The organism is Modestobacter sp. VKM Ac-2978, assembly GCF_026968025.1.
Lineage (GTDB): Bacteria > Actinomycetota > Actinomycetes > Mycobacteriales > Geodermatophilaceae > Modestobacter.
This window is the reverse complement of record NZ_JAPVBP010000012.1, coordinates 56,877-113,432: the sequence shown is the minus strand read 5'-3', so window position 1 is coordinate 113,432 and position 56,556 is coordinate 56,877. Positions and strand designations below refer to the sequence as shown.

54 protein-coding genes (2 of these 54 running past the window's edge) are annotated in these 56,556 nt (G+C 74.2%); 31 read left to right on the top strand and 23 right to left on the bottom strand.

What is annotated here, in order from left to right:
• Positions 1–89, top strand: partial view of a Pup--protein ligase gene (gene pafA / locus O2W53_RS23365; RefSeq protein WP_036332674.1) — the 3' portion only. It extends 1,270 nt beyond the left edge of the window; 89 of the gene's 1,359 nt are visible here — the last part of the coding sequence; its start codon lies off the left edge, out of view; its stop codon occupies positions 87–89.
• Positions 90–471: 382 nt separating this feature from the next.
• Positions 472–1,221 (top strand): SDR family oxidoreductase, encoded by a 750-nt coding sequence (locus O2W53_RS23360; RefSeq protein WP_269165448.1) that lies wholly within the window; start codon positions 472–474, stop codon positions 1,219–1,221.
• Positions 1,222–1,351: 130 nt separating this feature from the next.
• Here O2W53_RS23360 and O2W53_RS23355 read toward each other — a convergent pair whose 3' ends face one another.
• Positions 1,352–2,470: a DUF3866 family protein gene (locus tag O2W53_RS23355; protein WP_269165447.1), complete on the bottom strand. Its 1,119-nt coding sequence runs from the start codon at positions 2,468–2,470 to the stop codon at positions 1,352–1,354.
• Positions 2,471–2,522: 52 nt separating this feature from the next.
• Here O2W53_RS23355 and O2W53_RS23350 point away from each other — a divergent pair, with 52 nt between their 5' ends.
• The 8 genes from O2W53_RS23350 (at position 2,523) to O2W53_RS23315 (ending at position 10,580) form a co-directional block, all read left to right on the top strand.
• On the top strand, positions 2,523–3,500 hold the full coding sequence (locus O2W53_RS23350; protein ID WP_269165446.1) for a helix-turn-helix transcriptional regulator: 978 nt from the start codon (positions 2,523–2,525) through the stop codon (positions 3,498–3,500).
• On the top strand, positions 3,497–4,462 hold the full coding sequence (locus O2W53_RS23345) for a helix-turn-helix transcriptional regulator (RefSeq protein ID WP_269165445.1): 966 nt from the start codon (positions 3,497–3,499) through the stop codon (positions 4,460–4,462). The genes O2W53_RS23350 and O2W53_RS23345 overlap by 4 nt, the downstream gene beginning before the upstream one ends.
• 51 nt (positions 4,463–4,513) lie before the next feature.
• Positions 4,514–4,720, top strand: coding sequence for a hypothetical protein (locus O2W53_RS23340; RefSeq protein ID WP_269165444.1), 207 nt, complete (start codon positions 4,514–4,516; stop codon positions 4,718–4,720).
• A gap of 103 nt (positions 4,721–4,823) precedes the next feature.
• Positions 4,824–5,150, top strand: a complete 327-nt coding sequence (tatA, locus tag O2W53_RS23335) for a Sec-independent protein translocase subunit TatA (protein ID WP_269165443.1) — start codon at positions 4,824–4,826, stop codon at positions 5,148–5,150.
• 43 nt (positions 5,151–5,193) lie between these two features.
• A complete protein-coding gene (gene tatC, locus O2W53_RS23330) occupies positions 5,194–6,105 on the top strand; it encodes a twin-arginine translocase subunit TatC (protein ID WP_269165442.1) in 912 nt (303 codons plus the stop codon).
• A 16-nt stretch (positions 6,106–6,121) separates the two neighbouring features.
• On the top strand, positions 6,122–7,006 hold the full coding sequence (locus tag O2W53_RS23325) for a diacylglycerol/lipid kinase family protein (RefSeq protein ID WP_269165441.1): 885 nt from the start codon (positions 6,122–6,124) through the stop codon (positions 7,004–7,006).
• An 82-nt stretch (positions 7,007–7,088) separates the two neighbouring features.
• The gene (locus tag O2W53_RS23320; RefSeq protein WP_269165440.1) at positions 7,089–9,914 is read left to right on the top strand and encodes a DEAD/DEAH box helicase; all 2,826 of its coding nucleotides are present in this window, start codon (positions 7,089–7,091) and stop codon (positions 9,912–9,914) included.
• Between the two features lie 69 nt (positions 9,915–9,983).
• Complete coding sequence (locus O2W53_RS23315) at positions 9,984–10,580, top strand: DUF4333 domain-containing protein (protein ID WP_269165438.1); 597 nt, start codon at positions 9,984–9,986, stop codon at positions 10,578–10,580.
• Positions 10,581–10,589: 9 nt separating this feature from the next.
• On the opposite strand, the gene O2W53_RS23310 is transcribed toward O2W53_RS23315, so the two are convergent.
• A complete protein-coding gene (locus tag O2W53_RS23310; RefSeq protein WP_269165459.1) occupies positions 10,590–11,498 on the bottom strand; it encodes a 5'-3' exonuclease in 909 nt (302 codons plus the stop codon).
• Between the two features lie 75 nt (positions 11,499–11,573).
• Between O2W53_RS23310 and O2W53_RS23305 the strand changes: the two genes are divergently transcribed.
• The 3 genes from O2W53_RS23305 to O2W53_RS23295 all read left to right on the top strand — a co-directional run bounded on the left by O2W53_RS23305 (position 11,574) and on the right by O2W53_RS23295 (position 15,416).
• Complete coding sequence (locus O2W53_RS23305) at positions 11,574–12,725, top strand: M24 family metallopeptidase (protein ID WP_269165437.1); 1,152 nt, start codon at positions 11,574–11,576, stop codon at positions 12,723–12,725.
• Positions 12,700–13,182, top strand: a complete 483-nt coding sequence (locus O2W53_RS23300; protein ID WP_269165436.1) for an Lrp/AsnC family transcriptional regulator — start codon at positions 12,700–12,702, stop codon at positions 13,180–13,182. The genes O2W53_RS23305 and O2W53_RS23300 overlap by 26 nt, the downstream gene beginning before the upstream one ends.
• A gap of 89 nt (positions 13,183–13,271) precedes the next feature.
• Entirely contained in the window at positions 13,272–15,416 is a 2,145-nt protein-coding gene (locus O2W53_RS23295) for an intein-containing Rv2578c family radical SAM protein (RefSeq protein WP_269165435.1), read from the top strand.
• A 37-nt stretch (positions 15,417–15,453) separates the two neighbouring features.
• Here O2W53_RS23295 and O2W53_RS23290 read toward each other — a convergent pair whose 3' ends face one another.
• Entirely contained in the window at positions 15,454–16,299 is an 846-nt protein-coding gene (locus O2W53_RS23290) for a hypothetical protein (RefSeq protein ID WP_269165434.1), read from the bottom strand.
• Between the two features lie 159 nt (positions 16,300–16,458).
• On the opposite strand from O2W53_RS23290, the gene O2W53_RS23285 reads away from it, so the two are divergent.
• Together O2W53_RS23285 and O2W53_RS23280 are read left to right on the top strand one after the other, a co-directional pair.
• Positions 16,459–17,622, top strand: a complete 1,164-nt coding sequence (locus O2W53_RS23285; protein ID WP_269165433.1) for a carboxylate-amine ligase — start codon at positions 16,459–16,461, stop codon at positions 17,620–17,622.
• Positions 17,623–17,664: 42 nt separating this feature from the next.
• On the top strand, positions 17,665–18,531 hold the full coding sequence (locus tag O2W53_RS23280) for a lysophospholipid acyltransferase family protein (RefSeq protein ID WP_269165432.1): 867 nt from the start codon (positions 17,665–17,667) through the stop codon (positions 18,529–18,531).
• A gap of 3 nt (positions 18,532–18,534) precedes the next feature.
• Here the strand turns inward: O2W53_RS23280 and O2W53_RS23275 are convergent, their stop codons facing one another.
• The 3 genes from O2W53_RS23275 to O2W53_RS23265 form a co-directional block, all read right to left on the bottom strand.
• Positions 18,535–19,971 carry a lipase maturation factor family protein gene (locus O2W53_RS23275; protein WP_269165431.1) on the bottom strand — a complete coding sequence of 479 codons (1,437 nt, stop codon included), beginning with the start codon at positions 19,969–19,971 and terminating at the stop codon, positions 18,535–18,537.
• A 12-nt stretch (positions 19,972–19,983) separates the two neighbouring features.
• Entirely contained in the window at positions 19,984–20,496 is a 513-nt protein-coding gene (locus O2W53_RS23270; protein ID WP_269165430.1) for a GNAT family N-acetyltransferase, read from the bottom strand.
• A gap of 101 nt (positions 20,497–20,597) precedes the next feature.
• A complete protein-coding gene (locus O2W53_RS23265; RefSeq protein ID WP_269165429.1) occupies positions 20,598–21,965 on the bottom strand; it encodes a KamA family radical SAM protein in 1,368 nt (455 codons plus the stop codon).
• Between the two features lie 130 nt (positions 21,966–22,095).
• On the opposite strand from O2W53_RS23265, the gene O2W53_RS23260 reads away from it, so the two are divergent.
• From O2W53_RS23260 to O2W53_RS23225, 8 genes are all read left to right on the top strand, one after another.
• Positions 22,096–23,127: an L-erythro-3,5-diaminohexanoate dehydrogenase gene (locus tag O2W53_RS23260; RefSeq protein ID WP_269165428.1), complete on the top strand. Its 1,032-nt coding sequence runs from the start codon at positions 22,096–22,098 to the stop codon at positions 23,125–23,127.
• Entirely contained in the window at positions 23,124–24,629 is a 1,506-nt protein-coding gene (locus tag O2W53_RS23255; protein WP_269165427.1) for an amidohydrolase, read from the top strand. Before O2W53_RS23260 ends, O2W53_RS23255 begins: the two co-directional genes overlap by 4 nt.
• 100 nt (positions 24,630–24,729) lie before the next feature.
• Positions 24,730–26,301: a lysine 5,6-aminomutase subunit alpha gene (locus O2W53_RS23250; RefSeq protein ID WP_269165426.1), complete on the top strand. Its 1,572-nt coding sequence runs from the start codon at positions 24,730–24,732 to the stop codon at positions 26,299–26,301.
• Positions 26,294–27,073, top strand: a complete 780-nt coding sequence (locus O2W53_RS23245) for an OAM dimerization domain-containing protein (protein WP_269165425.1) — start codon at positions 26,294–26,296, stop codon at positions 27,071–27,073. The genes O2W53_RS23250 and O2W53_RS23245 overlap by 8 nt, the downstream gene beginning before the upstream one ends.
• Positions 27,070–27,480, top strand: a complete 411-nt coding sequence (locus O2W53_RS23240) for a hotdog fold domain-containing protein (protein WP_269165424.1) — start codon at positions 27,070–27,072, stop codon at positions 27,478–27,480. Before O2W53_RS23245 ends, O2W53_RS23240 begins: the two co-directional genes overlap by 4 nt.
• A gap of 510 nt (positions 27,481–27,990) precedes the next feature.
• Positions 27,991–29,619, top strand: a complete 1,629-nt coding sequence (gene lnt, locus O2W53_RS23235; protein ID WP_269165423.1) for an apolipoprotein N-acyltransferase — start codon at positions 27,991–27,993, stop codon at positions 29,617–29,619.
• Complete coding sequence (locus tag O2W53_RS23230; RefSeq protein WP_269165422.1) at positions 29,616–30,419, top strand: polyprenol monophosphomannose synthase; 804 nt, start codon at positions 29,616–29,618, stop codon at positions 30,417–30,419. Before lnt ends, O2W53_RS23230 begins: the two co-directional genes overlap by 4 nt.
• A 36-nt stretch (positions 30,420–30,455) precedes the next feature.
• Positions 30,456–30,983, top strand: coding sequence for an FxsA family protein (locus tag O2W53_RS23225; protein WP_269165421.1), 528 nt, complete (start codon positions 30,456–30,458; stop codon positions 30,981–30,983).
• Positions 30,984–31,074: 91 nt separating this feature from the next.
• Here O2W53_RS23225 and O2W53_RS23220 read toward each other — a convergent pair whose 3' ends face one another.
• From O2W53_RS23220 to O2W53_RS23205, 4 genes are all read right to left on the bottom strand, one after another.
• Entirely contained in the window at positions 31,075–31,419 is a 345-nt protein-coding gene (locus O2W53_RS23220; protein ID WP_036332628.1) for an RNA polymerase-binding protein RbpA, read from the bottom strand.
• 184 nt (positions 31,420–31,603) lie between these two features.
• Entirely contained in the window at positions 31,604–32,371 is a 768-nt protein-coding gene (locus O2W53_RS23215) for a thymidine kinase (RefSeq protein ID WP_269165420.1), read from the bottom strand.
• Entirely contained in the window at positions 32,368–33,741 is a 1,374-nt protein-coding gene (locus tag O2W53_RS23210; protein WP_269165419.1) for an MFS transporter, read from the bottom strand. The genes O2W53_RS23215 and O2W53_RS23210 overlap by 4 nt, the downstream gene beginning before the upstream one ends.
• 103 nt (positions 33,742–33,844) lie before the next feature.
• Positions 33,845–34,621, bottom strand: coding sequence for a glycerophosphodiester phosphodiesterase (locus tag O2W53_RS23205; RefSeq protein ID WP_269165418.1), 777 nt, complete (start codon positions 34,619–34,621; stop codon positions 33,845–33,847).
• Between the two features lie 128 nt (positions 34,622–34,749).
• Between O2W53_RS23205 and O2W53_RS23200 the strand changes: the two genes are divergently transcribed.
• Positions 34,750–35,148: a hypothetical protein gene (locus O2W53_RS23200; protein ID WP_269165417.1), complete on the top strand. Its 399-nt coding sequence runs from the start codon at positions 34,750–34,752 to the stop codon at positions 35,146–35,148.
• 631 nt (positions 35,149–35,779) lie between these two features.
• Here O2W53_RS23200 and O2W53_RS23195 read toward each other — a convergent pair.
• From O2W53_RS23195 to O2W53_RS23185, 3 genes are all read right to left on the bottom strand, one after another.
• Positions 35,780–36,391 carry a maleylpyruvate isomerase family mycothiol-dependent enzyme gene (locus tag O2W53_RS23195; RefSeq protein WP_269165416.1) on the bottom strand — a complete coding sequence of 204 codons (612 nt, stop codon included), beginning with the start codon at positions 36,389–36,391 and terminating at the stop codon, positions 35,780–35,782.
• A gap of 8 nt (positions 36,392–36,399) precedes the next feature.
• Entirely contained in the window at positions 36,400–37,245 is an 846-nt protein-coding gene (locus O2W53_RS23190) for an ArsR/SmtB family transcription factor (RefSeq protein ID WP_269165414.1), read from the bottom strand.
• A gap of 68 nt (positions 37,246–37,313) precedes the next feature.
• Positions 37,314–37,868 (bottom strand): isochorismatase family protein, encoded by a 555-nt coding sequence (locus tag O2W53_RS23185; protein ID WP_269165413.1) that lies wholly within the window; start codon positions 37,866–37,868, stop codon positions 37,314–37,316.
• Between the two features lie 332 nt (positions 37,869–38,200).
• Here O2W53_RS23185 and O2W53_RS23180 point away from each other — a divergent pair, with 332 nt between their 5' ends.
• Positions 38,201–39,991, top strand: coding sequence for a glycoside hydrolase family 15 protein (locus tag O2W53_RS23180; RefSeq protein ID WP_269165412.1), 1,791 nt, complete (start codon positions 38,201–38,203; stop codon positions 39,989–39,991).
• 27 nt (positions 39,992–40,018) lie between these two features.
• On the opposite strand, the gene O2W53_RS23175 is transcribed toward O2W53_RS23180, so the two are convergent.
• The 3 genes from O2W53_RS23175 to O2W53_RS23165 all read right to left on the bottom strand — a co-directional run bounded on the left by O2W53_RS23175 (position 40,019) and on the right by O2W53_RS23165 (position 42,187).
• Positions 40,019–40,402 (bottom strand): VOC family protein, encoded by a 384-nt coding sequence (locus O2W53_RS23175; protein ID WP_269165411.1) that lies wholly within the window; start codon positions 40,400–40,402, stop codon positions 40,019–40,021.
• Positions 40,403–40,499: 97 nt separating this feature from the next.
• On the bottom strand, positions 40,500–41,285 hold the full coding sequence (locus O2W53_RS23170; RefSeq protein WP_269165410.1) for a hypothetical protein: 786 nt from the start codon (positions 41,283–41,285) through the stop codon (positions 40,500–40,502).
• Positions 41,282–42,187, bottom strand: coding sequence for an ABC transporter ATP-binding protein (locus tag O2W53_RS23165; RefSeq protein ID WP_269165409.1), 906 nt, complete (start codon positions 42,185–42,187; stop codon positions 41,282–41,284). Before O2W53_RS23165 ends, O2W53_RS23170 begins: the two co-directional genes overlap by 4 nt.
• Before the next feature lie 138 nt (positions 42,188–42,325).
• Between O2W53_RS23165 and O2W53_RS23160 the strand changes: the two genes are divergently transcribed.
• Together O2W53_RS23160 and O2W53_RS23155 are read left to right on the top strand one after the other, a co-directional pair.
• Positions 42,326–43,621, top strand: a complete 1,296-nt coding sequence (locus tag O2W53_RS23160) for a histidine kinase (protein ID WP_269165408.1) — start codon at positions 42,326–42,328, stop codon at positions 43,619–43,621.
• Positions 43,618–44,289, top strand: a complete 672-nt coding sequence (locus O2W53_RS23155) for a response regulator (protein ID WP_269165407.1) — start codon at positions 43,618–43,620, stop codon at positions 44,287–44,289. The genes O2W53_RS23160 and O2W53_RS23155 overlap by 4 nt, the downstream gene beginning before the upstream one ends.
• Before the next feature lie 6 nt (positions 44,290–44,295).
• Here the strand turns inward: O2W53_RS23155 and O2W53_RS23150 are convergent, their stop codons facing one another.
• Complete coding sequence (locus tag O2W53_RS23150; protein ID WP_269165406.1) at positions 44,296–44,952, bottom strand: antibiotic biosynthesis monooxygenase; 657 nt, start codon at positions 44,950–44,952, stop codon at positions 44,296–44,298.
• 108 nt (positions 44,953–45,060) lie between these two features.
• Here O2W53_RS23150 and O2W53_RS23145 point away from each other — a divergent pair, with 108 nt between their 5' ends.
• A complete protein-coding gene (locus tag O2W53_RS23145; protein ID WP_269165405.1) occupies positions 45,061–45,780 on the top strand; it encodes a M50 family metallopeptidase in 720 nt (239 codons plus the stop codon).
• Positions 45,781–45,829: 49 nt separating this feature from the next.
• Here the strand turns inward: O2W53_RS23145 and O2W53_RS23140 are convergent, their stop codons facing one another.
• Together O2W53_RS23140 and O2W53_RS23135 are read right to left on the bottom strand one after the other, a co-directional pair.
• Entirely contained in the window at positions 45,830–48,202 is a 2,373-nt protein-coding gene (locus tag O2W53_RS23140; protein ID WP_269165404.1) for a glycoside hydrolase family 65 protein, read from the bottom strand.
• On the bottom strand, positions 48,199–48,930 hold the full coding sequence (locus O2W53_RS23135; protein WP_269165403.1) for an HAD family hydrolase: 732 nt from the start codon (positions 48,928–48,930) through the stop codon (positions 48,199–48,201). Before O2W53_RS23135 ends, O2W53_RS23140 begins: the two co-directional genes overlap by 4 nt.
• 258 nt (positions 48,931–49,188) lie before the next feature.
• Here O2W53_RS23135 and O2W53_RS23130 point away from each other — a divergent pair, with 258 nt between their 5' ends.
• Complete coding sequence (locus O2W53_RS23130; RefSeq protein WP_269165402.1) at positions 49,189–49,728, top strand: YbhB/YbcL family Raf kinase inhibitor-like protein; 540 nt, start codon at positions 49,189–49,191, stop codon at positions 49,726–49,728.
• A 61-nt stretch (positions 49,729–49,789) separates the two neighbouring features.
• Here O2W53_RS23130 and O2W53_RS23125 read toward each other — a convergent pair whose 3' ends face one another.
• Positions 49,790–50,620 (bottom strand): GNAT family N-acetyltransferase, encoded by an 831-nt coding sequence (locus O2W53_RS23125; protein WP_269165401.1) that lies wholly within the window; start codon positions 50,618–50,620, stop codon positions 49,790–49,792.
• A gap of 92 nt (positions 50,621–50,712) precedes the next feature.
• Between O2W53_RS23125 and coaA the strand changes: the two genes are divergently transcribed.
• Positions 50,713–51,675, top strand: coding sequence for a type I pantothenate kinase (gene coaA, locus O2W53_RS23120; protein ID WP_269165400.1), 963 nt, complete (start codon positions 50,713–50,715; stop codon positions 51,673–51,675).
• Positions 51,676–51,817: 142 nt separating this feature from the next.
• Positions 51,818–52,018: a DUF5999 family protein gene (locus O2W53_RS23115; protein WP_269165399.1), complete on the top strand. Its 201-nt coding sequence runs from the start codon at positions 51,818–51,820 to the stop codon at positions 52,016–52,018.
• 10 nt (positions 52,019–52,028) lie between these two features.
• On the opposite strand, the gene O2W53_RS23110 is transcribed toward O2W53_RS23115, so the two are convergent.
• From O2W53_RS23110 to O2W53_RS23100, 3 genes are all read right to left on the bottom strand, one after another.
• Complete coding sequence (locus O2W53_RS23110; RefSeq protein ID WP_269165398.1) at positions 52,029–52,850, bottom strand: hypothetical protein; 822 nt, start codon at positions 52,848–52,850, stop codon at positions 52,029–52,031.
• Between the two features lie 91 nt (positions 52,851–52,941).
• The gene (gene gcvP, locus O2W53_RS23105; protein WP_269165397.1) at positions 52,942–55,956 is read right to left on the bottom strand and encodes an aminomethyl-transferring glycine dehydrogenase; all 3,015 of its coding nucleotides are present in this window, start codon (positions 55,954–55,956) and stop codon (positions 52,942–52,944) included.
• A 103-nt stretch (positions 55,957–56,059) separates the two neighbouring features.
• Positions 56,060–56,556: the 3' portion of a MerR family transcriptional regulator gene (locus tag O2W53_RS23100; protein WP_442928876.1), read on the bottom strand. 76 nt of this gene lie beyond the right edge of the window; only the last 497 of its 573 coding nucleotides appear in the window; the start codon falls outside the window, past its right edge; the stop codon is at positions 56,060–56,062.

Sequence of the window (56,556 nt, the reverse complement as noted above, 5' to 3'; positions counted from 1 at the left end):
TCAACGACCAGGCGCAGCGCACCGTCCTGTGCAAGGACCCGTTCAAGTCCGTCGACGAGCGGGTGGAGAAGCTCATCGCGTCCATGTGACGTCCGGGGACACTGCGGCGGTGAGCCGCCAGGGGCCCACACCGTCGCCGTGACCTTCCAGTCCGGCGCACCGTGCGTGACCCACCTCGGTGTCCCGCCCGGACGCTCAGGACGCGCTCACGGACGGCCCGGTGCCCGGCTCGGGTGTGCCCGGCCAGGCGCGCCCCACGTCGGCTCCCGGTCGGCGCCGAACCGCACGGAGCGCGCCACCGTCTGCCGCCCCCGATCGACGTGTCGTTGTACGACCGTTATCCCCAACTTCCGGCCACGTGTTCCGAGGAGACCAACCGCAGCACCGACGGGGAGGGGGAGGCCGTCCCGCAGGGGCACCCGGCCCGGCAAACTGTTCGCCTTGCACGGAGCTGCGGACCACACTGCCGCGGTGGGCACTGCACTCGTCACCGGCGTCAGCCGCCGCAGCTCCATCGGCTTCGCGGTCGCCCGGCGGTTGCTGGACCGCGGCGACCGGGTGGTGGTCCAGTCCTGGGCGCCGCACGACGCGGAGCAGCCGTGGGGAGGCGACGACCTGGCCGCCGTCCTCGCCGAGCTGGGGGACCCGCCGCACGTCAGCGTCGACCTGGCCGAGCCGGGAGCGCCGGGCGAGCTGGTCGCCGCCGCCCGGGACGCCGTCGGGCCGCTGAGCACCCTGGTCGCCGCGCACGCCCGCAGCGCCGCGGGCCGGCTCGCCGAGGTGACGGCCGCCGAGGTCGACCTCTGCTTCGCGGTCAACGCCCGCGGCAGCCTGCTGCTCACCCAGGCCTTCGCCGCCCAGTACGAGCCGGCCGCCGGCCCGGGCGCCGTCGTCCTGTTCACCTCCGGCCAGCACCGCGGGCCGATGTCCCGGGAACTGCCGTACGCGATCAGCAAGGGGGCGGTCCAGCAGATGACGCTGTCCCTGGCCGACGAGCTCATCGACGCCGACGTCACCGTCAACTGCCTGAACCCCGGCCCAACGGACACCGGCTGGGCCGATCCGGCCGAGCAGGACGGCGTGGCCCGGCTGATGCCCCGGGGGCGCTGGAACCGCGCGGCGGAGGCGGCCGCCGTCGTCGCCTGGCTGACCGGCCCGGACGCCCGCTCGGTCACCGGCCAGACCCTCGACGCCGAGGGCGGCTTCCGCCGCGGGGGCTGAGCCGGTGAGCACCAGCGGTGAGCGGGTGGGTCACTGCCGTCATCGGACCGTTATCCCCAACTCAACGCCGAAGATGCCAGCACACTGCCACTGCCCGCGCCGAGGACGGGGTCTCCCGGCGCGAGCGCGCTCAGGCCAGGGGTGGGCCGAACAGCGTGAGCTGGGCGGCGAACCGCCCTGCCGCGGCCGCGGCCAGGAAGTAGGCCCGGTCCTCGGCCAGGCCGCGGCCCATCGTCGACAGCCGGACCGGTGAGGCGGCCAGCGCGTCCTCCAGCCCGAGCGAGTCCACCCACTCCACCGGGTTGCGCTTCGGCTGCCCGGCCAGGTCCTCCTCGACCTGGGTGCCCAGCTCCGAACCGAGCCCCCGGGGCGCCACCAGGGTGACGCCGCCCATCGCGACCCGGCCGAACGCGGTCAGCGAGTGGTGCGAGACGCCACGGTGCCGGGGGCGCGGGTCGGCGTCGGAGATGCGCAGCGCGCCGACGGCCCGCCCACCCAGCACGTGCACGGCGTTGCAGGCCTCGCCTGCCGCGACCCCGGAGAATCCCCACGGCGTTCCGGTGCCCAGGTTGCCCGGCCCCTGGGTGACGATCGTGACGTCGGCCCGGAGCACGTGCCGGGCGGCCAGCAGCCCGGTGTGCACCGTGACGGCCTCCACGTCGCCACCGAACGCCTGCCCGACGGTGACCACCCCGGCCAGCGAGCCGGCCAGGGTGTCCAGGGTCCGGGAGAAGGCCGCGGGCAGCGCCCCGCCGTCGGTCATCACGTACGCGACGCGCAGCGCCGGGTCGGTGACGTGCACGCCGGCCAGCACTGCGGGCAGGGCCGAGTGCAGGTCGGCCACCACCACCGGCATGCCGTCGAGGTCCTCGGCGCCGGCGATGGTGTCGTGGTGCGGGGTGTCCTGCTCGTCGACGCCCTGCACGGTCACCTGCAGCGGCGTGTACCGCCCCTTCACCAGGTGCCCGGGGCCGGTGGGGTCCGGCGGCAGCCGGTCGGGGACGGCGACGACGAGCGCGTACCCGCCGGTGCCCAGCCGCTGCGCCCAGGCGGTGGTGTTGAGCAGCACCTCGTCGCCCACCTGGGGCAGCCCGACGAGGGAGGGGTGCGCCAGCGCCTTCAGCGTGCCGTCCTCGGGCACCTCGACGGTCAGCTCCTGCGCGTCCCGCCACGACCGGCCGACTTCGGTGACCTGGCCGCGGCGCCAGCGGATCCGGGAGCCGGGAGCGGGAGACGGTGCATCAGTCACCGGGGGAGGCTAACCAGCGAGGGCGCCGGCCGCCGCGCACTAGCCTGTCCCCGTGGCAGCCAAGCGGGCAGAACGACTGGTCAACCTGGTCATCGCCCTGCTCGGGACCCGGCAGTACGTCTCGGCGGCGAAGATCCGCTCGATCGTCCCCGGCTACGAGCCCGACGACGGCACCGACCGCGCCGACGAGGCGTTCAAGCGGATGTTCGAGCGGGACAAGGCCGAGCTGCGGGAGATCGGCGTGCCCCTGGAGACGGGGCGCACCAGCGCCTTCGACACCGAGGACGGCTACCGCATCGCCCGGGCCGACTACGAGCTGCCCGAGATCACCCTGACCGGGGAGGAGGCGGCCGCCGTGGGGCTGGCGCTCCGGCTGTGGCAGTCCGCGCAGCTGGCCGGTGCCGCGCAGAGCGCCCTGGTGAAGCTCCGCGCCGCCGGGGTGGAGGTCGACCAGTCCCGGGGGCTGTCCATCCAGCCACGCCTGGACGCCGGCGAGCCCGCCTTCGAACCCTGCTACGCGGCGGCGCGCGACCGCCGGGCGCTCGCCTTCGACTACCGCCGTCCCGACGAGCAGACCGCCAGCCGCCGCCGGGTGCAGCCGTGGGGCCTGGTGGCCTGGCACGGCCGCTGGTACCTGGTCGGTCACGACCTCGACCGGCAGGCAGCCCGGGTCTTCCGGCTCTCCCGGGTCACTGGCACCCCGCGGGCCAGCGGCCCGGCCGACGCCTTCGAGCCGCCGGCCGACCTCGACCTCGCCTCGGTGGTGGCCGGCTCGGAGCGGCGGGAAGAGCAGATCGTCGTCGTCCGGGCCCGGCCGGGGACCGCGATCGGCCTGCGCCGGCACGCCACGCCGCTGGGTGCCGCGGACGACGGCGACGACCGGCTGGAGTTGCGCACCACCACGCCCTGGGCGCTGGCCGACCAGCTGGCCGCCTACGGCCCGGACGTGCTGGTCGAGGCGCCGCAGCGGATGCGCGAGGCGGTCGTGGAACGGCTCAGCCGGCTGGCCGCCGTGGGGGAGCGGGCATGACGGCGCCCAGCACAGCCGAGCGGATGACCCGGCTGCTGGCTCTGGTGCCCTACCTGACCGCCCGGCCCGACGGCGTCCGGCTGGCCGACGCGGCCGCCGACTTCGGGGTCACCGAGGTCCAGCTCCGCCGCGACCTGGACCTGCTCTGGGTCTGCGGCCTGCCCGGGCACGGCCCGGGCGACCTCATCGACCTGGCCTTCGAGGGCGACCGGGTGCGGATCACCTTCACCGCCGGGATGGTCCGCCCGCTGCGGTTGTCCACCGACGAGGCGGTCGCGCTGATCGTCGCCCTGCGCACGCTGCTGGAGCTGCCCGGGCTGGCCGAGGGCGAGGCGGTGAGCCGGGCGCTGGCCAAGGTCTCGGCCGCGGCCGGGCACCCGGCGGAGGTGCGGGCGCCGGTGGCGGTCAGCGTCGACACCCGGGCGCAGTCCCTCGCCGTCGTCCGTGACGGGGTGGAGCGGCGCCGCGCCCTGCACCTGCACTACTACGTGCCCAGCCGGGACGAGCGCACCGAGCGCACCGTCGACCCGATGCGGTTGCTGCTGGTCGACGGCCACTGGTACCTGGAGGCGTGGTGCCGGAACGCCGAGGGCGTACGGCTGTTCCGGCTGGACCGGATCGACGACGTCGCGGTGCTCGAGGAGCCGGCCGCCCCACCACCCCAGGCGCACGAGCGCGACCTGGACGACGGGCTCTACCAGCCCGGCGCGGAGGAGCCGCTGGTCCGGCTGCGGCTGGCCCGCACCGCCCGCTGGGTCGCCGACTACTACCCGGTGGAGGAGCAGACCGAGGTCACCGACCCACCGGGTGGGCTGGCGGTCACGGTCCGGACGTCGGACCTGTCCTGGGCCCGCCGCCTGGTCGCCTCGCTGGGCGGGGCGGCCACCGTGGACGAGCCGGTCGAGCTCGCCACCCGGGTCGCCGAGGAGGCCCGCGCTGCACTGGCCCGGTACGCGGACTGACCGGCAGCTCGGCGGAGCCCCGGCCGGGCAGCGCCGGTTAGGCTCGGCCCCGTGCTGCTGATCGTGTGGATCGTCGTCCCCGTGCTCGCCCTGCTGGTGCTCGGCGTCGTCGGGTACGGGGTGTTCGGTGCCGCCGGGCGGCTCGACCGCGAACTGCGGGCGCTGGAGCGGGACGTCCGCCCCGTGCTCACCGAGGTCCAGGCCTCGGCGGAGCGGGCCGCCGCCCTGCGCGCCGACCGCGCAGAGGCCGACGACTGAACCCGAGGTGGACGGCGTGCGTACAGCCGTCCGCAGCCCTGGACCCACGGCGTTCCCGGCGTAGAGTCGGCCCGGCACGTCCGCCACGACTAGGAGGAGTCCGATGAACCTCGGCCCCATGGAGATCGGCCTCATCATCCTGGCCGTCCTGCTGCTCTTCGGTTACAAGAAGCTGCCCGACGCCTCCCGCTCGATGGGGCGCTCGATGCGCATCTTCAAGTCCGAGATGAAGGGCATGAAGGACGACGACGTGCGCGCCAAGGACGAGGCCCGCACGTCCCCGGTCACCGGTGAGATCATCGCCCCCGCGGTGACCCCGGGTGCCGTCGACTACGAGGCCGAGGCGGCCGCCGCCGAGGCCCGCGCCGCCGAGGCCCGGGCGCGTGCGGAGCAGGTGCGTTCGTCGGCAGCCGCCGACGGCACGCGCTGACCCCCAGCACCGACCGCTGCCGCCCGTGACCCTGGCAGGGCGAGTGCGTGACCGTCGACCGCGGCGTCCCGAACGGGACGCCGCGGCGACGATGAGCCTCATCGGCCACCTGCGCGAACTGCGCAACCGCATCGGCATCGCGCTGTTCTTCGTGCTGATCGGCACCGCGGTGGCGTTCTGGTGGTACGAGCAGGGCCTGGGTGAGTTCATCCGGGCGCCGTACTGCGGGTTGGCCGCGGGCGACCGTGGACTGCCCAACCAGCCCGACGGCGACTGCGACCTGCTGGTCATCGACGTCCTCGGTGGTGCGCTGATCCGGTTGAAGATCAGCTTCATCGTCGGTGTGGTGCTGGCCGCGCCGTTCTGGCTGTACCAGGTCTGGGCCTTCCTCACCCCGGGGTTGAAGAAGAGCGAGAAGCGCTACGGCGTCGCGTTCGTGGCGGCGTCCAGCAGCCTGTTCGCCCTGGGTGCCGCGCTGGCCTACATCGCGCTGTCCAAGGGCCTGGAGCTGCTGATCGGCCTGGCCGGCGACGGCGTCACCGTCGCGCTGACCGCGCAGGAGTACGTCGGCTTCGTCATCTCGTTGCTGGTCGCCTTCGGGGTGAGCTTCGAGCTGCCGCTCATCGCGGTGGTGCTGAACCTGATCGGTGTCCTCTCCTACGAGGCACTGTCCAAGAGCCGGCGGTGGATCTACTTCCTCACCATCGTGTTCGCCGCGTTCATCACCCCCACGCAGGACCCGTTCACCATGCTGCTGATGGCCGCGCCGATGTGCGTGCTGTTCGAGATCGCGATCCAGATCGCCCGGTTCGTGGACAAGCGGCGGGCGAAGCGCGAGGCCGCGGCGGGCCTGGCCGGGCTGGACGACGACGAGGCCTCCCCGAGCATCGACGTGGCCAGCCCGCTGGACACCACCCCGAGCCCGCTCGACGAGCCGGAACACCTCCGACGCTGAGTCGATCCACACGGGCATGACGCGGCCCGAGGTGGCCGTCCTGGTCAACGCCGCCGCCGGGCGGGGCCGCGCAGCCCGGGCCGTTCCCGCCGTCGTGGCAGCGCTGACCGCCGGTGGGGTGCGAGCCCGGGTGCTGGCCGCCAGCACCCGGGCGGAGGCGGAACGGCTGGCCACGGCCGCGGTGGGCGACGGGGTCGGGGCGGTGGCCGCGCTCGGTGGCGACGGCACCGCCCACGCCGCGCTCCAGGCCGTGGCCGGCACCGGCACCCCGCTGGCGCTGCTGCCGGCCGGCAGCGGCAACGACCTGGCCACCGCCCTCGGGGTGCCGGCCGACCCGGTGCGGGCCGCCGCCGCGCTCACCGCGGACCTGCACGCCGGCCGCACCCGGCAGCTCGACGCCGCGCGCACCGGCGAGCGGTGGTGGGCCACCGTGCTGTGCTGCGGCTTCGACTCGGCGGTCACCGAGCGAGCCGACCGGCTGCGCTGGCCACGCGGCCCCCGCCGCTACGACATCGCGATCCTGCTCGAGCTGGCCCAGCTGCGTCCCCGCGCGGTCACGCTCACCGTCGACGGCGCCGTCCGCCACCACGAGGTGACCCTGATCGCGGTCGGCAACACCCCCTGGTACGGCGGCGGGCTGCGGATCGCCCCCGGCGCCGACCCGGCCGACGGGCTGCTGGAGGTCGTCGTCATCGGGCCGGTCAGCCGTCGCGAGCTGGTGCGCACCCGCCCCCGGCTGGCCGCCGGCAGCCACGTCGACCACCCCGCCGTCACCGTGCTGCGCGGCCGGGAGGTCGGCCTCACCGGCGCCGGCCTGACCACCTGGGCCGACGGTGAGCCGATCTGCGCGCTCCCGGCCACGACCGTCTGCGTACCCGGCGCCCTCACCGTCCTCGGCTGACCCGCCGTACCACCAAAATGGCCATTTCGGTGCTCGCGAGGGACGACCGGTGGCGCGGGGGGAGAGCGCCTAACGTGGGGGCATGTCCAGCCCGGCTGAGCGTTATGCGGCTGCCCGCCGGCGGAACGCACACCCCACCCTCTCGGACTTCACCGCCGAACTCGGCTTCTCCCTGGACCCGTTCCAGGTCGAGGCCTGCGAGGCGCTGGAACAGGGCTCCGGTGTGCTGGTCTGTGCCCCGACCGGTGCCGGCAAGACCGTGGTGGGGGAGTTCGCCGTCCACAAGGCGCTGCAGGAGGGCCGTAAGGCCTTCTACACCACCCCCATCAAGGCGCTGAGCAACCAGAAGTACCGCGACCTCTGCGACCGGTACGGGTCAGCGAAGGTCGGGCTGCTCACCGGGGACAACGCCATCAACGGCGACGCACCGGTGGTCGTGATGACCACCGAGGTGCTGCGCAACATGCTCTACGTCGACTCCCCGGCGCTCACCGACCTCGGCTACGTGGTGATGGACGAGGTGCACTACCTCGCCGACCGGTTCCGCGGCGCGGTGTGGGAAGAGGTGATCATCCACCTCCCCGAGCACGTCCGGCTGGTCTCGCTGTCGGCCACGGTGAGCAACGCCGAGGAGTTCGCCGACTGGCTGGTCACCGTCCGCGGGGACACGGCCGTCGTGGTCAGCGAGGTGCGGCCGATCCCGCTGTGGCAGCACATGCTGGTGGGCGGCCGGGTGTTCGACCTGTTCGCGCTGCGGCCGGCGGCGCACGCGGGGGAGTGGGAGCAGACCCCGCGCGGGCTGTCCACCCGCGAGCGCGGCCGCGCGGTGGTCGACCCCGAACTCGTCCGGTACGTGCACGAGCAGGAACGCCGGCACGACAGCTGGCACGGCGGTGGCGGATCCCGCGGCGGGTTCAGCCACAAGCCCCGCTACCGGCCGCCGTCCCGGCCGGAGGTCATCGAGCGGCTGGACCGGGCCGGGCTGCTGCCGGCGATCACCTTCGTGTTCAGCCGCAACGGCTGCGACGCCGCCGTCCACCAGTGCCTGGCCTCGGGGATGCGGCTGACCGACGAGACCGAGCGCCGGGCGATCGCCGAGATCATCGACCGGCGGACCGGGTCGCTGCCCGAGGAGGACCTGCACGTCCTCGGCTTCTGGGAGTGGCGGGAGGGGCTGCTGGCCGGCTTCGCCGCCCACCACGCCGGGCTGGTGCCGGCGTTCAAGGAGACCGTCGAGGAGTGCTTCGTCCGCGGCCTGGCCAAGGCGGTCTTCGCCACCGAGACCCTCGCCCTGGGCATCAACATGCCCGCGCGCACCGTCGTCCTGGAGCGGCTGGTCAAGTGGAACGGCGAGGCCCACGCCGACGTGACGCCGGGGGAGTACACCCAGCTCACCGGCCGGGCCGGCCGGCGCGGCATCGACATCGAGGGGCACGCGGTCGTCGTCTGGGCGCCGGGGGTCGACCCGGCGGCCGTCGCCGGGCTGGCCAGCACCCGCACCTACCCGCTGCGCTCCTCCTTCCGGCCCAGCTACAACATGGCCGTCAACCTGGTCGGCGCCTTCGGCCGGGCGCACGCCCGTGAGCTGCTCGCCGCCTCCTTCGCCCAGTTCCAGGCCGACCGGTCCGTGGTCGGCCTGGCCCGTTCGGCCGCCCGGCACGAGGAGGACGCCGCCCGGCTGCTCAAGGAGATGAACGCCGGGCTCAGCACCGCGGTGCTGGACGTCGCCGGGTACGCCCGGCTGCGGATGGAGATCTCCGAGCGGGAGAAGGCGCTGTCCCGGGACTCGCAGGCCAAGCGCCGGCTGGAGGCCGCCGAGTCCCTCGCTGCGCTGCGCGCCGGCGACGTCATCCGGGTGCCGAGCGGACGGCGCCAGGGCCTCGCCGTGGTGCTCGACCCCGGGGTCACCGAGCTCACCGACCCCCGGCCGCTGGTGCTCACCGAGGACAAGTGGGCCGGCCGGCTCGGCTCGGTCGACTTCCCGTCGCCGGTGAGCGCGCTGGCCCGGGTCAAGGTGCCGAAGAACTTCAACCACCGCAGCCCGCACGCCCGCCGCGACCTCGCCTCCACGCTGCGCAACGCCCGCGCCGAGAACGGCCTGGGTGCCCGGCGCACCAAGGGGCGGTCCGCGGCCGACGACGACCCGGTGCTCGCCGACCTGCGGCACGCGCTGCGCGCCCACCCGGTGCACGGGCTGCCCGACCGGGAGGAGCGGGTGCGTGCCGCCGACCGCTGGCTGCGCGAGGTGCGGGACGGCGAGCGGCTGCGCCGGCAGATCGCCGACCGCACCAGCTCGCTGACCCAGCAGTTCGACCGCACCTGCAACGTCCTCACCGAGCTGGGCTACCTGCAGCACGACCCCGCGCAGGACGACGCCCCGCCCGCAGCGGTGGTCACCGAGGCCGGCCGCCGGCTCGGCCGGATCTGGTCGGAGACCGACCTGCTGACCGCCGAGTGCCTGCGGGCCGGGGTGTTCCGCGGGCTCACCCCCGCCGAGCTGGCCGGTTGCGTCTCCGCCCTGGTGTTCGAGGCGCGTCGGGAGAGCGCCGCCCAGCCCTCCGTGCCGGCCGGCAAGGTCGCCGGTGCGCTCGCCGAGATGCGCAGGGTGCACACCGCGCTCACCGACCTCGAGCGCGAGCACGCCGTGCCGGTCACCCGCGACCCGGACCTGGGCTTCGTCTGGGCCGCCTACCGGTGGGCCGACGGCCAGAGCCTGGACCGGGTGCTGGCCGGGGCGCAGCAGGCCGGCACCGAGCTCTCCGGCGGGGACTTCGTCCGCTGGGCGCGGCAGCTGGTCGACCTGCTCGACCAGCTCGCCAAGGTCGCCGACGACCCGCTGGCCGGGATCGCGCGGGCCGCAGTGGGCCGGGTGCGCCGCGGCGTGGTCGCGGTCGCCGTCACCGACTGATCCGCGGCCGGTGGGCCACAATCGGCCGTCCCCGGTGCACCGCACCGGGGAGCCGATCGAGGAGCGACGATGAGCCAGCCGCCGCAGGGCGAGGACCCGCAGTCCCCCCGGGCCCGCCCGGACCGGGAGCACGGTCCCCGACCGGCGGCGCCGGGATGGGGCGGCCCGCAGGTCGGCTGGGGTCCGCCGTCGGGCGGACCGGGGCAGCCACCGCGGTACCAGGGCTGGGGGGAGGCCCCCGGGTACGGCCAGCCGGGCCAGTACGGCCAGCCGGGCCAGTACGGGCAGCCCGGTGCCTGGGGGCCGCCGTCCGCGCAGTTCGGGTCCCCCGGGGGCTGGGGTCCGCCGGCGCAACCGGCCAGGAGACGGTCCCGGTCGCCGAAGCTGGTCCTGGTCACGCTGGCGGTCCTGATCGTGGTCGCGGCGCTGACCCTGCCGTCCCCGCTGGGCGCCACCCGGCTCGACCCCGCGGCGGTGGAGCGCGCCGTGGCCGGCCAGTTCGAGGACCGGGAGGGCGTCGCCCTGGACCTCGACTGCGAGGACGAGCTCCCGGTCCGCGCCGGCGCTGCCTACTCCTGCGCCGGCCGGACCGTCGACGGCGAACCGGTCGGCATCACGATCACGCTGACCGGCGGGGACGGCGACTACACCTGGGCGGTGAGCTGACCGGGCCGTTCAGTCCTGCGGCCACCCCAGCGCCGACCCCAGCCGGCGCACCGAGGACTCCAGCCCGTGCGCCTCGGCCAGCGCCGCAAGGGCGTCGGGGTCGGCCGGGCGGCGGGGCAGCTCGCCGTCCACCGGTGGCAGGTCGATGGTGGTGACGACGGCGACCACCTCGGGTGCGGCATCGAGGTAGTCGGCGGCCGCGTGCAGCTTCTTCAGCACCGCCGCGGTGAGCGGGGCCCTGGGGACGGCGGTGCGGGCAGCCGCCTCCCGGATGCCGGCCAGTGACCCGAACTCGTTGATCAGCGCCGCCGCCGTCTTCGCCCCGACGCCGGACACCCCGGGCAGCCCGTCGCTGGGGTCGCCGCGGAGCACCGCGAAGTCGGCGTACGAGCGGCCGGGGATGCCGTACTTCGCCGCGACGGCCGCCTCGTCGACGAACTCCAGGTCGTTGATGCCGCGGTTGGTGTAGAGCACCCGCACGGCGCGGGCGTCGTCGACCAGCTGGAACAGGTCCCGGTCGCCGGTGACCACGTCGACCGGCCCACGGGCCCGGGTGGCCAGCGTGCCGATGACGTCGTCGGCCTCGTAGCCGGGGGCGCCGACCCGGGTCAGCCCGGCGGCGGCGAGCACCTCGACCAGCACCGGCACCTGCGGCCCGAGCTCGTCGGGCACCTCCTCACCGCCCTCCTGCGCGACCCGGTGCGCCTTGTAGCTGGGCAGCGCGGCGACCCGGAACGCCGGACGCCAGTCGTCGTCCCAGCAGGCGACCAGCCGGGTGGGGGAGTGGGCGACGACCAGCCGGGCGGTCATGTCCAGGAAGCCACGGACGGCGTTGACCGGCCGGCCGTGCGGTCCGGTCACGCTGGTCGGCACCCCGTAGAAGGCACGGAAGTAGAGGCTCGCGGCGTCCAGGAGCATCGTCGTCACGCCGGGCACGGTAACGGTGCGATGACGACGGCCGGGGCTGTCGCTCCCGCTGGTTAGTCTGCGGACGTGGTCGCCGTCTCTCCCTCTCCCTCCTCCCCGCTGGTGTCCATCGACCGGGTGCACGCCGCCCGCGCTCTCGCCGACGAGCTCGACATCGACGTCGTCGTCGTCACGCCCGGCTCCGACCTGCGCTACCTGTGCGGCTACGACGCGCACGCCATGGAGCGGCTGACCGCGCTGGCCGTGCCCCGCCGGGGCGAGCCACTGCTGGTGGTGCCGCGGCTGGAGGCGCCGATGATCGAGGCCTCCCCGGCCGGGTCGCTGGGCCTGGAGGTGCTGCCCTGGGACGAGACCGACGACTCCTTCGCCCGGCTGGCCGAGGCGGTCACCGCCCGGCTGGGCAGCGCGCCGGTCCGGGTGGCAGTCGGGTCCCGCACCTGGGCCGAGCACGCGCTCGGCATCCAGCGGGCGCTGCCGGGTTCGGCGCTGGAGCTGGCCAGCCCGGTCATCGACCGGCTGCGGATGGTCAAGACGCCGGCCGAGGTCGAGGAGCTGGCGATCGCCGGTGCGGCGATCGACCGGGTGCACGCCCGGATGGGGGAGTGGCTGCGGGTCGGCCGCACCGAGGCCGAGGTCGGCGCGGACGTCGCCGCGGCGATCCTCGCCGAGGGCCACGTCGGCGTCGACTTCACGATCATCGGCTCGGGCCCCAACGGCGCCAGCCCGCACCACGAGGTCTCCGACCGGGTGGTGGAGGCCGGGGACATGGTCGTCGTGGACATCGGCGGGGAGGCGGCGACCGGCTACCGGTCCGACTGCACCCGCACCTACCTGGTCGGCGGGCACGCCGCCCGCGGTCTGGTCGACTGGTTCGCCGTCCTCCAGCGGGCCCAGGCGGCGGCCGTCGCCGCGGTGCGCCCCGGGGTCACCTGCGCGCAGATCGACGCCGTCGCCCGCGACGTCATCACCAAGGCCGGCTTCGGTGAGCACTTCATCCACCGCACCGGGCACGGCATCGGGCTGGACACCCACGAGGCGCCCTACGTCGTCGCCGGCAACGACCTGCCGCTGGAGCCGGGGATGGCCTTCTCGGTCGAGCCCGGCATCTACCTGCCCGGGCGCTACGGCGCCCGGATCGAGGACATCGTCGTCTGCACCGACGACGGCGTCCGCAACCTCAACAACGGTCCCCGTGAGCTCGTCGAACTCCCCGGCTGAGCCGGGCGGGCCGCCGGCGGCCCAGGACGTCGACCGCGAGCTGCTGAGCGCCCTGGCCCGCGACGGCCGGGCCAGCTTCACCGACCTGGCCGACCGGGTCGGGCTGTCGGTGTCCGCGGTGCACCAGCGGGTCCGCCGGCTGGAACAGCGCGGGCTGATCACTGGCTACGCGGCGCAGCTGGACGCCAAGGGGCTCGGGCTGCCGCTGACCGCCTTCGTCTCCATCACCCCGATCGAGGCCGCGCAGCCCGACGACGCACCGGCCCGGCTGGCGCACCTGTCGGCCATCGAGGCCTGCCACTCGGTGGCCGGGGTGGAGAGCTACATCCTCAAGGTGCGGGTGGCCTCGCCCGACGCGCTGGAGGCGTTGCTGCACGAGATCCGGTCGGCGGCCAACGTCACCACCCGGACCACCGTCGTCCTCTCCACCTTCTACGAGGACCGCCCACCGGTCTGAGGAAGGACCCCCTCGCCCCCCTCCGCTCGCAGGCTCGCGGCGGGCCCCTGCGAGGGGGCCGGTGGACGGTCCGTCGAACGTGTGTTCGAATGACCGGTATGCGGTGGGATGCCCAGCGGCTGGACTTCGACGAACCGAGCACCCTGCCCGGGCTGCCCGACGTGCGTGGCCTGCTGCGCAGCGTGCAGGCGCCCGAGTTCCCTGGCCTGACCTTCCACGAGGTGCGGGCCAAGAGCGCGCTGAACGCGGTGCCCAAGGGCTCGGCGATGCCGTTCGGCCACACGATCAACCCCTACCGGGGCTGCTCCCATGCGTGCGTGTACTGCCTGTCGGGAGACACGCAGGTGCTCATGGCGGACGGCTCTCAGCGCGCGATCGCGGAACTGCAGGTGGGGGACCGGATCATCGGGACGGAGAAAGGCGACCGCTACCGCCGGTACGTCGAGACCGAGGTGCTGGCGCACTGGTCGACGGTCAAACCAGCTCATCGGGTGACACTTGCCGACGGCACTGCTCTCGTCGCCAGCGGTGACCATAGGTTCCTCACCGGGCGTGGCTGGAAGCACGTCACCGGTGCGAGCTGCGGAACGGGTCAACGCCCGCATCTGACGACGAACGACGAACTGCTCGGCTTCGGCCGTTCGGCTCCGGTGGTCCTTCCCTGCGAGGACTACCGGCGCGGCTACCTGACCGGCATGGTCCGCGGCGACGCCCACCTCAAGGTGTACCGCTACGAGCGAGCCGGGCGGGTCCATGGGAACGTGCACCGTTTCCGGCTGGCGTTGGCGGACCAGGAGGGTCTTCAGCGCTCTCAGGCCTACTTGGCGCAGGCGGGGGTGTCGACCGATTGGTTCGACTTCTCCGCTGTCACCCCCGAGCGCCGGGCGATGAGCGCCATCAGGACGTCGTCAGCCGCCTCCGTGGCTCGGATCTCCGAGCTCATCGCCTGGCCGGAACAGCCATCGGGTGCCTGGCAGCGGGGTTTCCTGGCCGGCGTCTTCGACGCCGAGGGCAGCCGGAGCCAACACGTCCTGCGGATCACCAACGCCGATGACGAGATGCTCGAGCGGACGAGTGCCGCCTTCACCGCGTTGGGCTTCGACAGCGTTCTGGAGGACAGGCGCCTGGCGAACCGGGTACGGACCGTCCGCCTGCGCGGCGGGCTGAAAGAGCACCTGCGGTTCATCCACCTGGTCGACCCGGCGATCCGCCGCAAGTGCCGGGTACAGGGCACAGCCATCAAGAGCACGGCTGATCTACGAGTGACCGAGGTCCAGGACCTCGGTCTCGAGATGCCGATGTACGACATCACCACTGGGACAGGCGACTTCATCGCGAACGGCGTCGTGAGCCACAACTGCTTCGCGCGGGGCACGCACGAATGGCTGGAGCTGGACAGCGGGGCCGACTTCGACCAGCAGATCGTGGTCAAGACCAACCTCGTCGACGTGCTGCGGCGCGAGCTGGCCCGCCCGTCCTGGCAGCGGGAGCACGTGGCGCTGGGCACCAACACCGACCCGTACCAGCGGGCCGAGGGCCGCTACCGGCTGATGCCCGGGATCATCGACGCCCTGGCCCGGTCCGGCACCCCGTTCTCGGTGCTGACCAAGGGCACGCTGGCCCGCCGCGACGTCCCCCGGCTGGCCGCCGCGTCCCGCGACGTCCCGGTCGGGATGGGGGTGTCCATGGCCATCTGGGACGACGACCTGCACGCCGCCCTGGAGCCCGGCGTCCCCACGCCCCGTGCGCGGCTGGACCTGGTGCGGGCGATCACCGACGCCGGGCTGCCCTGCGGGGTCTTCCTGGCCCCGGTGCTGCCCGGCCTCACCGACCGGATACAGCACCTGGAGGCGGCGATCGGCGCCATCGCCGCGGCCGGGGCCACCGGGGTCACCGTGCTGCCGCTGCACCTGCGCCCGGGCGCCCGGGAGTGGTTCACCGCCTGGCTGTCCCGGGAGCACCCCGGCCTGGTCGGCCGGTACCGCCAGCTCTACGGCCGAGGCGCCTACGTGCCGGCCGAGTACCGCAGCTGGCTCGCCGGCCGGGTGGCCCCGGTGCTCGCCCGGTACGGCCTGGACCGGCAGAGCGGGGGAGTGGCGCGCGGCGTCGACGCCGGCAGCAGCCTCGGCCTCCCCGGCGACGAGTCGGTGGGCTTCCCCGCCGGCAGCCTGCCCACCCGGCGGCCGGAGGCCGCGCCCATCGACGAGGCGCCCGAGCAGTTGTCGCTGTGCTGAACCCGGCGTCGGGCTGACACGGGGGACGGAGCCAGGGTCAGCCGGCCAGCCGGGCACGACGGCCCACGGTGCGCAACGCCCGCACGGCGCCGCGGGGCCCCACCGGCGGCGCACCACCGGCCAGCGCCAGCCGGCGGTAGGAGTCGTAGGAGAGCGTGAGGTAGTCCGCTGCCAGCTCCTCGACCTCCGCACGGCGGCTCGGCGGAGCCGTGGCGCGCATGGCCGTCGCGGTGCGCACGGCGTGCTTGGCGAACGTCACCTGCAGCGCCTGCGTGGACAGCTGCCCACCGACGTGCGAGTTCGGCCCCGGGCCCCGCCGCAGCGCCGGCAGGACCCATGGGCTCGCCGCCAGGCCGGGGAACCGGCTGCGGACCTCCTCCCAGGCGTGCCAGGCGGTCAGCGCACCGGGCACCGACCACCCGCCGTCCTCGGTGGAGACGACGAGACGGCGTCCGGTCGCCTGCACCTGGTCCCGGCGCAACCCCTGGAACTGCCCCACCGTGGCCGGCCAGCCCAGCGCGAGCGCGCACCACGCGACCGAGCGCAGGTGCTCCGGCGCCTCGCTGCGCACCCGGGTCAGCTCCCGCAGGTCGAGGGTGACCGGGTCGGGCTCGGGGGTGGTCGCCCTCGGCACTCCGACTCCGCCGTAGCGAGCGACCTTGCTGTAGAGGGCGACGGTGGCCGGCTTCCAGTCGCGGGCCGCGGCCAGCGGCTCCAGGCCGGTCTCGGCGAGCGCGTCCGGCCCCAGCCCCTGCTCGAGGGCCGCCTCGACCAGTCGCCGCCACTGCGGCTCGTACCCCGGCGGCACGGGCAGCCGGGCCCAGGCGCGGGCCGGTGGAGGAGCAGGCATGTCGGGCAGCGGCGGCTGCCATGCACCTGGCATGACGACACACTACCGTTATCCCCAACAATGTCGCGACAGATCGTTGTGGTCACCTGCCGATGACAAACGTCGCGCCCTCCGGGCGCACCGCAGCAACGACCAGGCCCCGGAGCCGGGCTCAGCGAGCACGACGACCGGGATGCCCGTGACCATGGGGCGGTGCGCACCGTCGGAGTCGAGGAAGAACTGTTGGTCGTCGATCCGGCGGGGGTGCCGGTGCCGCTGGCCCCGGAGGCCCTGGAGGTGGCCGCCCGCCGTGGCGAGGGGGAGACGGTCGGAGAGCACGACCGGGCCCAGCAGTCCGATGCGGCGCCTGACACCGACGCCGCCGGGGCCCCGGCCGGCCCTCGCCTGGTGCCCGAGCTGAAGGAGCAGCAGATCGAGCTGGGCACCCGGGTCTGCCGGGAGCTCGACGAGGTGGCCGCGGAGCTGCGGCACTGGCGTTCCCGGGCCGATGCGGCCGCCGCGACCGTGGGCGCCCGGGTGGCGGCCCTGGCCAGCTCGCCGGTGGCCGTGGAACCGGAGACGACGCCGGGGGAGCGGTACGCGCAGATGGTCGAGGTCTTCGGCCTCACCGCCGTCGAGGTGCTCACCTGCGGCTGCCACGTGCACGTCTCCGTCGACGGCGACGAGGAGGGAGTGGCCGTCCTCGACCGCATCCGGGTGTGGCTGCCGGTGCTGACCGCGCTGACCACCAACTCGCCGTTCTGGTCCGGGCGGGACACCGGCTACGCCAGCTTCCGCTCCCAGGTCTGGAACCGGTGGCCCTCCGCCGGCCCGAACGCCGTGTTCGGCACCCCGGCCCACTACCACCAGCTGATCGCCGAGCTGGTCGCGACCGAGACGGTGCTCGACGAGGGGATGGTCTACTTCGACGCCCGCCTCTCGGCCACCTGGCCGACGGTGGAGGTGCGGGTGTCCGACGTCGCGTTGCGGGTGGAGGACGCCGTCCTGCTGGCCGGGCTGGTGCGCGGCCTGGTCGAGACCGCGGCCCGGGAGTGGCGGGCCGGCGTCCCGGCGCCGGAGGTGCGGACCGAGGTGCTCCGCGTCGCCGGCTGGCGGGCCGGCCGCTCCGGTCTGACCCGGGACCTCGTCGACCCGCGGACCGGCCGGCCGGCCCCTGCCGCCGAGGTGGTCACCGCCCTGGTCGAGCACGTGCGCGCTGCCCTGCGCGACAGCGGGGACGCCGAACGCGTCGAGGCGGGCGTCGCCGACGTCCTGCGCCGCGGCACCGGGGCGACCCTGCAGCGCGCGGTCTTCGACGAGACCAGCGACCCGGCCGCCGTCGTCCGGGCCGCGGTCGCCGCCACCCACGGCGGCTGAGGCCGGAACGCCGCGCGCGACCGGGTTGGTTAGGGTCCGCCCATGCACACGGCCAGCTGGGGCGACGTCGTCCGCCGAGACCTGTTCGGGCCGAAGCCGGACCCGAGGGACCGCCCCTACCGGTCGGTGATCCGGGTGGTCCTGGTCGTCTTCCGGCTGTTCCGCTTCCGGTTCGACATCCGCGGGGCCGAGCACGTCCCGGCCACGGGTGGCGCGGTCATCTGCAGCAACCACGTCTCCTACTTCGACTTCACCTACCTCGGGCTCGCCGCGCTGCCGCAGCACCGGCTGGTGCGGTTCATGGCGAAGGCCGCGATCTTCGGGCACTGGTTCGCCGGGCCCTTCATGCGCGCCATGCAGCACATCCCGGTCGACCGCAAGGCCGGTGCCTCGGCGTTCGACGCCGCCGTCCGGGCGCTGAAGGACGGCCACCTCGTCGGGATCTTCCCCGAGGCGACGATCAGCACCTCGTTCACCGTCAAGGACGTCAAGGCCGGCGCAGCCCGGATGGCGGTCGAGGCCGGGGTGCCGATCGTCCCCGCCGCCGTCTGGGGTGGGCAGCGCATCGCGACCAAGGCACACAAGGTGGTGCTGCGCCGGGACGTCCCGGTGACGGTGATCATCGGCGAGCCGATCGTCCCCGAGCCGGGGGAGAAGCCGCAGGCCCTGCTCCGCCGCACCAAGGCGGCGATGGTGGAGCTGCTGGACGAGGCGCAGCGCACCTACCCGGACCAGCCGGCCGGGGACGGCGACCGCTGGTGGCAGCCGGCCCACCTGGGCGGCAGCGCGCCGACCCCGGAGGTGGCCGCGATCAACGACGCCGACTACGCCGCCGGCAACCGGACGCGGGTCAAGGCCCCGCACCCGCTGGCCCGGGCCAAGGCGCTGCTGGGTCGCGTCCGCCGCTGAGCCTCAGCGCACCCGTGCGCCGACGTCGTCGGCGGTGAGCGGGGCGACCATCTCCCGTTCGTGGCTGCGGTGCCACCACGCACCGGTCTCCCGCCGTTCCTGGCGGGTGGTGAACCGGTAGCGGTAGACGAGCACCCGCACCGCGGCGGGGCGGTCGGTGCCGAAGGGCGCCGACCGCAGCAGCCGCAGGGTGGCCGGGTCGGCGTCCAGCAGCTTGCCGAGGAAGGGCAGCAGCCAGGCCCGGCCGTAGGCGGGGGAGAGGGCCACGAACCACATCAGCCAGTCCAGCCGCAGGTGGTAGGGCGCCCACTGCGGCGGACGGCGGTGGACGTCGCCGGGCTTGCCGCGGAACTCGTACTCCCGCCACACGGCGTCAGGCCCGGTGCCGTCGGTGGCCTCGACCACCAGCTCCCGGCGCACCTTGGTCACCGAGCCGAAGGCGCCATAGCTGTTCACCAGCCGCAGCGGGTCGAAGCTGGTGTTCATCCGCTGCCCCGGTGACAGCATGTTCCGCACCGGCGCCACGCTGAGCACGGCGACCAGCACCGCCAGCCCGATCCCCACGCCGACGAACCAGGTGGGGGAGGAGAGCTCGTCGGGGCGGTCGACGGGCAGGACGGCGGCCAGCCAGCGCCCGTCGACCACCGACAGGGCCAGCACCAGGGTCAGCGCGTTCAGCCAGGCGAAGTTGCCGCTGATCAGCAGGTACCCCTGGGTGACCACGATGACCAGCGCCGCCACCCCGGCGATCGGCTGCGGCGCCAGCAGCCCGAACACGACGACCAGCTGGGTGACGTGGTTGGCCAACGTCTCCACCCGGTGCAGCCGGGGGCTGAGCCGGTGGAACCACCAGCTCAGCGGGTTGGGCATCGGCTGGGTCTCGTGGTGCCAGTTCAGGCAGGTCAGCTCCCGCCAGCAACGGTCACCGCGCATCTTGATCAACCCGGCGCCGAGCTCCAGCCGGAAGAGCAGCCAGCGCAGCAGCCACATGCCCAGCACGGGTGGTGCGACGTGCGCCGGGCCGAGGAAGACGGCGAGGAACCCGGCTTCCAGCAGCAGCGACTCCCAGCCGAAGCCGTACCAGATCTGCCCGACGTTCACGATCGACAGGTAGAGCGCCCAGAGGACCGCCCACAGCGCCATCCAGCCGGCCAGCGGCAGCCGGTCGGCCAGCCCACCGAGGGCGGCGGCGGAGAGCGCGATGCCGGCCCAGCAGCAGCCGGCGAAGAACCGGTCGGACCAGTGCAGGTGGAACAGGCTCGGGCTGCGCTTCCACGAGGCCCGCTCCAGGTACCGGGGCACCGGCGTGAGGCCGTGGGTGCCGAACAGCGCCCGCCCCTGGCGCAGCGCGGCGACGAACGCGATCAGGTAGACCAGCGCGAGGCCCCGGGTGAAGAGCCAACGACCCCACCAGGCGCCCGGGTCGGCGAACCACTCCACGGCGCCCTCCGCTCAGTCCGGTGGTGCCTCGAGCCGGAAGGCCTCCAGCTCGGTGCCGTACCAGCGGGTGGTGCGGCCCAGCGGCTGCATGCCCAGTTTCCGGCAGACCCGCAGCGAGGCCTCGTTGCCCGGCCGGACGACGGCGTAGACCTCCAGCAGCCCATCGTCGAACGCCCGGTCGACGACCGCCCGGGCCGCCTCGGTGGCGTAGCCGAGCCGCCAGCTGTCCGGGTGCAGGTGCCAGCCGACCTCGACCTCACCGACGCCCTGGGGGAGGGGCTTGAGCAGCACCGTGCCGGCCGGCGGGCCCCCGCTGCGCGGCTCGATCGCCCAGCACCCGTGCGCCGGGTCCAGCTGGTGCACCAGCCGCCAGCGCTCGACCAGCTCAGCGGGCGACACCGTGGGTGCCCCGCCCAGCCAGCGGGTCACCTCGTCCCGGCTGTACAGGTCGGCGAGGCGGGCGAGGTCGGCGTCGTCCGTCGTCCAGGCCCGCAGCCGCAGCCGGTCGGTGCACAGCAGTTCCACCCGGAGGTGCCTACCGCCGTCCGCCCGGTCGAAAACCCCAGCTCCGGTCCCGCTGCAGAGGCCCGCCACGAGCCTGCGAGTGGTGGGGGCAGCGGGGTCCGTCAGCAGCCGGTGGGGGTGAGCTGACGGTCGCGCTGGGCGGCCCACCAGGCGCGGCCCTCGGCGGGCAGGCCGGCGATCGGGTCGTAGTAGGCGTAGCGGCGGTCGAGGGCGTCGGCGTCGGTGCGCTCGATGCCGGTGCGGTAGTTCTTCGTCCAGTAGGAGATGCCGCGCTCGCGGTCGTACTCGGCGACCTGGTGCACCCAGCGCTTGCCGACGTAGGGCACGTCGCACACGATCCGCGGCGTCGCGAACCCCGGCAGGTACCCCATGACGTCGTGCTGCAGGGTCTGCGCGGTGCCCAGCGAGACCCGCCAGTGCTCGGCGCTGGGGATCATGTCGCACATGTAGAAGTAGTAGGGCGTGATCGAGGCGCCGTCGAGCAGCGCGAAGCACAGGTCCAGCAGCTGCCCGGCGGTGGCGTTCACCCCGGCCAGCAGCACGCCCTGGTTGCGCACGTCGCGCACGCCGGCCGCCAGCAGCGCCCGGGTGGCCTCGGCGACCAGCGGGGTCACCGACTGCGCGGCGTTGACGTGGGTGTGCACCGCCAGCGAGACGCCCCGTTCCCGCGCGATGGTCGCCAGCCGGCCCATCCCGTCGACGACCTCGGGCTGCAGCCAGTGCTGGGGGAGGCCCATCAGCGCCTTGGAGGCGAGCCGGACGTCGCGGATCGAGTCGATCTCCAGCAGCCCCTCGACGAACGCGGCGAGGTTCTTGAACGGCAGGTTGGCCACGTCGCCACCGGAGACGACGACGTCCCGGACGCCGGGGGTGCGGCGCAGGTAGGCGAGCATCTCGGCCTGCCGGTCGACCGGCTTCAGGTCGAACCGCAGCTTGTCCACCGCCGGGGTGGAGTTGCCGACCAGGTCCATCCGGGTGCAGTGCCCGCAGTACTGCGGGCAGGTGGACAGCAGCTCGGCCAGCACCTTCGTCGGGTAGCGGTGGGTGAGGCCCTCGACGGCCCACATCTCGTGCTCGTGCAGCGAGTCGCGGGCCGCGTGCGGGTGGCTCGCCTCGTCGCCGGGCAGCCGGTCGGAGGCGACCGGGAGCATGTAGCGACGCACCGGGTCGGCCAGCATCTCGGCGGTCGAGGGCGGCGCCGCGGGCACCATCGTGTTGAGCATCTGCGGCGGCAGCAGCAGCGACATCGTCGCCCGCCCGGCCTGGTCGGCCTCGACGTCGGCGTAGAACGACTCGTCCAGCAGGTCGCCGTACACGCCGCGCAGCTGGCGCACGTTCTTCACGCAGTGCGCGCGCTGCCACTGGGCGCTGCGCCAGTCCTCGTCGGTGACCTCGGCGAAGCCGGGCAACCGCCGCCAGTCGGGCTCGATGAGCTCACGGGCGGTGTACTCGTAGGGCTGCTCCAGCACCGGAACTCCTGTCCGCGCGACGTCTTCCACTCCGACACCGCGACCCTACGGGAGGAAGTACGGCATCAGGGGCAGATGACGATAGGTTCTCCGGTGTCGAGCCGGAGACGACGAAGGGATGACGGTGGCGATGAACGCACTGCACCGCAGCCTCGGCGTGCACCGGGTGCTCGAACCGGTCGGCGTGCTGCCCCAGGCGGCCGCCCGGCTGGACGCCGACCCACGGATCGGCCCCGACGAGGTCCGCATCGCCGTGCACCGGCTCAACCTCGACGCCGCCTCCTACCGGCAGCTGGCCGAGGAGCACGGCGGGGACGGTGACCGGGTGCGCGCCGCCGTCCTCGGGATCGTCGGGAGCCGGGGCAAGATGCACAACCCGGTCACCGGCTCGGGCGGGATGCTCATCGGCGTCGTCGACGAGGTGGGCGACGACTCCCCGCTCGGCCTGGAGCCCGGCCAGCGGGTGGCCACCCTGGTCTCCCTCACGCTCACCCCGCTGCGGATCACCGACGGGCTGGCGCAGTGGGACGGGCGCAGCGAACAGGTGCCGGCCGCCGGGACGGCTGTCCTCTTCGCCCGCTCGATCGCCGCCGTCCTCCCCGACGACCTGCCCCAGGAGGTGGCGCTGGCGGTGCTCGACGTCTGTGGCGCCCCGGCGGCCACCGAGCGGGTCGTGCACCGCTCGGGTCACCGGCCCTCGGTCGCCGTCCTGGGTGCCGCCGGCAAGTCCGGTTGTCTGAGCCTGGCCGCCGCCCGGGACGCCCGCGCGGGCCGGCTGGTCGGCGTGGTCCGCGACGAGCGGGAGGCCACGGCGCTGCGGGCGGCGCGGCTGGCCGACGAGGTGGTCGTGGCCGACGCCACCGATCCGTTCGCCGTCGCCGCAGCGGTCGGCCAGCCGGTCGACGTCACCGTCGTGTGCGTCGACACCCCCGGCGCCGAGCACGGAGCGGTCCTCGCGACGGCCGACGGCGGCACCGTGGTCTTCTTCTCCATGGCCACCTCCTTCTCGGCGGCGGCCCTGGGAGCTGAGGGGATGGCGGCGGACGTGACGATGCTCGTGGGCAACGGCTACACGCCGGGGCACGCAGCCCTGGCGATGGACCTCTACCGGCACTCGCCGGGTGTGCGGTCGCTGATCGAGCCGCGGGTCCGCGCCTCGTGAGCGGGCTGCTCATCCGGGACGTGACGGTCGGCGACCGGCCCGGCCGTGCCGTGCACGTCGTCGACGGGCGGATCGCCTGGCTGGGCGCCGCGGCCGACGCACCCACGGCTGCCCGGGTGCTGGACGGCGGGGGAGCGCTGCTGACCCCCGCGTTCGTCGACGCCCACGTGCACGCCACCGCCACCGGCCTGGCGCTGACCGGGCTGGACCTGCACGGCGCCGACAGCCTGCGGTCCGCGCTGACCGGCGTCACCGCCCAGACCACCGCCGCCCCCACCGGCACGGTGCTCGGCACCGGCTGGGACGAGACGGCCTGGCCCGAGGGCCGCGGGCTCACCCGGCACGACCTGGACGCGGTGGTGGGGGAGCGACCGGCCTACCTGGCCCGGGTCGACGTGCACTCGGCCACCGTCTCCACCGCCCTGCTGGACCGGGTGCCCGGCATCACCGAGCTGCCCGGGTACAGCCCCGACGGCCGGCTCCGGCTCGACGCCCACCACGCCGCCCGGCAGGCCGCCTACGGGTCGGTTCCGGCGGACCAGCGCCGCAGCGCCCAGCGGGCCACCCTGGACGCCGCGGCCGCACTGGGCATCGGCAGCGTGCACGAGATGGCCGGCCCGGAGGTGTCCAGCGCCGAGGACCTCGCCGGGCTGCTCGCACTGGCCGCCGAGGCGCCCGGGCCGCGGGTGGTCGGCTACTGGGGCGAGCTGTCCGAGCGCGGCGGGCTGGACGTCGTCCGGGAGCTCCGGCTGGCCGGCGCCGGCGGTGACCTGTTCTGCGACGGCGCGTTCGGCTCGCACACCGCGGCGCTGAGCAGCCCCTACGCCGACCGGCCGGAGACCACCGGCGCGCTGCGCTTCGACACCGCGGCGCTCGTCGAGCACGTCCGCGCCTGCACCGTCGCCGGGCTGCAGGCCGGGTTCCACTGCATCGGGGACGCCGCGGTCGACCAGGTGCTGGCCGCGGTCGGCGCGGTCGTCGACGAGCTGGGCCGGGACGCCGTCCGGGCCTGCCGGCACCGCCTGGAGCACGTGGAGATGGTCGGCGACGCCGCGATCGACCAACTGCGCCGGTGGGGGATGGTCGCCAGCGTCCAGCCCGCCTTCGACGCCGCGTGGGGCGGACCGGCCGGCATGTACGCCGAGCGGCTGGGGGTCGAGCGGGCCGCCGGCTGCAACCCGCTGGCCGACCTCGTCGACGCCGGGGTGGCCGTGGCCATCGGCAGCGACGCCCCGGTCACCCCGCTGGACCCGTGGGGCGGGGTGCACGCGGCGGTCGACCACACCACCCCCGGCTCGGGCATGCGCCCGTTCGACGCCTTCGACGCGGCGACCCACGGCGGCTGGGTCGCCACCCGCGCAGAGCACCCGGAGGGGCCACTGGCGGTCGGTGCGCCGGCGGACCTGGCGCTGTGGGCGACCGAGCTGACGCTCTCCGCCGTCCTCGCCGCCCGCGCCCGCCCCACCTGCCGCCAGCTGATCGTCGCCGGGGAGCCGTGTTGACCGCCCGGGCCACACCGCAGCCGGGCCGGAGCCGCGTCGTCGTCCCCGGCAGGAGGCCTCCGGCCCCTGCACCGAAGCCGACCCGACACAGGGGAGTGCGATGAGCCGACTGCAACTGGACCAGGCGCTGGTGGCGCGGGCGCGGGAGCTCGCCGCCCGGGCGGCGGCGCCGGTGGTGGACCTGGCCGCGACCTACACGACCGTCTCGGTGGAACGGGCCACGCTGCGGCTGGCCGGGTTGACCGGCACCGACCCGGTGGACGGCGACGGCGAGGTGCCGTGGGTGAACCGCGTGGTGGACGCGGTCCGCGACCAGGTCGGTCTGGAGCACGGCGTCGCTCTGCCGGTCTGGCACGCGCTGGGCTCCGGCGGCACGCTGCAGGACCTCGCCGAGCAGGTCGGCGCCGGCACCGCCCGGTTCACCGTGCCCGAGGGGGCCGCCGCCGACCGGGCCCGGGAGGCCGCCCGCGCCGCCGTCGGTGCCGGGATCGCCCGGATCGACGCCAACCGGTCCCGCCGCGAGGAGCTCGTCCAGCTGCACGGCGACCCGCCGCGCCGTCCCTGGATCTACCTGATCGTGGCCACCGGCGACATCCACGAGGACATCCCGCAGGCCCAGGCCGCCGCCCGCGCCGGGGCCGACGTCATCGCCGTCATCCGCTCCACCGGGCAGTCGCTGCTGGACTACGTGCCCGAGGGCGCCACCCGCACCGGCTACGCCGGCACGTACGCCACCCAGGAGAACTTCCGGCTGATGCGGGCCGCACTGGACGACGTCAGCGCCGAACTGGGCCGCTACGTCCGGCTGACCAACTACGCGTCCGGGCTGTGCATGCCGGAGATCGCCGTCCTGGCCGGGCTGGAGCGGCTGGACATGATGCTCAACGACGCGATGTACGGGATCCTCTTCCGCGACATCAACCCGCACCGGACCTTCGTCGACCAGCGGTTCAGCCGGATGGTGCACGCCCGCGCCGGGATCATCATCAACACCGGCGAGGACAACTACCTCACCACCGCCGACGCCGTCGACGAGGCGCACACCGTCACCGTCAGCCAGCTGCTGAACGAGCGGCTGGCGCACGAGGCCGGGCTCGAGGACTGGCAGCTCGGCCTCGGGCACGCCTTCGAGATCGACCCGGCGGTCCCGGAGTCCTTCCGGCTGGAGCTGGCGCACGCACTGCTGGCCCGCGGGCTGTTCCCGGACGCGCCGCTGAAGTGGATGCCGCCGACCAAGCACATGACCGGCGACGTCTTCCGCGGCTACCTGCTGGACGGGTTCTTCAACCTGGCCGGGGCGCTCACCGGCCAGGGCATCCTGCTGGTCGGGATGATGACCGAGGCCGTGGTCACCCCCTGGTTGAGCGACCGCGACCTGGCCCTGCGCAACGTCCGCTACGTGCTCGAGGCCGCGGGGAACCTGCACGAGGACTTCGCCCCTCAGCCCGGCGGGTTCATCGACCGCCGGGCGCACACCGTGCTGGCCGAGGCGGTCGAGCTGCTGGAGCGGATCGCCGCACACCCGCAGGGCCTGATCCAGGCGATCGCCGACGGCACCTTCGGGATCACCAAGCGGTCCCCGGACGGCGGCAAGGGCCTGGACGGCGTCGTCCGCAAGGCGGCCGACCACTTCGACCCGGCCACCGAACTGCTGGAGCGCGTCCATGCCTGACAAGGGCCAAGATCGCGACTTTGGCACCCGGGAGGGCGGGAGCGTCGTCCGGCCGTACGGGGACACCACCGGCGACGGGATGCTGCAGACGTCGTTCACCCTCCCCATCCCGCCCGGGCCCAAGGCCGACGGCGCCGCGCTGCAGCTGGCGCAGAAGATGGGCATCGAGCCCGCGATGGTGGTGCACTCGCACGGCATCGGGGAGGGGTTCACCTTCTTCGTCGTCTACGGCAGCGTGCGGCACCTGGTCGACCTCGACGCCGTCCAGGTCGAGGAGCGCCCCTACCCGCTGCTCTCCCCGGGCGAGGTCAACGCCGCGGTGAAGACCCGGCTCCGGCGCAGCCTCGTCGTCCTGGGCGCGTGCATCGGCACCGACGCGCACACCGTGGGCATCGACGCGATCCTCAACCTCAAGGGCTTCGCGGGGGAGAAGGGCCTGGAGTACTACCGGGAGCTGCAAGTGGCCAACCTCGGTGCTCAGGTCAGCGTGCCGGAGCTGGTGCACGCCGCCCGGGCCCGGAAGGCCGACGCCGTCCTGGTGTCCCAGGTGGTCACCCAGCGGGACGCGCACCTGCGCAACACCCGCGAGCTGGCCGGGGCGTTCCGCGAGGCGATGGGGGAGTCCCGGCCGCTGCTGGTCGTCGGCGGTCCCCGCTTCGACCCGGCGATGGCCGCCGACCTGGGGGTCGACAAGGTCTTCGGCCGGGGGACGACGCCCGGCGAGGTCGCCAGCTACCTGGTGCACGCGCTCGTCCCCGAGGAGACCGCATGACCGACCCGCGCCCGGCCACCCCCCGCCTGGGGCTGGTCGTCACCCACCGCCGCTACGTGCCGTACGCGCACGCCCACTACGGCGGCTCGCTCGTCGACGGGGCCTACACGCTCGGCCTGTTCGGCGACGTCGCGACCGAGGTGGCGATCCGCACCGACGGCGACGAGGGGCTGCTCGCCGGCTACTCGGAGGTCTCCTTCCTCGCCGCGGTGCAGGCCGGCGACGTCCTGGAGGCGTCCTGCGAGGTGGTCCGGGTCGGCCGCCGCAGCCGGGAGCTGCGCTGCTGGGCCGACGTGGTCGCCCGCGCCGACCCCTCCCGCGGCGCCTCGGCCGCCCAGGTGCTCGACCCGCCGCTGCGGGTGGTGGAGGCGGTGGCGACGCTCGTCGTCCCCGGTAGCTCCGCCTGACCCCGCCGGGACATCGGCACGCCACCCGGTGTCCCACGGCGGTGACGCTCCGAACCAGTGGTCCGGAGGGGTTCCCCGACGTCGGGTCGGTGCCTAGGGTCGGGGTCGCCCCATCCCGGGAGACCGGGGTGTGCTTCCCCCTCGGCACAGTCGCGCGCTCGTCCCTCGGTGACGCAGTGCGGTGACGCACCTCGCGTCGCCGGCTGCGTGTCCCCGCCAGGCCGAGGGGGAGCCGCGGACCCGAGGGTGCACGTCCCACTCCCGACGTCCGCTCCGGCGGGGCCCCGCGTCACCAGACAACGGAGCAGCGGCCGCAGCCAGCGGCCGGTGTCCCGGCCCGAAGGCGCGGGGTGCCCCGGGGACGGACGCCGGGCGGGGAGAGCTGCGGCGGTCGCACCGCCAGGAGTGGGATGCTGGACGTGGTCGCGGCGTCCGTGCCACGACCGGGTCCGCGCAGCACGCCGGGTCCGAGGCGTCCCGGGTCCGACCCGGGCCAGCGCGAAGGCGGCGGTGCCGGCAGTGGTGGCGACCGGCACGGTGGAGTCAGCCACCTCGAGCACCCCGGTGGAGCCCCCGGCCCCCCGTCGCCGGTGGCCCTGGCGCACCGGCGTGGCCGCAGCCGGTGGCCTGGCGCTGTACCTCGCCTTCCCCGGACACGACCTGTCCGGGCTGGCCGTGCTCGGGCCGGCCGCCCTCGCCCTCGCCGTCCGCGGCGAACGGGCGCGCAGCGGGGCGTGGCTGGGGCTGGTGCTCGGCCTGGTCTTCCTGGTGCCCCTGCTGTCCTGGACCGGCATCTACGTCGGCGCCTTCCCCTGGCTGGCGCTGGCGGTGTTCGAGGCGCTGTACTTCGCCCTCCTCGGCGGCGCCCTGGCCGCCACCTCCCGGTTGCCGGCCTGGCCGTTGTGGGCGGCTGCGCTGTGGGTGGGCGCCGAGGCGCTGCGCGGCCGCCAGCCGCTGGGCGGGTTCCCGTGGGGGCGGCTCGGGTTCAGCCAGGCCGACGGGCCGTTCACGGCGCTGGCGGCCTACGGCGGCGTCCCGCTGGTGGGCTTCGCGGTCGCGCTGACCGGCACGCTGCTGGCCGCCGGCCTGGTCGGTCTGCACCGGGCCACCCGCCGGCCCGGCACCGCGCGGCGAGCCGGACGGCGGGTGGCTGCCCTGGCGCTCGTCGGTGCGCTCGCCGTCCCCCTGGTCGGGGTGCTGGCGGAGCTGCCGCTGGCGGGGTCGTCGCTGACCGCGGGCGGGCCCGACCGGACGGTGGCGGTCATCCAGGGCAACGTGCCGCGGGCCGGGCTGGACTTCAACGCCCAGCGGCGGGCGGTGCTGGACAACCACGCGAACCAGACGCTCGAGCTGGCCGCAGCCGTCGAGCGCGGTGAGGCCGCGCAGCCCGACCTGGTCATCTGGCCGGAGAACAGCTCCGACATCGACCCGTACAGCAACGCCGACGCCGCCCGGGTCATCACCCGCGCGGCGGTCGCCATCGACGCGCCGATCCTGGTGGGCGCGGTGGTGCAGCTGCCGGGGGAGTACGTGGCGAACACGGCCATCGTCTGGGACCCGGTGACCGGCCCGGGGGACACCTACGTCAAGCGGCACCCCGTGCCGCTGGCGGAGTACGTGCCGGCCCGGCCGTTCTTCCGGTTCTTCAGCCCGCTCGTCGACCGGGTCACCGACTTCGTGCACGGCACCGAGGTCGGCATCCTGGACGTCGGCGGGGCGCGGGTCGGCGACGTCATCTGCTTCGAGGTCGCCTACGACGGGCTGGTCTCCGACGTGGTCGATGCCGGCGCCGGGATGCTGGTCGTGCAGACCAACAACGCGACCTTCGGCTACACCGACGAGAGCGCGCAGCAGCTGGCGATGAGCCGGCTGCGGGCCGTCGAGTACGGCCGCACGGTCGTGGTCGCGGCGACCAGCGGGATCAGTGCCGTCGTCGCCCCGGACGGGTCCCTCGTGCAGCGCTCGGAGCTGTTCACCGCCGAGACCTTCGTCGAGGAGATCGCCCAGCGGGACTCCTCGACCGTCGCCGAACGGCTGGGCGCTGTCCCGGAGTGGGTGCTGACGGCGCTGGGCGTGGGCGCCGTCCTGGCGGTGGCGTTCCCGGCCCTGGCCCGGCGCCGGGCCGAGCGCGGCCGGTGACCGGCCCGGCGGCCCCCGGGCCGGTGCTCGTGGTGGTCCCGACCTACGAGGAGGTCGGGAACCTGGCGGCGGTCCTGGACCGGCTGCACGCGGCGGTGCCGACCGCGCACGCTCTCGTCGTCGACGACGCCTCGCCCGACGGCACCGGCGAGCTGGCCGACGCCCGGGCCGCGGCCGACGAGCGGGTGCACGTGCTGCACCGCACCGCCAAGGCGGGACTGGGCCCGGCCTACGTCGCCGGCTTCCGCTGGGCCGAGGAGCACGGCTACGGGGTGGTGGTCGAGATGGACGCCGACGGCTCCCACCCGCCCGAGCGGCTCCCGGCGCTGCTGGCCGCCCTCGCCGACGCCGACCTGGTGCTGGGCTCCCGGTACGTGCCCGGGGGAGAGGTGCTCGACTGGCCGCCGCACCGGCTGGTGCTGTCCCGGCTGGGCAACCTCTACACCCGGTGGGCGCTGCGGCTGCCGCTGGCCGACGCCACCGGCGGGTTCCGGGCCGCCCGGATGGAGCTCGTCCGCCGGCTGCCCTTCGACACGGTCGCCAGTCAGGGCTACTGCTTCCAGGTCGACTGGGCCTGGCGGGCGGTCCGGGCCGGTGCCCGGGTGGTCGAGGTGCCGATCGCCTTCAGCGAACGCACAGCCGGGCGGAGCAAGATGAGCGGTTCGATCGTTGGAGAAGCACTGGTACGGGTGACCTGGTGGGGCATCCTGGACCGGCTGGCCGATCGGCTGCCGGGCCGGGTGACCCGTCCCGTGCCAGCACGAGCCCGGGACGGGCGGCGGTCCAGGGTCCTCCGCTAGGGAGGACCCACCGCCCCGCGGGCGGAGGGAGAACGCATGGCCACCAGCCACACCGCCCCACGACGCAGGTCGTCGGGGCTGCGGATGGCGATCGGGTTGGGGGCCCTGGCCGAGGTCGTCGTCTACGTCCTGGTCGCCTCCTGGATCGGGCTGGGCTGGACGATCCTCGCCACCCTGGCCACCAGCGCGCTGGGCTGGGCGCTGCTGGCCCGGCAGGGCACCAAGGCGCTGGGGGAGCTGCGGCTGCGCGCCGAGGAGCACCGGGCGCCCGGTCGCGCCCTCGGCGACGCCGGCCTGGTCGCCCTGGGCGGGCTGCTGATGGTGCTGCCCGGCTTCCTGGGTGACCTGCTGGGCCTGCTGTGCCTGCTGCCGGCCACCCGCGCCCTGCCCCGCGCGCTCATCACCCGCGGCCTGCTGCGGCGACTGCCGGATCGGCTGCGCGGCCCGGTGTACGTGCGCTCGACCCGCACCGAGCCGGTCGCCGGCCCCGACCAGCCGTTCCGGGCCGGGCCGGCCAGCCGCGTGATCGAGGGCGAGGTCGCCCCGGAGCGCACGGACCCCTGACGGCCCACCCCCGGACACAGCACGGCCCCGGTGGGGACTCCCACCGGGGCCGTGCCGAGCTCAGCTCAGTGCGAGCTGGAGTCGAAGACGCTCAGGACGCCCGGGTCCGGCGACCACGGAGCACCTCGAGCCGCTCGGCGAGGACCTCCTCCAGGTCGTCGACCGAACGACGCTCCAGGAGCATGTCCCAGTGCGTACGCGGCGGCTTGACCTTCTTGGGGGCCGGCTCCGCGCCGCCGACCAGCTTGGCGGCCGAACCGTCGTACTTGCACTCCCAGGTGTCGGGGAGCTCGGCGTCATCGGCGAAGGGCACCGTGACGAGGTGCCCCTGGGCACACCGGTACTCGGCGTACTGCCGCTCGATGGGCGCGGTGTTGCGCTCGGTCTCATAGCTCACGCTGCCCAGTCGGCTCCCGCGAAGCGAACGCTCGCCCATGGCACACCGTCCTCTCGTGCTGATGTCGGTCAGATCTGGACTGCCCGGGCAGCCGCATGCTCACGCATCCGGTGCGGGGTGTCGCAGGGGTCAACGACAGATGAAGGAAAGAGATTCCGTGTCGTCAGTCGTACATCATCGCACGGGGTGATGTCTCAGCGTTCAACCACCCTGACGGGTGAGCTCAGCGCAGCGCCAGCTGCCCCGGTCCGGTGGGCGTCGGCCCCAGCTGACCGCGGGAGTAGTGCCGCCGGCACAGCACCTGGTAGCGGACGGCGGAGTCCCCACCGGACGCGACCTCGGGGACGGCCGCCGGCGGCTGCGGCGCCGGCGCGGTGTCAGCGACCACCACCGTGGCCCCCTCGCGCACCACGGCGCCACCGACCACCCGGGCGTTGAGCAGGCCGGGCAGGCCGCACCAGCAGAGCACCTCGACCTGCACCCGCTGGACGTCGTCGGCCAGCTCGAACAGCCGCTGGGTGCCGGGGAACAGCCGGGTGCGGAAGTCGGTGGTCAGCCCGAACGCGTAGACGTCGACGTGCGACTCGTCGACCAGCTCGGCCAGCTGCTCGGCCTGGGCGCCGGTGAGGAACTGCGCCTCGTCGACGATCAGGTAGTCGACCCGCTGCCCGGCGGCCCAGCGGTCGCGCACCAGCAGCCGGACGTCGGTGTCGGCGTCCAGCTCGATCGCCGCCCGCTGCAGCCCGACCCGGGAGCTGATCAGCGGGGTGCCGGAGCGGTCGCCCTGGGTCAGCAGCAGCCCGTGCCGGCCCTGCCGGCTCTGGTTGTGGTCGACCTGGAGGGCGAGGGTGGACTTCCCGCAGTCCATCGGTCCGTGGAAGAAGACCAGATGGGCGGGAGCCGGGTGCCGACGTCGGTCACCGGCGGCCGGGACGACGTCCAGCGAGGCGTCGAGGGCGGCGAGCTGACCGGCGGGGGGAGTGGGGGTCACAGACGCTCCGGAGGGGTGTTGCCGGCTTCGACGATCGCGCGGCGCATGTCCAGCCGGGCCAGCAGCCAGCCGCCGGCGACGAAGAAGAAGACGAGGCTGAAGATCGCGTACCGGTAGGACTCGGTGAGCTGGTACGTCAGGGCGAACAGGAACGGGCCGAGCCAGCTGGTCCCACGGTCGCTGATCTCGTAGAAGCCGAAGTACTCGGCCTCCTTGCCCGGCGGGATCAGCTGGCTGAACAGCGAGCGGGACAGCGCCTGGGTGCCACCGAGCACGAAGCCGATGCAGACGGCGAGCAGGTAGAACTGGACGACGGCGCCCGACTGCACGAAGTACGCCGCCACCAGGACGCCGACCCACAGCACCAGGCTGCCCAGCACCGTGCGCTTGGCACCGATCACCATGGCGATCCGGCCCATCCCGATCGCGCCGAAGAAGGCGACCACCTGCACCAGCAGGATCGCCGAGATCAGCGTCGACTGGTCGAGGTCGAGCTCCTCGGCGCCGTACTGCGCCGACACCCCGATGATCGTCTGCACACCGTCGTTGAACAGCAGGTAGGCGCCGAGGAACCACAGGGTGAGCCGGTACCGCCGCAGGTCGCGCAGCGTCGCGGCGAGCTGCCGGAAGCCACCGGAGAGCGCCCCCTGCCCGGGTGGCACCGCCACGGCGGACTCGCGCGGCTGCCGGTTGCGCAGCAGCGAGACGCTGACCAGGGTGAACCCGGCCCACCAGATGCCGGCCGAGGCCAGGCAGATCCGCACCGCCTCGCCCTCGGTCAGGCCCAACGCCTCGTACTGGGAGAACAGCGCCAGGTTGCCGGCCAGCAGCAGCGCCCCGCCCAGGTAGCCGCAGGCCCAGCCGCGACTGGAGACCGCGTCCCGCTCGTCGGGCCCGGCCAGGTCCGGCAGCCAGGAGTAGTAGACGACGGTCGCCGCGCCGAAGGAGAGGTTGGCCGCGATGAACAGCGCAGCGCCCAGGAGGTAGCGCTCACCGGCGACGAAGAACAGCGACATGGTGCAGAGCGAGCCGACGGCGGCGAAGGCGGCCAGCAGCTGGCGCTTGGCGCCGCTGCGGTCGGCGATGGCCCCGGTGATCGGCAGCACGAGCACCTGCAGCACGACCGACAGCGACAGCACGTACCCGAACCAGCTGCCCGGCGGGACGCTGATGCCCAGCGGGTGGATCCGGCCGTCGGCGTCGGCGGCCGCCTCGGCGATCGAGGTGAGGTAGGGCGCGAGGAAGACGGTCGTCACCGAGGTGTTGAAGACCGACATCGCCCAGTCGTAGGAGTACCAGCCGGCGCGCTCGCGGCGCAGCGCCCGGTCGGGCGGCGGCGGTGCTGGGTGGACCTGCGGGGCGGCGCTCACCGGCGCAGGGTGCCAGGCGCGGGGACGGCGGTCCAGCACCGGCCCGGCTGCCCGTGCGCGCCGTGCACGGCAGGTCGGTGCGCGGCCGCCTGGTGGACGACGCTCACGCGCCGGTCCACTGCCCCCGGGACACCAGCAGGTCGCGGAGCATGGCCGGCCGGTCGGTCATCACGCCGTCGACGCCCAGGTCGAGCATCTCGGTGGCATCCGCCTCGCTGTCGACGGTCCAGACGTGGACCTGCAGGCTCCGGGCGTGTGCCGCGGCGATGAACCGCTCGTCGACCAGCGGGCGGCCGCCCAGGGCCAGCGGCACCTGCGCGCACCCCGCCTGGATCCGGACCAGCCCCGCGGCGCGCGGGGAGTAGGAGGACAACCGGAGCGCGGCGACGCCCTTGGGCCCCAGCGAGGTGCAGACGTCCGGGCCGAAGAGCCGTCGCGCCGCGGCGATGCGGGCGTCGGAGAAGGAACCGAGGCAGATCCGGTCCTCGACGTTCAGCCGCCGGATGCTGTGCACCAGCGGCGCCAGCACGCCGGCGGCCTTGATGTCGAGGTTGAACCGGACGTCCGGCCAGGCGCCCAGCAGGTCCTCCAGCCGCATGATCGGCTCGCGGCCGCCGATCAGCGCCGTGCTCACCTCCCGCCAGGGCAGGGTGTCGACCCGGCCGGTGCGGTCGGTGACCCGGTCCAGCGTGGGGTCGTGGAAGACCACGAGCTCGCCGTCGTAGGTGACCCGGACGTCGGTCTCGATGTACCGGTAGCCCAGCTTCACACACGCTTCGAAGGCCGGTTGGGTGTTCTCCAGGTGCTCGATGGCCCCACCGCGGTGGGCCATCGCCACCGGGGTCGGCCCGTCGAGGAAGGCGTAACGCGAGCCCGGCACGCCCCCACGCTAGTGCGGTGGTCCGTGGCGTCTCGGAGGTGGTCCAGGTCGCGGTGCGCCCGCCCGCCGGGACGGGCCTCGGGCGTGTCCACGGCGGACGGGCGGGCGGTGCGTCTACCGTCCCTGCCGTGGCAGTAGAGCAGGGCGTCGAGGCCCGTCTGGTCCCTCGGACGCGGCGTCCCGAGGGCGAAGAGCGACGTTGCGGCTGGTGCCGCAACGTCCTGCCGGCGCAGGAGTCGGTGGGCCGGCCCCGGCTCTACTGCGGCCAGGCGTGCCGGCAGCGGGCGTACGAGCAGCGGTCGGCGACGGCCAAGGCGGGACTGTCCGCGGACGTCGTCCTGGTGACCCGGGCGGAGCTGGACGGCCTCCAGGACCGGCTGTACCAACTGCGCTGCGCCATCGAGGACGTCCAGACGCTCCTCACTGAGAAGCCCACCAAGGCCGAACTCGAGCGGTCCCTGGCCGAGCTGGTGCGGTCGACCGGTCGGCTGGACCGGCTCTGGCTGAACGGCAAGGCCGCCGGCTGAGCCACCCGGCGGCCGGCCGAGGAGTGGGCCGTCAATGCGTCACAGTGACGTTTATCACGTGAGCACACTCGGTCCCGGGGGAGCGGTCCCCAGGTTCTCGAGCGGGCGTCGCTCACCTCGGGCCACCGACACCTCGCTCAGCGAGCCGTCGCCCGGCCGGGCGACGAGGACGACCGAGAGCTCAGGTGTCACTGCCGGCAGTGCGATCACGCGGACTGGCGATCATGGCCGACCGAGACCCTGGCAGCAGCGTCATTCCGTCAGCGTGACGTATTCACATCTGGCCAGCGGGACCAGGGGAGTTGGGTCTGGAGTGGTCGCGGCCGCCGATGACGGTGATCAACGTCCGCCATGTCCATGTTGAGAGCCCATCAAGATCGTCCGATCCGTCGGCAGCCTCGAGATGATCAACACGGCATTCCGACCATCGGCGCCGGACTCGTGCAGCACGCCTCAGGATGCCGACCAGGTCGCGCAGAGACCGGACGTGCACCCATGAGGCTCGGCGCCGGTCACGTGGTCGGCGCCGTGGTGACGACGTGCCGTCGCATGCTGCGTCTCCGGACCAGTCAGCTGGCTCAGCGTCGCCCTCCAACCAGCCTCTTCCTGTGCGCCGATAATCGACATTATGTCAAGTAGTGGAGATGAGAGGCCCCGACCGGATCCATGGCGCCGGGTCTCGCCCCGTGAAGGCGACCAAGCGCTCCACCGGTGACGCGTCCGGTCCGGAGATCACCTGGGCGGCGAACGACGTCCCACGGGCCGAGTCGTCGAGCAGTCCACTGACCAGGGTCAGCACGTCCTCAGCGAGGTCCGCCGGCAACTGCTGCGCCCGGCCCCGTGCGGCGGCGACGTCCCAGCCGTGGGCGGTGAACTCGATGGCGGCACCATGGGCGGCCTCGGTCGCCCATGGCGCCGGGCGGCCGTGGCTCCCCTGCTCACCGGCTGCATGCAACTGGTCGAGCAGCTGCTGGACCCGCCGCTGGGCGCCGACCATCGGGCCATCGACGGGCCGCGCCGGCGACTGAGGCATGGTCAGCCGACCGGTGGCGAGCAGGCCGGCGAGGGCACCGGCAACGTCCGCCAGGTGCGCCACCACGGACCGGACGTCCCAGTCGGCACAGGGCGTCGGCCGGTCCAGGTCAGCGATGGCCAGCGCCCCGATCTCATCCAGGGCGTAGCGACCGGCTCGGGCCGCCAGCGCCACGTCCACTCCGAGTGGACTCCGGCTCAGCTCGGTCATGACGTCGCTCAGGCGTCCGCGTGTGCACGAGCGCCACGCACCGGCGTCATCTGCCACGGCTCGGCCGGCAGCACCTCGCCCGTCTCCAGGAGCGACTTGAGGTTGGCCAGCACGGCGGGCCACCCGTGCGAGACACCGTCGTGGCTGGCCTGGTCCGCGAGACGCTCGTGGGTGACGGTGAGCCGGACGATGCCCTCGTGCGGCTCGACCGAGAAGGTCACGACCGACGGCTCCCCCACCGGGTCCTCGTCGCCGTCCGCCGCCGACTCCTGGAACGTGATCACCAGCCGGGTCGAGGGCACCGACTCGAGTACCCGCCCGGCGACGTCCACCTTCTCCGACCCGTCGGTGCGCCGGTGCTCCCAGGTCGACCCGGTCTGCCAGTCGGACACGTTGGCGTGCCCCCAGTACCGGGCGGTCAGGTCCGCGTCGGTCAACGCGTGCCACACCTGCTCGGCGCTCGCGCGGATGTAGGTGACGTAGACGTAGTCGGGAACTCTGGGTGTGCTCGTGCTGGTGGCCATGGCCTGCTCCTCTGCCTGCTGCGTGATCGCGCTGATGACGGAGAGCCGGGGCCGGTCGAAGGCCGAGATCCAACGCTCCTGGACCTGGTGGATCGGCACCGGGTTGAGGTGGTGCAGCCGTTCCCGACCCCGCCGGACGACGGTGACGAGGTTGGCGCGGTGCAGGACGTCGAGGTGCTGGGTCGCCGACTGCCGGGCCATGCCCAGGTGCGTACAGAGCTCACCGAGGGTCTGGCCGTTCCGCTCCCGCAGCCGGTCGAGCAGCAGCCGTCGGGTCGGGTCGGCAAGCGCCTTGAAGACGGCGTCCATCCCGCTCGACTCGGCGTCCATGCCCAGGATCATGCAGGTATTTGCCTGCACGTGTCAACGGCTCGTAGCAGCGGTCGAACGCGACCCCGTCAGCCGGAGAAGGTCACGTCCTGCGTGTCCACCACCCCGGCCGTGCGACCGGGCGCTGCCTGGAACTGCCAGTAGAGGTTCGTGTGCGCGATGACCTGCTCCGCGGGCGGCGCACCCCAGGCGCTCTTGTCGCCGGCGGTGTGGGCATCGCCGACGAGCGTGACGTCGTAGCCCCGGGTGAAGGCCCCGTGGATCGTCGACCGGATGCAGGCATCGGACTCTGCACCCGCCACGACCAGGCGGCCCACGTGGAGGTCGGCCAGCACGTCCTCGAGGTCGGTGCCCTCGAACGAGTCGCCGTAGGACTTGTGCACCAACGGCTCGGACTGCGCCCGCACCAGCTCGGGGACGTACTGCCACTCGTCACTCCCCCGCACCAGTTCCTCGTCGGAGTGCTGCACCCAGACGACCGGCACCCCGTCGCCGCGCGCCTTCTCGACCAGGGCGTCGATGTTGCCGACGACCTCGTCCCGGCGGGGCGCCTCCCCCACCACGCCCTGCTGGACGTCGATGACGATGAGTGCGGTGTGCGGGCGGTCGGGCAGCGTGCTCATGGCGGTCTCCCCTGCTGGTCAGCGGCTCGTGCGACAGCGGGAAGGCTAGACCGGACCACCGACAGGAAGGCCCCGTTCGACGCCGGGTGGAAACGCACACGTCCAGCCCGATGGTCGACCCGGTCCCTGCCCGCCCGGCCAGGGACCGGGTCGACCCCCTCCCCTGTTGGAGCTGGTCCTTCCTTGTTCTAAAAAACCTGTTCGTTGGGGATAACGGTCGAACGAGTGAGTGAGGGGTTTGCGCCGAGAGGCTGGTCGGTAGGGGGCGCAGGGCGCCTTTCACGTGCCACCCGCGGCTGGCCCGCGGTCGACCCACTCGAGAGGAACCACCCGTGCCGAGCAGGATCGAGGACTACGGACTGATCGGGGACCTGCAGACCGCTGCGCTGGTCGGCAAGGACGGCTCGATCGACTGGCTGTGCCTGCCGTCCTTCGACTCCGCTGCCTGCTTCGCCGCGCTGCTGGGCGACGAGCGCAACGGCCGGTGGCAGCTCGCGCCGGCCGGAGCCGGCACCTGCACCAGCCGGCAGTACCGGGGTGACTCCCTGGTGCTGGAGACCGAGTGGGAGACCCCGACCGGGACGGTCCGGGTCATCGACTTCATGCCGCCACGGGGCGAGAGCCCCGATGTCGTCCGCATCGTCGAGGGCGTGTCCGGCCAGGTGCCGATGCGGCTGGACCTGGTGCTCCGGTTCGACTACGGCCACCTGGTGCCCTGGGTGCGTTCGGTGGACGGCGACCTGGTCGCCGTCGCCGGCCCGGACGCCGTCTCGCTCACCACGCCGGTCCACCTGCACGGACAGGACCACACCACCGCGGCCGAGTTCGAGGTCGCCGCTGGTGAGCGGGTCCCGTTCGTGCTCACCCACCACGCCTCGCACCTGCCTCAGCCGAAGCCGGTCGATGCCGAGGAGGCGCTGACGAGCACCGAGGAGTTTTGGGCCGAGTGGATCGGTCACTGCAGCTACGACGGGGAGTGGGGGCCGGCGGTCCGCCGCTCGCTGATCACCCTCAAGGCGCTGACGTATCGGCCCACCGGGGGGATCGTCGCCGCCGCGACCACCTCCCTGCCCGAGGAGCTCGGCGGCAGCCGCAACTGGGACTACCGGTACTGCTGGCTGCGCGACGCGACGTTCACCCTGCAGGCCCTGCTCGGCACGGGGTACCTCGAGGAGGCACGGGCCTGGCGGGACTGGCTGCTCCGCGCCGTCGCCGGTGACCCCGCCGACCTGCGGATCATGTACGCGCTGGACGGCTCCCGCCGGATCCCGGAGTACGAGCTGCCGTGGCTCCCGGGCTATGAGGGCTCGGCCCCGGTGCGGGTGGGCAACGCCGCAGCCGGGCAGTTCCAGCTCGACGTCTGGGGCGAGACGCTCGACGGGCTGCACCTGGCCCGCGAGTCAGGCCTCTCCCCCACCGCGGACGCCTGGGCGGTGCAGAAGGAGCTGCTGGCGTTCCTGGCGGGCGTCTGGGACACCCCGGACAACAGCCTCTGGGAGGTCCGCGGCGAGCCGCGCCACTTCGTGCACTCCAAGGTGCTGGCCTGGGCCGGCGTCAACGGCGCGATCGAGGCGGTGGAGCGGCACGGGCTGGACGGGCCGGTCGAGCGCTGGCGGGACCTGCGTCAGCGGATCCACGACGACGTCTGCGCCCGGGGCTACGACGCCGAGCGCCGGACGTTCACCCAGTTCTACGGCTCCGAGGGGCTGGACGCGGCGCTGCTGCTCATCCCCCAGGTGGGCTTCCTGCCCTGGGACGACGAGCGGGTCGTGGGCACCGTGGAGGCGGTGCAGCGCGAGCTCACCTCCGACGGCTTCCTGCTCCGCTACCACACCCACGCCGACGGCCGGGTCGACGGACTGCCGGGTGAGGAGGCGCCGTTCCTGCTGTGCAGCTTCTGGCTCGCCGACGCGCTCAACGGCATCGGCCGCACCACCGAGGCCCGGGAGCTGTTCGAGCGGCTCCTGGGCCTGGGCAACGACCTCGGGCTGATGAGCGAGGAGTACGACCCGCGGACCGGCCGGCACCTGGGCAACACCCCGCAGGCGTTCAGCCACGTCGGCCTGGTCAACACCGCGCGACACCTCAGCGGGCAGGTGCGGATGCCCGGCGAGCACGCCTGAGCGGACCGGGCCCGCGGCTCGGCTCGGTCACCCGTCGTCCTGGACCAGGCAGAACGGGTGCCCGGCCGGGTCGAGCAACACCCGGACGTGCGGCTGCGGCTGGTCCTGGGCGAGCGTGGCGCCCAGGGCCACCGCCTCGGCCACCGCGTCGTCGAGGTCCCCGACCTGGACGTCGAGGTGCATCATCGGCCGCTGCTCCCCCACGGCCGGCGGCCACACCGGCGGCCGGTAGTCGTCGGCCTGCTGGAAGACCACGAAGACCGCGCCGCCAGGGGCGGCCAGCACCGTCGTCCCGGGTTCCTCGTGCCCGATCGGCCACTCCAGCAGCTCGGCGTAGAACCGGGCGAGCGCCGCCGGGTCGGGCGCCTCGATCGCCGCTCCCCACCACATGCCGGCCTGTCGGGATCGCATCCGCCCAGCCTGGCCTGCGCCGACGGCGCGCGTCCAGGACCCGGACGGGGCTGACCCGCCGCCCGCGAGCACGGGCGGCGGGTCGGACCGGTGGGGATCAGGCGACCTCGGTCCGCAGGATGCGCAGCCAGCCGAGCAGCATCGGCAACGCCACCCACAGCGCCGCCGAGGTGCCGAACTGCAGCCAGCCCTGCGCGTCCAGCCCGTCCTCGAACAACGGCATCGAGGTCGTCGACAGGTCCAGCCAGTCCCGCACCCAGTCCAGCGCGGCGATCAGGTTGACCAGGATGTTGAACACCGTCGGCAGCACGAAGTACAGGACGATCGCCAGGGGCGAGCTGAGCAGCAGCATGCCGAACGCGACACCGGCCAGCACCGTCACCACCTGGACGACGAGCACCTGACCGACCAGCGCGGCGGTGATGTCCCAGTCCCGCTCCGCGTCGGAGAAGACCGGGGTCAGCACCGTCGCGAGCACGGAGGCCAGGGCCGCGACGACCACCCCGAGCACCGCCAGCACGGTGGCCGCGAGCACCTTGGCGACGAGCACCCGGGACCGTCGGGGCACGAGGGTGAACGTCGTCATCGCGGTGCGCTGCGACCACTCACTGGTGACCAGGAGGATGCCCAGGACCGGCAGCAGGATGCTGATCGGCAGCTGGGTGAGGCCGAAGTGGTCGGTGAACGTCTTGGGCACGTCCTCGACGAACAGGGACAGCGCGACGACGCCGAGCACAGCCACGCCGATGACGATCAGCAGCCACCGGCCGGCGCGGGTGTCGTAGGACTTGCGCAGCTCCACCCGCACCAGCTGGAGCAGGGACGGCGCCGGGTGGTCCGCCAGCGTCCGCGGCTGGTCGGGCGTGAGGGTCGCGGTGCTCATGCCTGCACCTCCTGGACCTCGTGGTCGGAACCGGTGAGGGAACGGAAGAGGTCCTCCAGCCCCGCTCCCCCGGCGGCCCGCAGTTCGGTGAGCACGACGCCCGCCGCGGCCACCGCCTGCCCGACGGCGAGGGCCTCGGCGTCGGCCACCAGGGCGTCGTCCGGTCCGGCTGAGACGCCGATGCCGGCCGCCTCCAGCGCCTTGGCCAGCAGGGCCCGGTCCGGACCGCGCACCAGGGTGCCGCCGGTGCCGGCCAGCAGCTCGGACTTGCTGCCCTGCGCGACGATCCGCCCGCCGGAGATGACCACCAGCTGGTCGGCGACCGCCTCCACCTCGTGCAGCAGGTGGGAGGAGAGGAGCACGGTGCCGCCGCGGTCGGCGAAGTCGCGCAGCAGCCCGCGCATCCAGAAGATGCCCTCCGGGTCCAGCCCGTTCGCCGGCTCGTCGAGCACCAGCACCTGCGGGTCGCCGAGCAGCGCGGTCGCCAGGCCCAGCCGCTGCCGCATCCCGAGTGAGTACTGGCCGACGCGCTTGCGGGCCGGCCGCCCGGCCAGGCCGACCCGCTCCAGCGCCTCGTCCACCCGGCGCCGGTCGACGCCGAGGACCCGGGAGGCCAGGGTGAGCACCTCCCGCCCGGTGCGCCCACCGTGCTGGGCGCCGGCGTCGAGCAGCACGCCCACCGAACGGCCGGCGTTGGGCAGGTCGCGGTACCGGCGCCCGCCGACGGTCGCGGTGCCGCTGGTCGGCTCGGCCAACCCGACCAGTGCGCGCATTGTGGTCGACTTGCCGGCACCGTTGGGGCCGAGGAAGCCGGTGACGGTGCCCGGCGGACAGGAGAAGGAGACGTCGGCGACGGCGAGCTGCCCGCCGTACGCCTTCGTCAGGTGTTCGATCGTGATCATGGTGCAGACCCTGCTCCGTCCGACCGGCTCCGCGCATCGGCCAGAAGTAGGTGATCACCCGCGCTCCCCGGCTCCCGGCGCCGCAGACGTAGACCTTGGTCTGTTCCAGGGACCGACGGTCGTCCGTAGCCTCCTCCTGTGAGCGTGGCGACGGGACCGGGGTCCGCCCCCGGCGTGGAACACCCCTCGCTGGTGCCGGCCCAGCTGCTGGGCGACCCGGGTGCTGCGCCCGAGCGGAGCCCGGACACCACGTCCGGCACGGGCGGGCGCCGCCGGGTCCGCCGCTCGGTCCGTGACTGGGCGGTCGACGTCGCGGCGTTCCTCTTCTCCATCGCCTTCGGCATGGTCGTCGTGGGCATCACCCTGAGCGAACCCGGCCCGCACCCCGATGCGCTGATCGCTGCCGACGTCCTGGCCGGGTCCATCGGTTGCCTGCTGTTGTGGTGGCGGCGCCGGTGGCCGGTCGGCGTCGCCGTGGCGCTGGCGGTGATCGGCAGCTTCTCCGACATGAGCGGCGCGGCGGTGCTGATCGCGCTCTTCACGGTCGCCGTGCACCGCCGGCTCCCGGCGGTCTTGGTCCTGGCCGGGTTGAACGTCGTGTCCTTCGTCGCCTACTGCCTGCTGCGGCCGACCGAGGGCATGCCGTTGCCGCTGTTCCTCGGGTTCGGCGTCGTGTTGCTCGCCGCCGTGGTGGCCTCTGGTCTGTTCGTGCGTGCCCGCCGCCAGCTGGTGATGCAGCTGCGTGAGCGCGCGGTGCGCGCGGAGGACGAGCAGCAGCTGCGGGTGGAACAGGCCCGGCACCTGGAGCGCACCCGGATCGCCCGTGAGATGCACGACGTGCTGGCCCACCGGCTGTCCCTGCTGAGCATGCACGCCGGGGCGCTGGAGTTCCGCCCCGATGCCCCCGCGGCCGAGGTCGCCCAGGCCGCCGGCGTGGTCCGGGCCAGTGCCCGGCAGGCGCTGGAGGACCTCCGGGAGGTCATCGGGGTGCTCCGCGACGGCGGGGACGGCGACCCGAGCACCCGCCCGCAGCCGAGGCTGGCCGACCTGCCCGCGCTGATCGAGGAGTGCCGGCGGGCCGGGGTCCGGGTGCGGGCCGAGTACCGGGTGCCCGAGCTCGGCTCGGCCCCGGCGGCCACCGGGCGCAACGCCTACCGCGTCGTCCAGGAGGGCCTGACCAACGTGCGCAAGCACGCGCCGGGCACGGTGGCCGCCGTCGTCGTCTCCGGGGGCCCGGGCACGGGCCTCACCGTGGAGGTGCGCAACCCGCCGCCGGCCGGCGGGGAGCACTCCGCGCCGCTGCCCAGCGCCGGCACCGGGCTGGTGGGCCTGCTGGAGCGGGTCAGCCTGGGCGGTGGGCACCTGGAGCACGGCTGGACACCCGACGGGGAGTTCCGGCTGCGCGCCGAGCTGCCCTGGCCGGAGCCGGCGTGAGGGAACCGGTCCGGGTCCTCGTCGTGGACGACGACCCGCTGGTGCGCGCGGCGCTGGCCATGGTGCTCGGCGGGGCAGTGGACCTGGAGCTCGTCGGCGAGGCCACCGACGGCGACGAGGTGCCGGCCGCCGTGGCGGCCAGCACCCCGGACGTCGTCCTGATGGACATCCGGATGCCGCGCACCGACGGGCTGACGGCCACCGAGCTGCTGCAGGCTCGGCCGGATGCCCCCGAGGTCATCGTGCTGACCACCTTCGACGCCGACGACCAGGTGCTCCGGGCGCTGCGCGCGGGGGCCAGCGGGTTCCTGCTCAAGGACACCCCACCGGTCGCGATCCTGGAGGCCGTGCGCCGGGTGGCGGCCGGCGAGCCGATGCTCTCCCCCACCGTGACCCGTCAGCTCATCGCGCACGTCTCGGCGGTCCAGCCGGCCGGCCCGGTCGCGGACCGGCAGACCCGTGCCCGGACACGGCTCGCCCTGCTCAGCGACCGGGAGCAGGAGGTGGCGCTCGCCGTCGGGCGCGGGCTGTCCAACGCCCAGATCGGCGCGGAGCTGTACCTCAGCGTGGCCACGGTGAAGGCGCACGTCTCCCGGTTGCTGGTCAAGCTGGACGTCGCCAACCGGGTCCAGATCGCCCTGCTCACCCACGACGCCGACCTCGTCTGACGCCGGTCAGCGGTCGCGCCAGTTCGGCCCCGTCCGGAGGCTCGCCCCGAGCTTGCGAGGGGTGAGGGGGACGGGGTCCTTCCGGAGCCACCACCCCAGCCGCCGGGTCATCCAGGGCAGCAGCAGGTAGGTCATCACCGGGGTGAGGGTCAGCGTCATCACCGCCACCCGGAGGACGACGTGGACCTCGGTGAGCAGCGCACCCAGGGTGACCGTGGCCAGCAGGTTGAGCGGGAAGAAGACCAGCCAGATGGTGACCGCCTGCTTCCACCGCGGTGGCGCGAGGGACGCGGGCACCTCCGTCGCCGCGTCGGCCGGCGCGTCGAACCAGCCCTCGATGCCGGTGCGCCGCTCGGTGCGGGTGACCTCGGCCAGCCCCTGGGCCGACCCCAGCCACCAGCGTCGCTCCGGGCTGGCCTCCCAGGCCGCCATCGTCGCCGGTGAGTCGAAGCGGCACAGCATGTGCCACTCGTCGGCGTCGTGGCGTGGGCGGACCCAGCCACCGCCGAGGAACCCGGGCAAGTTCTCGGCCATCGTCAGTCCCGCCCGGATCCAGGCGGTCATCTCCACCGTGTGGGCCGGGTCGGCCCGCCGGGTGAAGGAGACGGTCACCGGCAGCTGCGGGGTCTCCGCGAGCGCCGGCACCGGGACAGTGCTCTCCATGACCACAGCATCCCTGCCGCGGATGTCGTGCAGATGTCGGGTCGGTCACCGGGCGTCCAGCGGCGTGGCGCTGACCCCACGCACAGGTCCACTGGCGACGATGCCCGGGTGGACCTCGTCAGCTCGCTCTGGGAGCAGGTCTCCGCGACCTCTCCCCCGCTGCCGCTCTGGCTGCTCGTCCTGACCGCGGCGCTCGCCGCTGCCCTGGTCCTCTCCCCCACCCTGTGGCAGCGGGCCCGGCACTCGGTGACGATCGCGCACGAGGGGGCGCACGGCCTGGCCGCCCTGGTCACCGGCCGGCGGCTGGCCGGCATCCGCCTGCACTCCGACACCTCCGGGGTCACCGTGTCGGCCGGCCGGCCCCGCGGCCCCGGCATGGTGCTGACCGCAGCCGCGGGCTACACCGGGCCCGGACTGTTCGGGCTGGGTGCGGCGGCGCTGCTGGCTGCCGGGTTCGCGATCGGCCTGCTGTGGGCGCTGTTGCTGCTGCTGGCCCTGCTGCTGGTGCAAATCCGCAACTGGTACGGCCTGTGGTCGGTGCTCGTCACCGGCACCCTGGTCTTCGCCGCCACCTGGTGGCTGCCCGCGGCGGGGCAGTCGGCGTTCGCCGCCGGCGTCACCTGGTTCCTGCTGCTGGCGGCGCCGAAGACCGTCCTGGAACTCCAGGCCAAGCGCCGCTCGGGTGCGGCCCGGGACTCCGACGCCGACCAGCTGGCCCGGCTCACCGGGCTGCCGGGGATCGTGTGGGTCGCCGTCTTCCTGCTGGTCGACGGTGGCGCCCTGCTGCTCGGCGGCTGGTGGCTCCTCCGCGACACCGCCCTCCTCTGACCCCAGTCACCACCGAAATGGCCATTCTGGTGGTGACTGGGGTCCTCCGTCAGTCGCTGGTGGGGCGGTTGCGGCGGCGGGGGGCGGCGTGCGGCGGCTGGCGCACCGGGTCGACGACGGGCGGCGGCGGGATCTCCCGCTCCACGGTCTCGGCGGTGACCACGATCGGCTCCCCGTGGTGCGCGGTCTCCAGCGGTCCCTCGCCGTAGACCAGCCGGTAGGTCGCCTTCTCCGGGGTCACCGTGACCGACAGGCAGTTCCCCTGGAACACCACCCGGAAGCGCAGCCGGCGGATCCGGCTGGGCAACCGCGGCGCGAAGGTCAGGCGGCCGCCGTGGTCGCGCATCCCGCCGAACCCGGCGACCGCGACCATCCAGCCCCCGGCCAGCGAGGCGATGTGCAGCCCGTGCCCGCTGTTGCCGTGCAGGTTCTGCAGGTCGGTCAGGGCCGCCTCGCCCCAGTAGTCGTGCGCGAGCTCCAGGTGTCCGGTCTCGGCGGCGATCACCGCCTGCACCGACGCCGACAGGGAGGAGTCCCGCACCGTCCGCGCCTCGTAGTAGGCGAAGTCGGCGATCTTCTCCTCGAGCGTGAAGGCGTCCCCCCGCAGGTGCAGGGCCATCACCAGGTCGGCCTGCTTCACGACCTGCTTGCGGTAGATGTCGAAGTAGGGGAAGTGCAGCAGCAGCGGGTACTGGTCGGGCCGGGTGCCCTCGTAGTCCCACTCCTCGTGGTGGGTGAACCCCTCGGACTGCTCGTGCACCCCGAGGTCGGCGTTGAACGGCACCCGCATGCCGTCCGCGGCACGGGCCCACAGCTCCAGCTCGTCCTCGCCCACCTGCAGCCGCGCCGCGGTCTGGGGCTGACGGTGGGCGGCCGCGACCGCCTCCCGCAGGTTCCGCTGCGCCATCAGGTTCGTGTAGACGTTGTTGTCCACGACGGCGGTGTACTCGTCGGGCCCGGTGACGCCGTCGATCCGGAAGCCGCGGCCGTCGTCGAAGTGCCCGAGCGAGGCCCACAGCCGGGCCGTCTCGACCAGCAGCTCGGTGCCGTAGTCGCGGTCGAACTCGTCGTCCAGGGTGGCCGCGGTGTAGCGGGCGACGGCGTCGGCGATGTCGGCGTTGATGTGGAAGGCCGCCGTCCCGGCCGGCCAGTAGCCCGACGTCTCCTCCCCGCGGATGGTCCGCCACGGGAACGCGGCACCGGTGTGGCCGAGCACGCGGGCCCGTTCGCGGGCCAGGTCCAGGGTGGAGTGCCGCCACAGCAGCGCATCGCGCACGGCTCCGGGCGCGGTGTAGGTGAGCACGGGCAGCACGTAGGTCTCGGTGTCCCAGAACGTGTGCCCGTCGTAGCCGTCACCGGTCAGCCCCTTGGCCGGGATCGGCTGCCGCTCGGCGCGCAGGCCCGCCTGCAGGACGTGGAACATGCCGACCCGCACCGCCTGCTGGAGCTCGTCGTCGCCCTCCACCTCGACGTCGGCCTCGTCCCAGTGCCGGTCCAGCAGCTCCCGCTGTTCCCGCACCAGCCGGTTCCAGCCGGCCAGCTTCGCCGTGGCCAGCGCCCCCTCCACCTGGTCCCGGACGGCGGCCGACGAGCGGCGGCTGGACCAGCCGTAGGCGAGGTACTTCACCAGCCGCAGCTTCGAGCCGGCCGGCAGCCGGGCGGCCAGGGTGTAGCGGGCGAGGTCCGGGGAGACCTCCAGGTCCTCGGTCGCCGAGTCGGGGACGTCGACCTCGTGGTCCATCCCGGCGGCCATCCGCAGCCGGCTGCGGGTGGTCTGGTGCACCAGGACGGCGTGCCGACCGCGACCCACGTGCAGCTCCGACTGCAGCGGCCGGGTCATCGCCGAGGCGGCGCGGGGGTCGCCGGACTGGGACGTCGTCACGAACTCGTTGGCCAGCAGGTCCGACTGCAGCGCGATGTAGAGGTCGCCCTGGTCGTCGGTGCACTCGACGGTGTACTCGACGGCGGCGATCGACCGCCGGGTCAGCGAGACCAGCCGGGTGCTGGTGACCCGAACCTGACGCCCGCTGGGACCCCGCCACTCGGTGGTGCGGCGCAGCAGCCCGTTGCGCAGGTCCAGCGTCCGGCGGTGGTCGATGACGTCGCCGTACTGCAGGTCCAGCGGGGTGTCCCCGACCAGCAGCCGGATCAGCTTGCCGTCGGTCACGTTGACCACGGTCTGGCCCTGCTCCGGGAAGCCGTAGCCGGCCTCGGCGTAGGGCATCGGCCGTTCCTCGAAGAAGCCGTTGAGGTAGGTGCCGGGGACGATGACCGGTTCCCCCTCGTCGAGCGTGCCGCGCATCCCGATGTGCCCGTTGGCCAGGGCGAACACCGACTCGTTGACCCCCAGGGAGGCCAGGTCGACGCCGACCTCGGTCAGTGACCAGGGCTCGATCAGGAAGTGCGCGCGCCCCTCCGTCACGGGGTCTCCCCCAGGAGCTGGTCCAGGTCGGTGACGACGACGTCGGCGCCCTGCTCGCGCAGCCCGTCGGCCTGGCCCACCCGGTCGACCCCGACGACGTAGCCGAAGTCACCGGCCCGCCCGGCGGCGACCCCGGACAGGGCGTCCTCGAAGACCGCGGCCTGCGCCGGCTCGACGCCGAGGGCCCGCGCACCGGCCAGGAAGGTGTCCGGGGCCGGCTTGCCGCGCAGCCCCTCGGTGGCGGCGACCACGCCGTCGACCCGGACGTCGATGAGGTCGGCGAACCCGGCGACCGCGACCACGTGCTCCCCGTTGGCCGACGCCGTGACGACGGCGGTGGCCAGGCCGGCGTCCCGCGCCGCCCGCAGGTACCGCATCGAGCCCTCGTAGACCTGCACGCCGTGCTCGTCCAGCTCGGCCATGATCAGCTGGTTCTTCCGCGTCGCGACGCCGGCCACGGTGGACGCGTCGGCGAGGTCGTCGTCGCTGCCCTCGGGCAGGGTGATCCCCCGGCTGGTCAGGAAGTCACGGACGCCGTCCTTGCGCGGCTTGCCGTCGACGTACCGGTTGTAGTCGTCAGGGCTGAACTCCGCCGCCCCCGGGTCGCGGCTGAGCAGGAACTCGTCGAAGGTCCGCTTCCAGGCAGCCTGGTGGACCTTGGCCGTCTGCGTCAGGACCCCGTCGAGGTCGAACAGGCAGGCACGGATGTCGTCAGGGAGTCCCAGCACGCCCGACACGCTACGGCGAGATGATCCACCCGACCTCTCGGGAGCCCCACCCTCGTTGCTGAGCCGTGCCCGGAGGGTGCGGTGGCCGGGGACGCGACCGGCTCGTGCCGCGTCGTTGTTGGGGATAACGGTCCATCGTCCGACCGAGGCGCTCGCTGGGCGTCGGCGGGCGCGGCTGCCTAGGGTCGGCGGCGGGCACCACGCCCCCGCTCGCCGGCGGGACTGCCGGGGAGCCCGACGACCCGAGGAGGACCCGGCATGGCCGGTCGACCGACCCCACCCGACCCCTACGAGTTCCTGCCCCCCGTGCCTGCCTTCCAGGTGACCAGCGCCGACCTCACCGACGGCGAGCCGATGCCGCAGCCGCACGTCAGCGGGAAGATGGGCGTGCCCGGAGGTGAGGACCGGTCACCGCAGCTGAGCTGGTCCGGCTTCCCGGACGGGACCCGCGGCTTCGCGGTCACCGTGTACGACCCCGACGCCCCTACCGCCAGCGGCTTCTGGCACTGGGCGGTCGCCGGCCTCCCGGCCTCGGTGACCGAGCTCCCGAGCGGTGCCGCGGACGGCGGGCTGCCGGACGGCGCGGTGCAGCTGCGCAACGACGCCGGGTTCGCCGGCTACGTCGGGGCAGCCCCGCCGGCCGGGCACGGCCGGCACCGGTACTTCGTCGTCGTCCACGCACTGGACACCGACGACCTGGGCGTACCGGCCGAGGCGAGCCCGGCCTACCTGGGGTTCAACCTGTTCAGCCACACCCTCGCCCGGGCCACCCTGGTCGCGACGTACGAGGTGCAGTGACCCGTCGTCCGGCTGGGGCGGCGGGTGTCCGACCGCCCCAGCCGGACGGCCGCTCCGCGGCTCAGCCGGACGGACGCTCTGCCACGCAGCTGGTGGCCACCCGGGCGAAGCCCGCCCGCTCGTAGACCCGGGCCACGTCGTCGTCGCCGGCGGAGAGGAAGACCAGGTCGGCCGTCTGCCGGGCGTGCTCGACCAGGGCCGAGGTGAGCCCGGCCCCCAGCCCGCGGCCACGGAACCGGGGCAGGGTGGCCACGCCGACGACCTCGCTGATCTCGGTGCCGTCGACCAGCACCGGCTGGTGCGAGCCGATGGCGACCGGCTCGCCGTCCTCGACGGCCACCATCATCACCGTCGAGCCCGACGCGACCCGGTCGCGCAGCACCTCGGTCGGCGGCACGGCGGCCGGGCCGGGGTCGTCCCGGGCCACCTCCGGGGTCTCCCGGGGTGCGTCCGCCGCCGGTGCGCCGGCGGGCGTGGCGAACGCCAGCGCGGCCAGCCGCTGGTACAGGCCCAACTGCGGGTCGTCGGCGCCCACCAGGTAGAGCCGCACCTCGCTGGGCAGCAGGACCTCGACCGGGTCGTCGGCCACCAGCAGCGGCAGCTCGTCGACCACCAGCCCCGCTGCCCGCGCCACCGTGGCCAGGCCGCGGCAGCGGTCGCCGAGCCACTCCAGCGACGCCGGCAGGCCGGCCCGCTCCTGCAGGGCTATCGCGGCCCGGACGTCGTCCACCGCGACCTCGCCCTCGAAGCCGGGCCGCGGCCGGGCCGGGTGCGGCCACTCCGGCGGACCGATCGGCACCTGGAGTGCACCCACGGAGTGCACCCGGGCGTCGGGCAGCGGAGCGAGGGCGAAGTAGCGCTCGATCCGGTCGAGCAGCCCGGGCGACGACACGCCCCGGACCCTAGCCGCCCGGCGGTGCAGGTCGGGTCGGCAGCCGTCCCCGACCCACCCGGTCGGGGGGCGCCCGGCAGGCAGACGGCACCATGGGCGCCGTGACGGCCGGAACGCGTGCGCAGGTCTCGCCCTTCACCGCGTTCGACCGACAGTCGTGGCGGGCGCTGGCCGCCGGCGGTGAGCTGCCCCTGGACGACGCCGACGTCCGGCAGCTGGCCACCCTGGGCGACCGGATCGACCTGGACGAGGTCTCCACGGTCTACCTGCCCCTGGCCCGGCTGATGCACCTGCACGTCACCGCCAGCCGGCGGTTGTGGGCCGCCCAGACCCAGTTCCTCGGTGCGCGCACCGCGAAGGTCCCGTTCGTCATCGCCGTGGCCGGCAGCGTCGCCGTCGGCAAGAGCACCACCGCGCGGCTGCTGCAGGCGCTGCTGGCCGCCGCCCCGGACACCCCGCGGGTCGACCTGGTCACCACCGACGGCTTCCTGCTGCCCAACGCCGTCCTGGAGTCCCGCGGCCTGCTCGGCCGCAAGGGGTTCCCGGAGAGCTACGACCGGCGGGCGCTGCTGCGCTTCCTGGCCGACGTGAAGTCCGGCAAGCCGGAGGTCAGCGCCCCGCTGTACTCCCACCAGTCCTACGACGTGCTCCCCGACCAGCGGCAGGTCGTGGACTCCCCCGACGTGCTGGTGCTGGAGGGGCTCAACGTGCTGCAGGCCGGCGCCCGCAACGACGGCCGGGTGCCCGAGGTCTTCCTCTCGGACTTCTTCGACTTCTCCGTCTACGTCGACGCCACCGAGCACGACATCTCCCAGTGGTACGTGGAGCGTTTCCTCGCGCTGCGCCGCACGGCCTTCCAGGACTCCGACGCGTACTTCCACCGCTTCGCCGACCTCACCGACGAGCAGGCCACGACGACGGCTCGAGGGATCTGGGAGGCGGTCAACGAGCCGAACCTGCGGCTCAACATCGCCCCCACCCGGTCCCGCGCGCGCCTGGTGCTGCAGAAGGCCGCCGACCACTCGGTGCGACGGGTGCTGCTGCGCAAGCTCTGACCGTCCGCTGTCAGGAAGTGCCGAGCACGCCCGCCGACGTCGTGAGGTCGCGTCCCCGCCGGTCGGGAGTGACGCGGCGCACACTCGGCTGACCGCAGCGCCGCGGCCGCACCCTGCCTCGCTTCCCCTGGAGTGGACCCCGATGTGCTCGCACCCCTCGACCTGTCCCCCACCCGCCGCGGACGGCCGCGTGCTGGCCGCGCCGCTGAGCCGCCGTCCCGAACAGGGGTGGACGCTGTTGTGCAATGGCGTGATCGTGTTCGACGACGACGGCGAACTGCTCCCGGACGGTCAGGTCGTGCTGACCCGCCCCTGGGCTCTGGCCGGCGCCTCCGCAGCCTGATCGGGTCGGCTCAGTCCAGGCCGGCGGCGTCGGCGGCCTGGGTGAGCAGCGTGGTGAACGCGGCCTGGTCCAGGGCAGCGTCCGCGGTACCGGTCTGGCTCAGCATGACCGCGCGCGGGCCGTCGGTGACCACGCCGACCAGCATCGAGACCGTGCCGACCGAGTGGGTCATCGTGACCGCCAGCCCGGCGGCGGAGTCCCCACGCTCCGGTACGTCGAGGGCCGACAGGCCGATCTCGACCTGCATCCCCCAGGGCGCGTCGACGGTCGCGTCCGCGCAGGCCTGGACGAGCTCGTCGACCGGCAGCTCCAGCCCCTCGACGGCCGGCCCCTCGGCGACCACCTGGAAGGTGCGCTGCTGATCGGTGGCGGCCACCTGGGCCGCGACCGCCGGCATCTCCTCGTCCTCGAGGGTCGGCAGGGCGGCCAGCGCATCGGCGCAGGCGGCCGGCTCGACCGACGCCTCCACGGCCGTGCCGTCCTCGTCGGTGCCGTCCTCGTCGGTGCCGTCCGCGTCGCCCCACCAGTGGTGGCCGCCCCAGCCGTTGCCGGCCCAGCCGTGGTGGCCGCCCCAGCCGCGGTGGTCGCCCCACGACCCGTCACCCGACCACGGCCCGGCCCACGACCCCGACCAGGGGCCGACCCACTCCGACGGGAGCTGGAGCACCGTGGCGTCCGGGCCGAACGCGGACTCCGGCAGCAGTGCGCCGGCCAGCTCCTCCGCGGCGGCCGGCGCGACGCTGTCGGTCGCGGCCGCCTCGCTGACCGCGGTGGGACCGGCGGCGCCCAGCTGGCTTGCACAGGAGGTCAGCACCGCCGTCCCGGCGAGCATTACCACACCGACCGACGACCGACGCACCAGGGTCCCCATGCACGGGGATGGTGCACCTTCCGGGCCGCGCCGTCGACCCCTTCCCGGCGTGTCAGGACCGGGCGCCCACCACGTCCTGCACCGTCCCCAGGTCATCGGGGGCCCCGTCGGCGCGGTCAGGCTCGGTCGCCACCGGCGGGTGCGGCACCGCGGGCTCCTCGAACGCCTCCGGCGCCGGGCAGGAGCAGACCAGGTTGCGGTCGCCGTAGGCCCCGTCGATGCGCCGCACCGGCGCCAGGTAGCCGCGCCCGACCAGCCCCCGGACCGGGTACACGGCCGCCTCGCGCGAGTACGGGCGGTCCCACTCCCCCGCCAGCATCTTCAGCGTGTGCGGGGCGTTGCGCAGCGGGTTGTCCTCCCGGTCGTACTCGCCGGTGGCGACCTGCTCGATCTCCCCGCGGATGTGCACCATCGCCTCGACGAACCGGTCCAGCTCGGCCTTGTCCTCGCTCTCGGTCGGCTCGACCATCAGCGTGCCGGCCACCGGGAAGCTCATCGTCGGCGCGTGGAAGCCCAGGTCGATCAGCCGCTTGGCGATGTCGTCGTTGGTCACACCGGTGGCCTTGGTGAGCGGCCGGATGTCCAGGATGCACTCGTGCGCCACCAGGCCGGTGGCACCGGTGTAGAGCACCGGGTAGTGCGGCCGCAGCCGCTCGGCGACGTAGTTGGCCGCCAGGATCGCCTGCTCGGTGGCCTGGAGGAGCCCGTCGGGGCCCATCAGCCGCAGGTAGGCCCAGGAGATCGGCAGGATCCCCGCCGAGCCCCACGGGGCACCGGAGATCGCCGGGCCGCTGCCCCCGGTCTCCACCAGCGGGTGGCCGGGCAGGAAGGGCACCAGGTGCTCCCGGACGCCGATCGGCCCCACGCCCGGGCCACCGCCGCCGTGCGGGATGCAGAAGGTCTTGTGCAGGTTGAGGTGGCTGACGTCGGAGCCGAACCGGCCCGGCTTGGCCAGCCCGACCAGGGCGTTGAGGTTCGCGCCGTCGACGTAGACCTGACCGCCGGCGTCGTGCACCGCCGCGCAGATCTCCTGCACCTCGACCTCGAACACCCCGTGGGTGGACGGGTAGGTGATCATGATCGCGGCGAGCCGCTCGGCGTGGGTGTCCACCTTGGCCCGCAGGTCGGCGAGGTCGACGTTGCCGGCCTCGTCACAGGCCACCACGACCACCCGCATGCCGGCCATGACGGCGCTGGCCGCGTTGGTGCCGTGCGCGGAGGACGGGATGAGGCACACGTCGCGCTCGGCGTCACCGCGGCTGTGGTGGTACGCGCGGATGGCCATCAGGCCGGCGAACTCCCCCTGCGACCCGGCGTTGGGCTGCACGCTGACCGCGGCGTACCCGGTGACCTCGGCGAGCCCGTCGCACAGCTCCTGGATCAGCTGGGCGTACCCGCGGGCCTGCTCGACCGGTGCGAAGGGGTGCAGGCCGGCGAACTCCGGCCAGGTGATCGCAGCCATCTCGGTGGCGGCGTTGAGCTTCATGGTGCACGAGCCCAGCGGGATCATCGTGCGGTCCAGCGCCAGGTCCTTGTCCGACAGCCGGCGCAGGTAGCGCAGCATCGCCGTCTCCGAACGGTGCTCGGCGAAGACCGGGTGGGTGAGGAACGGGCTGCGCCGGCGCAGCTCGGCCGGGAGCGCGTCGGCCCCGGCGTCGTCCAGGCCCGCGTCGTCCGTGCCCACCCCGAACGCCTCGGCGACCAGCCGCAGGACGGCGGGCGTCGTCGTCTCGTCGCAGGCGATCGCCACGGCGTCGTCGTCGACCAGGCGCAGGTTCACCCGGCGGGCGGCCGCGGCCGCCACCACCTCGGCGGCCCGGCCGGGCACCGCGACGACGACGGTGTCGAAGAAGTGTTCGTGCACCACGGTGAGGCCGCCGGCGCGCAGCCAGCCGGCCAGCACCTGGGCGGTGCGGTGCACCCGGGCGGCGATCGCGGTGAGCCCCTCGGCCCCGTGGTAGACGGCGTAGGCGCCGGCCATGACGGCGAGCAGCACCTGGGCGGTGCAGATGTTGCTGGTGGCCTTCTCCCGGCGGATGTGCTGCTCCCGGGTCTGCAGCGCCAGCCGGTAGGCCACGTCGCCGTCGGCGTCGACCGAGACCCCCACCAGCCGGCCGGGGAGCTGACGGGCCAGGCCCTCGCGCACCGACAGGTACCCGGCGTGCGGGCCCCCGTAGCCCATCGGGACGCCGAAGCGCTGGGTGGTGCCGCAGGCGACGTCGGCGCCCCACTCCCCCGGCGCCTCCAGCAGCGTGAGGGCGAGCAGGTCGGCGGCGACCACGACGGCGGCACCGGCCGCGTGCGCGGCCGCGGCCAGCTCGCGGTGGTCCCGGACCGCGCCGCTGGCGCCCGGGTAGGCCAGCAGCACCCCGAAGGCCCCCGCCTCCGGGAGGTCGGTGGGCCAGCCGGCGGAGAGGTCGGCCACGTGCAGCCCGATGCCCAGCGGCTCCGCGCGGGTGCGCAGCACGGCCAGGGTCTGCGGCAGCGTGTCGGCGTCGACGACGAAGACGGAGTCGGCCTTCGCCCGCCCGGCCCGGCGCACCAGCGTCATCGCCTCCGCCGCGGCGGTGGCCTCGTCCAGCATCGAGGCGCCGGCGACCGGCAGCCCGGTGAGGTCGGCGACCATCGTCTGGAAGTTGATCAGCGCCTCGAGGCGGCCCTGGCTGATCTCCGGCTGGTAGGGCGTGTAGGCGGTGTACCAGGCGGGGTTCTCCAGGATGTTCCGCTGGATGACCGCCGGGGTGATCGTGTCGCTGTAGCCGAGCCCGATCATCGAGGTGAACACCTCGTTGGCCGCCGCCCGCTCCCGCAGCTGCGCCAGCACCGTCGCCTCGTCGGCGGCCGCCGGGAGGTCCAGCGGGGTGCGGTCGCGCACGCCCTCCGGCACACAGGCATCGGCCAGTGAGGCGAGCGAGGCGTGGCCGAGCACCTCGAGCATCGCGGCGGTGTCCGCCGGGCGGGGGCCGATGTGTCGGGCCGCGAACGACCCGCTCGTCGACAGCGCGGAGAGCGCGGGGAGCGACCCGGTCAGGGGTGCGGGATCAGAACCAGGAGTCCGGTCGGCCACTGCTGGGACGGTACCAGCGCGCGATCAGCGGCTGGGGGCCGTCCAGGCCAGAGCGGCTCGACCGCGTCCGCCCCGGGCCGAGCCGGGGCCAGCGGAGTGTGGCCTAGGCCGAGGCGGCGCGCCGGCGGCGGCGGGCGGACAGCTCGTCGTCGGCGACGGAGCCGCCTCCGTCCAGCCGCTCGGCCGGCAGTTCGGCGAGCTCCCCGGAGAGCTCCCGGAGGGCGCCGGAGACCGCGATGCCGAAGACGCCCTGCCCGCCGGCGAGGAGGTCGACGACCTCCTCGGCCGAGGTGCACTCGTAGACGGTGGCGCCGTCGGAGAGCAGCGTGATGTTGGCGAGGTCCTTGACCCCGCGGGTGCGCAGGTGGTCGACGGCCTTGCGGATGTTCTGCAGCGAGACGCCGGTGTCCAGCAGCCGCTTCACGACCTTGAGCACCAGGATGTCGCGGAACGAGTAGAGCCGCTGCGTGCCCGACCCGGTGGCGGTCCGCACGGACGGCGCGACCAGCCCGGTGCGCGCCCAGTAGTCCAGCTGCCGGTAGGTGATGCCGGCGGCGGCGCACGCCGTCGGGCCGCGGTAGCCGACGACGTCGGTGTCGA

What these genes read in the sequence shown, in the direction of transcription:
- O2W53_RS23130 (WP_269165402.1), top strand. Translation starts at nt 49,189, where the DNA reads ATGGCCGGTCGACCGACCCCACCCGACCCCTACGAGTTCCTGCCCCCC.
- O2W53_RS23345 (WP_269165445.1), top strand. Translation starts at nt 3,497, where the DNA reads ATGACGGCGCCCAGCACAGCCGAGCGGATGACCCGGCTGCTGGCTCTG.
- O2W53_RS23310 (WP_269165459.1), bottom strand. Translation starts at nt 11,498, where the DNA reads ATGCTCCTGGACGCCGCGAGCCTCTACTTCCGTGCCTTCTACGGGGTG.
- O2W53_RS23315 (WP_269165438.1), top strand. Translation starts at nt 9,984, where the DNA reads ATGAGCCAGCCGCCGCAGGGCGAGGACCCGCAGTCCCCCCGGGCCCGC.
- O2W53_RS23245 (WP_269165425.1), top strand. Translation starts at nt 26,294, where the DNA reads ATGCCTGACAAGGGCCAAGATCGCGACTTTGGCACCCGGGAGGGCGGG.
- O2W53_RS23260 (WP_269165428.1), top strand. Translation starts at nt 22,096, where the DNA reads ATGAACGCACTGCACCGCAGCCTCGGCGTGCACCGGGTGCTCGAACCG.
- O2W53_RS23240 (WP_269165424.1), top strand. Translation starts at nt 27,070, where the DNA reads ATGACCGACCCGCGCCCGGCCACCCCCCGCCTGGGGCTGGTCGTCACC.
- O2W53_RS23170 (WP_269165410.1), bottom strand. Translation starts at nt 41,285, where the DNA reads ATGAGCACCGCGACCCTCACGCCCGACCAGCCGCGGACGCTGGCGGAC.
- O2W53_RS23185 (WP_269165413.1), bottom strand. Translation starts at nt 37,868, where the DNA reads ATGAGCACGCTGCCCGACCGCCCGCACACCGCACTCATCGTCATCGAC.
- O2W53_RS23190 (WP_269165414.1), bottom strand. Translation starts at nt 37,245, where the DNA reads ATGGACGCCGAGTCGAGCGGGATGGACGCCGTCTTCAAGGCGCTTGCC.
- O2W53_RS23115 (WP_269165399.1), top strand. Translation starts at nt 51,818, where the DNA reads ATGTGCTCGCACCCCTCGACCTGTCCCCCACCCGCCGCGGACGGCCGC.
- O2W53_RS23290 (WP_269165434.1), bottom strand. Translation starts at nt 16,299, where the DNA reads ATGCCAGGTGCATGGCAGCCGCCGCTGCCCGACATGCCTGCTCCTCCA.
- O2W53_RS23110 (WP_269165398.1), bottom strand. Translation starts at nt 52,850, where the DNA reads ATGCTCGCCGGGACGGCGGTGCTGACCTCCTGTGCAAGCCAGCTGGGC.
- O2W53_RS23175 (WP_269165411.1), bottom strand. Translation starts at nt 40,402, where the DNA reads ATGCGATCCCGACAGGCCGGCATGTGGTGGGGAGCGGCGATCGAGGCG.
- O2W53_RS23250 (WP_269165426.1), top strand. Translation starts at nt 24,730, where the DNA reads ATGAGCCGACTGCAACTGGACCAGGCGCTGGTGGCGCGGGCGCGGGAG.
- O2W53_RS23320 (WP_269165440.1), top strand. Translation starts at nt 7,089, where the DNA reads ATGTCCAGCCCGGCTGAGCGTTATGCGGCTGCCCGCCGGCGGAACGCA.
- coaA (WP_269165400.1), top strand. Translation starts at nt 50,713, where the DNA reads ATGGGCGCCGTGACGGCCGGAACGCGTGCGCAGGTCTCGCCCTTCACC.
- O2W53_RS23325 (WP_269165441.1), top strand. Translation starts at nt 6,122, where the DNA reads ATGACGCGGCCCGAGGTGGCCGTCCTGGTCAACGCCGCCGCCGGGCGG.
- O2W53_RS23225 (WP_269165421.1), top strand. Translation starts at nt 30,456, where the DNA reads ATGGCCACCAGCCACACCGCCCCACGACGCAGGTCGTCGGGGCTGCGG.
- O2W53_RS23165 (WP_269165409.1), bottom strand. Translation starts at nt 42,187, where the DNA reads ATGATCACGATCGAACACCTGACGAAGGCGTACGGCGGGCAGCTCGCC.
- tatA (WP_269165443.1), top strand. Translation starts at nt 4,824, where the DNA reads ATGAACCTCGGCCCCATGGAGATCGGCCTCATCATCCTGGCCGTCCTG.
- O2W53_RS23195 (WP_269165416.1), bottom strand. Translation starts at nt 36,391, where the DNA reads ATGACCGAGCTGAGCCGGAGTCCACTCGGAGTGGACGTGGCGCTGGCG.
- O2W53_RS23150 (WP_269165406.1), bottom strand. Translation starts at nt 44,952, where the DNA reads ATGGAGAGCACTGTCCCGGTGCCGGCGCTCGCGGAGACCCCGCAGCTG.
- O2W53_RS23295 (WP_269165435.1), top strand. Translation starts at nt 13,272, where the DNA reads ATGACCGGTATGCGGTGGGATGCCCAGCGGCTGGACTTCGACGAACCG.
- O2W53_RS23280 (WP_269165432.1), top strand. Translation starts at nt 17,665, where the DNA reads ATGCACACGGCCAGCTGGGGCGACGTCGTCCGCCGAGACCTGTTCGGG.
- O2W53_RS23220 (WP_036332628.1), bottom strand. Translation starts at nt 31,419, where the DNA reads ATGGGCGAGCGTTCGCTTCGCGGGAGCCGACTGGGCAGCGTGAGCTAT.